Annotated in this window: 49 protein-coding genes, 2 pseudogenes and 1 riboswitch (2 of these 52 cut by a window edge); of the genes and pseudogenes, 38 read left to right on the plus strand and 13 right to left on the minus strand. The window is 71.9% G+C overall.

The window, feature by feature from the left end; translation table 11 throughout:
- From J1792_RS20945 to J1792_RS34320, 6 genes and pseudogenes are all read left to right on the plus strand, one after another.
- Positions 1 to 530, plus strand: the final stretch of a protein-coding gene (locus J1792_RS20945; RefSeq protein WP_207248162.1) for a L,D-transpeptidase. It extends 631 nt beyond the left edge of the window; 530 of the gene's 1,161 nt are visible here — the last part of the coding sequence; its start codon lies off the left edge, out of view; the stop codon is at positions 528 to 530.
- A gap of 223 nt (positions 531 to 753) precedes the next feature.
- Positions 754 to 1,992 (plus strand): L,D-transpeptidase, encoded by a 1,239-nt coding sequence (locus J1792_RS20950; RefSeq protein WP_372446145.1) that lies wholly within the window; start codon positions 754 to 756, stop codon positions 1,990 to 1,992.
- 90 nt (positions 1,993 to 2,082) lie between these two features.
- Positions 2,083 to 2,850: an enoyl-CoA hydratase/isomerase family protein gene (locus J1792_RS20955; RefSeq protein WP_086568202.1), complete on the plus strand. Its 768-nt coding sequence runs from the start codon at positions 2,083 to 2,085 to the stop codon at positions 2,848 to 2,850.
- Positions 2,851 to 3,074: 224 nt separating this feature from the next.
- On the plus strand, positions 3,075 to 3,632 hold the full coding sequence (locus J1792_RS20960; RefSeq protein WP_242705441.1) for an ATP-binding protein: 558 nt from the start codon (positions 3,075 to 3,077) through the stop codon (positions 3,630 to 3,632).
- A gap of 340 nt (positions 3,633 to 3,972) precedes the next feature.
- A pseudogene (locus J1792_RS34315) lies at positions 3,973 to 4,437 on the plus strand (N-acetylmuramoyl-L-alanine amidase); the annotation flags it as partial.
- Between the two features lie 51 nt (positions 4,438 to 4,488).
- Positions 4,489 to 4,719 (plus strand): EF-hand domain-containing protein, encoded by a 231-nt coding sequence (locus J1792_RS34320; protein ID WP_242646439.1) that lies wholly within the window; start codon positions 4,489 to 4,491, stop codon positions 4,717 to 4,719.
- 28 nt (positions 4,720 to 4,747) lie between these two features.
- On the opposite strand, the gene J1792_RS20970 is transcribed toward J1792_RS34320, so the two are convergent.
- The 5 genes from J1792_RS20970 to gcvT all read right to left on the minus strand — a co-directional run bounded on the left by J1792_RS20970 (position 4,748) and on the right by gcvT (position 9,626).
- Positions 4,748 to 5,056, minus strand: a complete 309-nt coding sequence (locus tag J1792_RS20970) for a hypothetical protein (RefSeq protein ID WP_086568207.1) — start codon at positions 5,054 to 5,056, stop codon at positions 4,748 to 4,750.
- 96 nt (positions 5,057 to 5,152) lie between these two features.
- Positions 5,153 to 6,535, minus strand: coding sequence for an L-serine ammonia-lyase (locus J1792_RS20975; RefSeq protein ID WP_086568208.1), 1,383 nt, complete (start codon positions 6,533 to 6,535; stop codon positions 5,153 to 5,155).
- A gap of 226 nt (positions 6,536 to 6,761) precedes the next feature.
- Positions 6,762 to 8,024 carry a serine hydroxymethyltransferase gene (gene glyA / locus J1792_RS20980; protein ID WP_086568210.1) on the minus strand — a complete coding sequence of 421 codons (1,263 nt, stop codon included), beginning with the start codon at positions 8,022 to 8,024 and terminating at the stop codon, positions 6,762 to 6,764.
- Between the two features lie 41 nt (positions 8,025 to 8,065).
- Positions 8,066 to 8,443: a glycine cleavage system protein GcvH gene (gcvH, locus tag J1792_RS20985; RefSeq protein WP_086568211.1), complete on the minus strand. Its 378-nt coding sequence runs from the start codon at positions 8,441 to 8,443 to the stop codon at positions 8,066 to 8,068.
- Between the two features lie 67 nt (positions 8,444 to 8,510).
- On the minus strand, positions 8,511 to 9,626 hold the full coding sequence (gcvT, locus tag J1792_RS20990) for a glycine cleavage system aminomethyltransferase GcvT (RefSeq protein WP_086568213.1): 1,116 nt from the start codon (positions 9,624 to 9,626) through the stop codon (positions 8,511 to 8,513).
- Positions 9,627 to 9,795: 169 nt separating this feature from the next.
- A riboswitch (glycine riboswitch) is annotated at positions 9,796 to 9,900 on the minus strand.
- A gap of 200 nt (positions 9,901 to 10,100) precedes the next feature.
- Between gcvT and J1792_RS20995 the strand changes: the two genes are divergently transcribed.
- The 10 genes from J1792_RS20995 (at position 10,101) to J1792_RS21040 (ending at position 21,670) form a co-directional block, all read left to right on the plus strand.
- The gene (locus J1792_RS20995) at positions 10,101 to 10,754 is read left to right on the plus strand and encodes an AAA family ATPase (RefSeq protein WP_372446146.1); all 654 of its coding nucleotides are present in this window, start codon (positions 10,101 to 10,103) and stop codon (positions 10,752 to 10,754) included.
- Between the two features lie 343 nt (positions 10,755 to 11,097).
- Positions 11,098 to 11,874: an enhanced serine sensitivity protein SseB gene (locus tag J1792_RS21000; protein ID WP_207247981.1), complete on the plus strand. Its 777-nt coding sequence runs from the start codon at positions 11,098 to 11,100 to the stop codon at positions 11,872 to 11,874.
- Positions 11,875 to 11,981: 107 nt separating this feature from the next.
- The gene (locus J1792_RS21005; protein WP_086571222.1) at positions 11,982 to 12,770 is read left to right on the plus strand and encodes an enhanced serine sensitivity protein SseB C-terminal domain-containing protein; all 789 of its coding nucleotides are present in this window, start codon (positions 11,982 to 11,984) and stop codon (positions 12,768 to 12,770) included.
- A gap of 327 nt (positions 12,771 to 13,097) precedes the next feature.
- The gene (locus tag J1792_RS21010) at positions 13,098 to 14,096 is read left to right on the plus strand and encodes an ABC transporter permease (protein ID WP_086571219.1); all 999 of its coding nucleotides are present in this window, start codon (positions 13,098 to 13,100) and stop codon (positions 14,094 to 14,096) included.
- 126 nt (positions 14,097 to 14,222) lie between these two features.
- Complete coding sequence (locus J1792_RS21015) at positions 14,223 to 15,995, plus strand: ABC transporter substrate-binding protein (protein WP_086571217.1); 1,773 nt, start codon at positions 14,223 to 14,225, stop codon at positions 15,993 to 15,995.
- Positions 15,996 to 16,112: 117 nt separating this feature from the next.
- Complete coding sequence (locus J1792_RS21020; protein ID WP_086571215.1) at positions 16,113 to 17,111, plus strand: ABC transporter permease; 999 nt, start codon at positions 16,113 to 16,115, stop codon at positions 17,109 to 17,111.
- Positions 17,108 to 18,187 carry an ABC transporter ATP-binding protein gene (locus tag J1792_RS21025; RefSeq protein ID WP_086571213.1) on the plus strand — a complete coding sequence of 360 codons (1,080 nt, stop codon included), beginning with the start codon at positions 17,108 to 17,110 and terminating at the stop codon, positions 18,185 to 18,187. Before J1792_RS21020 ends, J1792_RS21025 begins: the two co-directional genes overlap by 4 nt.
- A gap of 11 nt (positions 18,188 to 18,198) precedes the next feature.
- Positions 18,199 to 19,269 (plus strand): ABC transporter ATP-binding protein, encoded by a 1,071-nt coding sequence (locus tag J1792_RS21030; RefSeq protein WP_086571211.1) that lies wholly within the window; start codon positions 18,199 to 18,201, stop codon positions 19,267 to 19,269.
- Between the two features lie 105 nt (positions 19,270 to 19,374).
- Positions 19,375 to 20,937: a M1 family metallopeptidase gene (locus tag J1792_RS21035; RefSeq protein ID WP_242646325.1), complete on the plus strand. Its 1,563-nt coding sequence runs from the start codon at positions 19,375 to 19,377 to the stop codon at positions 20,935 to 20,937.
- 64 nt (positions 20,938 to 21,001) lie between these two features.
- Positions 21,002 to 21,670: a trimeric intracellular cation channel family protein gene (locus J1792_RS21040; protein WP_086571207.1), complete on the plus strand. Its 669-nt coding sequence runs from the start codon at positions 21,002 to 21,004 to the stop codon at positions 21,668 to 21,670.
- Between the two features lie 21 nt (positions 21,671 to 21,691).
- On the opposite strand, the gene J1792_RS21045 is transcribed toward J1792_RS21040, so the two are convergent.
- Positions 21,692 to 22,282, minus strand: coding sequence for a TIGR03086 family metal-binding protein (locus J1792_RS21045; RefSeq protein ID WP_242705348.1), 591 nt, complete (start codon positions 22,280 to 22,282; stop codon positions 21,692 to 21,694).
- A gap of 136 nt (positions 22,283 to 22,418) precedes the next feature.
- Here J1792_RS21045 and J1792_RS21050 point away from each other — a divergent pair, with 136 nt between their 5' ends.
- From J1792_RS21050 to mnmA, 3 genes are all read left to right on the plus strand, one after another.
- Positions 22,419 to 23,447, plus strand: a complete 1,029-nt coding sequence (locus J1792_RS21050) for a helix-turn-helix transcriptional regulator (RefSeq protein ID WP_207247982.1) — start codon at positions 22,419 to 22,421, stop codon at positions 23,445 to 23,447.
- Between the two features lie 13 nt (positions 23,448 to 23,460).
- Positions 23,461 to 24,630, plus strand: a complete 1,170-nt coding sequence (locus J1792_RS21055; RefSeq protein WP_086566928.1) for a cysteine desulfurase family protein — start codon at positions 23,461 to 23,463, stop codon at positions 24,628 to 24,630.
- 123 nt (positions 24,631 to 24,753) lie between these two features.
- Positions 24,754 to 25,911 carry a tRNA 2-thiouridine(34) synthase MnmA gene (mnmA, locus tag J1792_RS21060; protein WP_086566929.1) on the plus strand — a complete coding sequence of 386 codons (1,158 nt, stop codon included), beginning with the start codon at positions 24,754 to 24,756 and terminating at the stop codon, positions 25,909 to 25,911.
- Positions 25,912 to 25,934: 23 nt separating this feature from the next.
- Here mnmA and J1792_RS21065 read toward each other — a convergent pair whose 3' ends face one another.
- Positions 25,935 to 26,537 carry a hypothetical protein gene (locus J1792_RS21065; protein WP_086566931.1) on the minus strand — a complete coding sequence of 201 codons (603 nt, stop codon included), beginning with the start codon at positions 26,535 to 26,537 and terminating at the stop codon, positions 25,935 to 25,937.
- A gap of 196 nt (positions 26,538 to 26,733) precedes the next feature.
- On the minus strand, positions 26,734 to 27,177 hold the full coding sequence (locus J1792_RS21070) for a hypothetical protein (protein ID WP_086566933.1): 444 nt from the start codon (positions 27,175 to 27,177) through the stop codon (positions 26,734 to 26,736).
- Positions 27,178 to 27,414: 237 nt separating this feature from the next.
- On the opposite strand from J1792_RS21070, the gene J1792_RS21075 reads away from it, so the two are divergent.
- The 10 genes from J1792_RS21075 to J1792_RS21120 all read left to right on the plus strand — a co-directional run bounded on the left by J1792_RS21075 (position 27,415) and on the right by J1792_RS21120 (position 40,773).
- Positions 27,415 to 28,113: an SDR family oxidoreductase gene (locus tag J1792_RS21075; RefSeq protein ID WP_086566934.1), complete on the plus strand. Its 699-nt coding sequence runs from the start codon at positions 27,415 to 27,417 to the stop codon at positions 28,111 to 28,113.
- Positions 28,114 to 28,166: 53 nt separating this feature from the next.
- Entirely contained in the window at positions 28,167 to 29,168 is a 1,002-nt protein-coding gene (locus tag J1792_RS21080) for a methionine synthase (RefSeq protein WP_242646447.1), read from the plus strand.
- An 8-nt stretch (positions 29,169 to 29,176) separates the two neighbouring features.
- Positions 29,177 to 31,432, plus strand: a complete 2,256-nt coding sequence (ligA, locus tag J1792_RS21085; RefSeq protein ID WP_207247983.1) for an NAD-dependent DNA ligase LigA — start codon at positions 29,177 to 29,179, stop codon at positions 31,430 to 31,432.
- Positions 31,433 to 31,605: 173 nt separating this feature from the next.
- Positions 31,606 to 33,729 carry a putative bifunctional diguanylate cyclase/phosphodiesterase gene (locus tag J1792_RS21090; RefSeq protein ID WP_207247984.1) on the plus strand — a complete coding sequence of 708 codons (2,124 nt, stop codon included), beginning with the start codon at positions 31,606 to 31,608 and terminating at the stop codon, positions 33,727 to 33,729.
- Between the two features lie 196 nt (positions 33,730 to 33,925).
- Positions 33,926 to 34,222 carry an Asp-tRNA(Asn)/Glu-tRNA(Gln) amidotransferase subunit GatC gene (gatC, locus tag J1792_RS21095; RefSeq protein ID WP_086568054.1) on the plus strand — a complete coding sequence of 99 codons (297 nt, stop codon included), beginning with the start codon at positions 33,926 to 33,928 and terminating at the stop codon, positions 34,220 to 34,222.
- 5 nt (positions 34,223 to 34,227) lie between these two features.
- Positions 34,228 to 35,721, plus strand: coding sequence for an Asp-tRNA(Asn)/Glu-tRNA(Gln) amidotransferase subunit GatA (gene gatA / locus J1792_RS21100; RefSeq protein WP_086568052.1), 1,494 nt, complete (start codon positions 34,228 to 34,230; stop codon positions 35,719 to 35,721).
- The gene (locus J1792_RS21105; RefSeq protein WP_086568050.1) at positions 35,718 to 35,972 is read left to right on the plus strand and encodes a hypothetical protein; all 255 of its coding nucleotides are present in this window, start codon (positions 35,718 to 35,720) and stop codon (positions 35,970 to 35,972) included. The genes gatA and J1792_RS21105 overlap by 4 nt, the downstream gene beginning before the upstream one ends.
- A 25-nt stretch (positions 35,973 to 35,997) precedes the next feature.
- The gene (gatB, locus tag J1792_RS21110) at positions 35,998 to 37,506 is read left to right on the plus strand and encodes an Asp-tRNA(Asn)/Glu-tRNA(Gln) amidotransferase subunit GatB (protein ID WP_086568048.1); all 1,509 of its coding nucleotides are present in this window, start codon (positions 35,998 to 36,000) and stop codon (positions 37,504 to 37,506) included.
- A 201-nt stretch (positions 37,507 to 37,707) separates the two neighbouring features.
- The gene (locus tag J1792_RS21115) at positions 37,708 to 38,304 is read left to right on the plus strand and encodes an AMIN-like domain-containing (lipo)protein (protein ID WP_179198824.1); all 597 of its coding nucleotides are present in this window, start codon (positions 37,708 to 37,710) and stop codon (positions 38,302 to 38,304) included.
- Positions 38,305 to 38,499: 195 nt separating this feature from the next.
- Positions 38,500 to 40,773, plus strand: a complete 2,274-nt coding sequence (locus J1792_RS21120; RefSeq protein ID WP_207247985.1) for an MMPL family transporter — start codon at positions 38,500 to 38,502, stop codon at positions 40,771 to 40,773.
- Between the two features lie 74 nt (positions 40,774 to 40,847).
- Here the strand turns inward: J1792_RS21120 and J1792_RS21125 are convergent, their stop codons facing one another.
- The 3 genes from J1792_RS21125 to J1792_RS21135 are packed head-to-tail and all read right to left on the minus strand — an operon-like array spanning position 40,848 to position 43,268.
- Positions 40,848 to 41,012 carry a DUF6191 domain-containing protein gene (locus J1792_RS21125; RefSeq protein ID WP_179198823.1) on the minus strand — a complete coding sequence of 55 codons (165 nt, stop codon included), beginning with the start codon at positions 41,010 to 41,012 and terminating at the stop codon, positions 40,848 to 40,850.
- A 15-nt stretch (positions 41,013 to 41,027) separates the two neighbouring features.
- Positions 41,028 to 42,173 carry a PQQ-dependent sugar dehydrogenase gene (locus J1792_RS21130; protein ID WP_179198822.1) on the minus strand — a complete coding sequence of 382 codons (1,146 nt, stop codon included), beginning with the start codon at positions 42,171 to 42,173 and terminating at the stop codon, positions 41,028 to 41,030.
- Between the two features lie 60 nt (positions 42,174 to 42,233).
- Positions 42,234 to 43,268: an aldo/keto reductase gene (locus J1792_RS21135; protein WP_086568042.1), complete on the minus strand. Its 1,035-nt coding sequence runs from the start codon at positions 43,266 to 43,268 to the stop codon at positions 42,234 to 42,236.
- Between the two features lie 73 nt (positions 43,269 to 43,341).
- Between J1792_RS21135 and J1792_RS21140 the strand changes: the two genes are divergently transcribed.
- From J1792_RS21140 to serA, 6 genes are all read left to right on the plus strand, one after another.
- Positions 43,342 to 44,304, plus strand: coding sequence for a 2-hydroxyacid dehydrogenase (locus J1792_RS21140; protein ID WP_207247986.1), 963 nt, complete (start codon positions 43,342 to 43,344; stop codon positions 44,302 to 44,304).
- Positions 44,305 to 44,590: 286 nt separating this feature from the next.
- Positions 44,591 to 47,506 (plus strand): putative bifunctional diguanylate cyclase/phosphodiesterase, encoded by a 2,916-nt coding sequence (locus J1792_RS21145; protein ID WP_107431009.1) that lies wholly within the window; start codon positions 44,591 to 44,593, stop codon positions 47,504 to 47,506.
- Between the two features lie 203 nt (positions 47,507 to 47,709).
- Positions 47,710 to 49,614: an acetolactate synthase large subunit gene (locus J1792_RS21150; RefSeq protein WP_207247987.1), complete on the plus strand. Its 1,905-nt coding sequence runs from the start codon at positions 47,710 to 47,712 to the stop codon at positions 49,612 to 49,614.
- A gap of 32 nt (positions 49,615 to 49,646) precedes the next feature.
- Entirely contained in the window at positions 49,647 to 50,171 is a 525-nt protein-coding gene (gene ilvN, locus J1792_RS21155) for an acetolactate synthase small subunit (RefSeq protein ID WP_189451234.1), read from the plus strand.
- Between the two features lie 106 nt (positions 50,172 to 50,277).
- Complete coding sequence (gene ilvC / locus J1792_RS21160; protein ID WP_086571419.1) at positions 50,278 to 51,279, plus strand: ketol-acid reductoisomerase; 1,002 nt, start codon at positions 50,278 to 50,280, stop codon at positions 51,277 to 51,279.
- A gap of 346 nt (positions 51,280 to 51,625) precedes the next feature.
- Entirely contained in the window at positions 51,626 to 53,230 is a 1,605-nt protein-coding gene (gene serA / locus J1792_RS21165) for a phosphoglycerate dehydrogenase (protein WP_207247988.1), read from the plus strand.
- A gap of 115 nt (positions 53,231 to 53,345) precedes the next feature.
- Here the strand turns inward: serA and J1792_RS21170 are convergent, their stop codons facing one another.
- The gene (locus J1792_RS21170) at positions 53,346 to 54,143 is read right to left on the minus strand and encodes an SCO4651 family lipoprotein (protein WP_207247989.1); all 798 of its coding nucleotides are present in this window, start codon (positions 54,141 to 54,143) and stop codon (positions 53,346 to 53,348) included.
- Positions 54,144 to 54,384: 241 nt separating this feature from the next.
- Between J1792_RS21170 and J1792_RS34325 the strand changes: the two genes are divergently transcribed.
- The gene (locus tag J1792_RS34325) at positions 54,385 to 55,140 is read left to right on the plus strand and encodes a TetR/AcrR family transcriptional regulator (RefSeq protein WP_307843055.1); all 756 of its coding nucleotides are present in this window, start codon (positions 54,385 to 54,387) and stop codon (positions 55,138 to 55,140) included.
- Between the two features lie 7 nt (positions 55,141 to 55,147).
- Here the strand turns inward: J1792_RS34325 and J1792_RS21180 are convergent, their stop codons facing one another.
- Positions 55,148 to 56,710, minus strand: a complete 1,563-nt coding sequence (locus J1792_RS21180) for an MFS transporter (RefSeq protein ID WP_207247990.1) — start codon at positions 56,708 to 56,710, stop codon at positions 55,148 to 55,150.
- A gap of 96 nt (positions 56,711 to 56,806) precedes the next feature.
- Between J1792_RS21180 and J1792_RS21185 the strand changes: the two genes are divergently transcribed.
- Both J1792_RS21185 and J1792_RS21190 read left to right on the plus strand, forming a co-directional pair.
- Positions 56,807 to 57,406 (plus strand): TetR/AcrR family transcriptional regulator, encoded by a 600-nt coding sequence (locus J1792_RS21185; RefSeq protein WP_086573516.1) that lies wholly within the window; start codon positions 56,807 to 56,809, stop codon positions 57,404 to 57,406.
- Positions 57,407 to 57,506: 100 nt separating this feature from the next.
- A pseudogene (locus J1792_RS21190) lies at positions 57,507 to 57,671 on the plus strand (cytochrome P450) (it continues 1,073 nt past the right edge of the window).

Here is a 57,671-nt window from a genome sequence, read left to right on the forward strand (position 1 = left end):
ACGGCAGCCAGTGGAAGACCGTCGGGTTCCGCGTCGGCCGCAGCCAGGTCAGCACCGTCGACGCCGCCGCCCACACCATGACGGTCGTCCGTGACGGCAGGCCCCCGGAGACCGTGCCGGTCACCGCGGGCGGGCCGGGCAGCGACACGTACAACGGCAGGATGGTGATCACCGAGAAGTCCCCGGTGACCCGGATGAACGGGGAAACGGTGGGCTTCGGGGGCGAGTACGACATCTCGGACGTGCCGCACGCCATGCGGCTCACCGCCTCGGGAACCTTCCTGCACGGCAACTACTGGGCCGACCCCTCCGTCTTCGGCACGCAGAACGTCAGTCACGGCTGCATCGGGCTGCCCGACGCCCAGGGCGGCGACCCGTCGAGCCCCGCCGGCCGGTTCTACGACACCTCGCTGATCGGCGACGTCGTCGAGGTCGTCCGGTCCCCGGAGCGGGTGGTCGCCCCCGACAACGGCCTCGGTGGCTGGAACATGTCGTGGGATCAGTGGCGTGCGGGTTCGGCGCTCGGCTGAGCCCCCGGTTTGACCTGGCTGGAATCTGCCGCTTCACTTCGGTCACCGCCCTCACCACAGGCGCACGGTTCGTATCACCGCCCCCATTTGGGACCGAACGGTGACATTCACCAGATCAGCGTTGTCGGTGGCGTGTGGTTATCTATCGACAACGCGCGGAGTGCCGCGCTCGGGGGCGCCGCGTGGCCGCGGGCCGTGCGAGGGGAGAAGTACCGTTTTGAAGGTGCAGCCGATATCGGGGAGCCGGGGCCGCCGCGTGGGGCTGTCCGCCCTGCTGCTCGGAACGGTGCTGACGCTGGTCAGTGCCTGTGACGGCGGCGGTTCGGGCGACGGCGGCAAGAACGGCGAGAAGGTCGCCAAGGGCCCGTCGGACGCGGTCGTGAACATCGCGCCGACGGATGGCGCCAAGGACGTCGCGACCAGCGGCGCCCTCAAGGTGTCGGCGGACAAGGGCAGTCTGACGTCCGTCAAGGTGGCCGACGCCAAGGGCAACACGATCGACGGCAAGATAACCGGCGGTGGCGCGGCCTGGGAGCCGTCCAGCCACCTCGCGGCCTCCACGAAGTACACCGTGGACGCGATCGCCAAGGACGAGAAGGGGCGTCCGTCCGCGAAGCACGCGGCGTTCACCACCCTCACCCCGCAGAACACGTTCGTCGGCTACTTCACGCCGGAGGACGGCACCACGGTCGGCGTGGGCATGCCCGTCTCGGTCAATTTCAGCCGCGGCATCACCGACCCCAAGGCCGTCGAACGAGCCATCAAGGTGACCGCCGAGCCGTCGGTTCCGGTCAAGGCCCACTGGTTCGGCAACGACCGCATCGACTTCCGCCCCGAGAAGTACTGGGCGGCCGGCACCAAGGTGACGGTCAACCTCAACCTCGACGGCGTCCAGGGCCGCGAGGGCGTGTACGGCTCGCAGACCAAGACCGTGAAGTTCACGGTCGGCCGCAGCCAGGTCAGCACGGTCGACGCCAAGACCCACCAGATGACGGTCGAGCGCGACGGCAAGGTCATCAAGACCATCCCGATATCCTCCGGCGCCCCCGCCAACCCCACGTACAACGGCCAGATGGTCATCAGCGAGAAGCACGAGGTGACGCGCATGAACGGCGCCACCGTCGGCTTCACCAAGGGTGACGGCAAGGGCGAGTACGACATCCCCGACGTGCCGCACGCGATGCGCCTGTCCACCTCCGGCACCTTCCTGCACGGCAACTACTGGTCCGGCTCCTCCACCTTCGGCGCGGAGAACGCCAGCCACGGCTGCGTGGGCCTGGAGGACCAGCGCGGCGGCGGCGACCCGAACATGCCGGCGGCCTGGTTCTTCAACAACTCCATGGTCGGCGACGTCGTCATCGTGAAGAACTCCGATGACAAGACGATCCAGCCGGACAACGGCCTCAACGGCTGGAACCTCTCGTGGGCGGAGTGGGGCAAGAGCAGCCCCCAGGCCGACTGACGGCACCGGCGTTCGGAACCGGGCGGCCCGGTGCACTTGTGACCAAGTGCACCGGGCCGCCGGTCGTTAACCCCCACTAACCTAAGCCTCATGACTGTGCATCTTGAGGTCGCCGAGGGCGTCGGTACCGTCCGGCTGGACCGACCGCCGATGAACGCGCTGGACATCGCCACCCAGGACCGGCTCCGCGAGCTCGCCGACGAGCTGACCCGCCGCGACGACGTCCGCTCCGTGGTCATCTGGGGCGGGGAGAAGGTGTTCGCGGCCGGCGCGGACATCAAGGAGATGCGGGACATGGACCACGCGGCCATGGTCGCGCGGTCGCGCGGGCTGCAGGACTCCTTCACCGCCGTCGCCCGCATCCCCAAGCCCGTGGTCGCGGCCGTCACCGGCTACGCCCTCGGCGGCGGCTGCGAGCTCGCGCTGTGCGCCGACTTCCGCATCGCCGCCGACAACGCCAAGCTCGGCCAGCCCGAGATCCTGCTGGGCCTCATCCCGGGCGCCGGCGGCACCCAGCGGCTGTCCCGGCTCGTGGGCCCGTCCAAGGCCAAGGACCTCATCTTCACCGGCCGTCAGGTCAGGGCCGACGAGGCGCTCGCCCTGGGCCTGGTGGACCGCGTGGTCCCGGCGGCGGACGTGTACGCCGAGGCGCACGCCTGGGCCGCCCGGCTCGCCACCGGACCCGCCATCGCGCTGCGCGCGGCCAAGGAGGCCGTGGACGCGGGCCTGGAGACCGACATCGACACCGGGCTCGCCATCGAGCGCAACTGGTTCGCGGGGCTGTTCGCCACCGAGGACCGGGAGATCGGTATGCGCAGCTTCGTCGAGGACGGTCCCGGAAAGGCCAAGTTCGTCTGAGACGCCGCAGGTTGAGGTGACATGCCCCGGAGCCGTGGATTCCGGGGCATGCCTCGTGTGGGGGAATTCCGGCAGGGGCGACCCGTCCCGGATGCGGCCTTCCTCCGCCCGCCCGGCGATCTTTTCCACCCCCGGGGTCGCCGCAGGTCAGTCAGGTTTTCCCGATTGGCCTGCGGCCTCTGGCATATGTCGGACGGCCGCCACGGAAGCGCGAGCTCCGCTCCATCGGATCCCGGCGTTCCCCTCCCCGTCGCCGTGATGACGGCCATGATGGGGGCATGGCGGGCCTGGAGGGAACGGAGCAGCCGCGGCAGCGGGTCGGAACGGCCCCCGCGCGGTGGTCCCCGGCGGTTGAGGACGAGCTGGCGCTCAAGGCGCTGGAGCTGTTCGGCGACCCTACGCTCGGCGAGGTACGGCTGCCGTCGCGCCCCGAGTCCGCAGTGGCCGCACGGCGGCTGACCCAGTCGGTCGTCATGCGCCACTGGGGCCTGTCGGAACGGCTCACCGAGCACGCGGTCCTGCTCGTCTCCGAGCTCGTGGGCAACGCCGTACGCCACACCGGCGCCCGCCACTTCGGGCTGCGGATGCTGCGCCGGCGCGGGTGGCTGCGCATCGAGGTGCGCGACCCCTCCCGGGGGCTGCCCTGTCTGCTGCCGGTGCGGGAGATGGACGTCAGCGGGCGGGGGCTGTTCCTGGTGGACAAGCTCTCCGACCGCTGGGGGGTGGACCTGCTGGCGCGCGGCAAGACCACCTGGTTCGAGATGCGCGTGGCCGACCGCTGAACCGCCGGCGGCCGAGAAACCCCGGGAGAACCCCCGGAAGAACCCCCGAAGACTCCCCGAAAACGAAGAGACCCCCAATCGCCGTCATGCGGCGGGGCGGGGGTCTCTTCGGCTGGCCGCGGAAAAACGGGGTGTGTTCCGCGGCGAGATGACGACCTGGCCCGGGTCAATGGGGGTCGTTGGCTCGACTATGACATGCGGTGTGTTCAAGAGCCAAAGCGAGAGACCGTTAATCGAAGGTGACCTGCGCCACCGGCCTTGAAATCCATGTATAAACCAGCGGTATCTCTTATCTTTATGTAAACGCTTGGATACGGGAGGCCCCATGGAGCGCGCGTTTCCCCCCGTCCGCTGGATCCCGGCGGACGACGCCAACCACACGGTCTCCGACCGTCCCCGCGCCCACCCGGTCGACTTCGTCGTGGTGCACGTGACGGAGGAGACCTTCGCGGACACCCGAAGGATCTTCCAGGACCCCCGGGCGAAGGTGTCGGCGCACTATCTGGTGGGCTCGGCGGACGGCCGCGTCGCGCAGTTCGTCCGGGAGAAGGACATCGCCTGGCACGCGGGCAACTGGGACTACAACACCCGCAGCATCGGCATCGAGCACGAGGGCTGGCCCGACCGGCCCGAGTACTTCACCGACGCCCTCTACGACGCCTCCGCACGCCTGGCCGCCGCCGTCTGCCACCGCTACGGCATCCCCGTCACCCGGGACCGCGTCATCGGCCACAGCGAGGTGCCCGGGGCCACCCACACCGACCCCGGTCCGCACTGGGACTGGGACCGTTATCTGGACCTGGTGTCCCGGCAGCTAATCTGTGCCGGTCAATCACGCACACAAGGGGAGGCCCACATGGCCGACATCGACATCGAGACGCGCAAGGCCGAGGCGCGCAAGGCTTTCGACCGGTTCGACGTCAACGGCGACGGCTTCATCACGGCCGCCGAGTACAAGAGCGTCATGGCGCAGCTCGGCGACTTCAACGTCACCGAGACCGTGGCGCAGGCCCTGATCAACAAGAAGGACGGCAACGCCGACGGCGTGCTGTCCTTCGACGAGTTCTGGGCCTCCCTGAACCACTGATCCGGGTGTTACGCCCGAGGGCCCCGGGTCAGCGCCAGCCCCGACGCTGCGCGCCGGCCCGGCGCCGGCGGTCGTTGCACAGCAGACACCGCCCCCAGCCGGGCGGCAGCGGGTCCTTGTCGTCCCCGTACAGCGGGTCCACCGGGCCCCTGGGGTGCTCCGCGCAGCCCGTGGCCCCCGCCCCCGCCCGCAGCGAGCCGGCAGCCGTCAGCGCCCGCCGCAGCGCGTCCACGAGCTGGTCGGCCTCATGGGGGGCGGGCGCGGCGTCGAGGGAGAAGGCGATGTCCGAGGCGGTGGTGAGCGCGCTCTGGAGTTCGCGCAGGTTTGCGTAACTCATGCCCGTGAGCCTACGGGGCACCACTGACAACGCCGGGCGACCCCCTCTCGGGCCACCCGGCGTCAGCGCGTCACCGCGCCCGTGAATCCCGGAGCGTCAGCACTCGATGACGTTCACGGCGAGGCCGCCGCGCGCCGTCTCCTTGTACTTGACCTTCATGTCCGCGCCGGTCTCCTTCATGGTCTTGATGACCTTGTCGAGGGAGACGTGGTGCCGGCCGTCGCCGCGCAGGGCCATACGGGCGGCGGTGACGGCCTTGGCGGCGGCCATGCCGTTGCGCTCGATGCAGGGGATCTGCACCAGGCCGCCGACCGGGTCGCAGGTCAGGCCGAGGTTGTGCTCCATGCCGATCTCGGCGGCGTTCTCGACCTGCTCCGGGGTGCCGCCCATGACCTCGGCGAGGCCGCCGGAGGCCATCGAGCAGGCGGAGCCGACCTCGCCCTGGCAGCCGACCTCGGCGCCGGAGATGGAGGCGTTCTCCTTGAAGAGCATGCCGATGGCGCCCGCGGCGAGCAGGAAGCGCACGATGCCGTCCTCGTCCGCGCCCGGGACGAAGTTCATGTAGTAGTGCAGCACGGCCGGGATGATGCCCGCGGCGCCGTTGGTGGGGGCGGTGACGACCCGGCCGCCGGCGGCGTTCTCCTCGTTGACGGCCATGGCGTAGACCGTGATCCACTCCATCGCGCGGGCCTGGGCGTCGCCCTCGGCGCGCAGCTGGCGGGCGGTGCTGGCGGCGCGGCGGCGGACCTTCAGGCCACCGGGCAGGATGCCCTCGCGGGACATGCCGCGGGTCACGCAGCCCTGCATCACGCGCCAGATCTCCAGGAGGCCCTCGCGGATCTCCGTCTCCGTGCGCCAGGCCTTCTCGTTCTCCATCATCATCGCGGAGATCGACAGACCCGACTCGCGGGACATGCGCAGCAGCTCGTCACCGGTGCGGAAGGGGTACTTCAGCACCGTGTCGTCGAGCACGATCCGGTCCGCGCCCACCGCGTCCTCGTCGACGACGAAGCCGCCGCCGACCGAGTAGTAGGTCTTCTCCAGCAGCGGGGCACCGGTCTCGTCGTAGGCGAAGAGCGTCATGCCGTTCGCGTGGTACGGCAGGGACCGGCGGCGGTGCAGGATCAGCTGGGTGGAGTCGTCGAAGTCGATCTCGTGGTCGGAGCCGATCTCGGAACCGAGCAGCCGCAGCCGCTTGGTGGTGCGGATGCGCTCGACCTCGTCGTCGGCGGTCTCCACGTCGACGGTCCGGGGCGAGTGGCCCTCCAGGCCGAGCAGCACGGCCTTGGGCGTGCCGTGGCCGTGGCCGGTGGCACCGAGGGAGCCGAAGAGCTCCGCTCTCACGGAGGTGGTCTGCGCGAGCAGCCCGTCCTTCTTCAGGCGCCCCACGAACATGCGGGCGGCGCGCATCGGGCCGACCGTGTGGGAGCTGGACGGGCCTATGCCGATCGAGAAGAGATCGAATACGGAGATGGCCACGGTGGCAGCTCCTCTGGGTCGGTGGTACGGGTGGTACAGGGGGTGGTGCGGGGCATCGCGCCCACCTTCTCAGTGTGCGCGATGCCGGACGCTCGCCGTGGTGGGTGTTCTCACACGGCGGCGCCGGGGCACGAGGCGACGGGTTGCGGTCGTGACGCGGGGCACCGGACACACCTCGCAGCGTGCCCGGTGCCCCGCACCGACCGGTGAATCCCGCGCGTCGGTCCTACTTCAGCCCGGGGTACAGCGGGTGCTTCGCCGCCAGGGCGGTGACGCGGCCGCGCAGGTCCTCGACGTCGAAGCCCGGCTTGAGGGCCTCGGCGATGATGTCGGCGACCTCACGGAAGTCCTCCGCCTGGAAGCCACGCGTCGCCAGCGCCGGGGTGCCGATCCGCAGGCCCGAGGTGACCATCGGGGGGCGCGGGTCGTTCGGGATGGCGTTGCGGTTGACCGTGATGCCCACCTCGTGGAGGCGGTCCTCGGCCTGCTGGCCGTCCAGCTCGGAGTTGCGCAGGTCCACCAGGACCAGGTGCACGTCCGTGCCGCCGGACAGGACGGAGACGCCCACCTCGGCGACGTCGTCGCGAACCAGGCGCTCGGCCAGGATCTTCGCGCCCTCCAGCGTACGCTGCTGGCGCTCCTTGAACTCCTCGCTCGCCGCGACCTTGAAGGACACCGCCTTCGCCGCGATCACGTGCTCGAGCGGGCCACCCTGCTGACCGGGGAAGACCGCGGAGTTGATCTTCTTGGCCAGCTCGGCCGTGGAGAGGATCACACCGCCGCGGGGGCCGCCCAGGGTCTTGTGGGTGGTGGTGGTGACGACGTGGGCGTGCGGCACCGGGTTGGGGTGCAGACCCGCGGCGACCAGGCCCGCGAAGTGGGCCATGTCGACCATCAGGTACGCACCGACCTCGTCGGCGATCCGGCGGAAGGCCGCGAAGTCCAGCTGGCGCGGGTAGGCGGACCAGCCGGCGACGATCAGCTTCGGGCGGTGCTCCTTGGCGAGGCGCTCGACCTCGTCCATGTCGACCCGGTTGGTCTGCTCGTCGACGTGGTAGGCGACCACGTTGTAGAGCTTGCCGGAGAAGTTGATCTTCATGCCGTGGGTCAGGTGCCCGCCGTGGGCGAGGTTCAGACCCAGAATGGTGTCGCCGGGGCTGAGCAGGGCGAACATGGCCGCGGCGTTGGCCTGCGCGCCGGAGTGCGGCTGCACGTTGGCGTGCTCGGCGCCGAAGAGCGCCTTGATGCGGTCGATCGCGATCTGCTCGACCACGTCGACGTGCTCGCAGCCGCCGTAGTAGCGGCGGCCCGGGTAGCCCTCGGCGTACTTGTTGGTGAGGACCGAGCCCTGGGCCTCCATGACCGCGACCGGAGCGAAGTTCTCCGAGGCGATCATCTCGAGGGTGGACTGCTGGCGGTGGAGTTCGGCGTCGACAGCGGCGGCGACGTCGGGGTCGAGCTCATGGAGGGAGCTGTTCAGAAGCGACATGAGTTCTTCCTGGACTTCCTGGCGGGAGGAGGTGGGCGGGATCAGCCGGCGAAGGCGGTGTACTCGTCGGCGGTCAGCAGGTCCGCCGGCTCGTCCGTGATCTTCACCTTGAACAGCCAGCCGCCCTCGAAGGGGGCGGAGTTCACCAGCGAGGGGTCGTCCACGACGTCCTGGTTGGCCTCGACGACCTCACCCGTCACCGGGGCGTACAGGTCGCTGACCGACTTGGTCGACTCCAGCTCACCACAGGTCTCGCCCGCGGTGACGGTGGCGCCGGTCTCGGGGAGCTGGGCGAAGACGACGTCACCGAGCGAGTTGGCCGCGAACTCGGTGATGCCGACCGTCGCCACACCGTTCTCGTCGGTGGCCGACAGCCACTCGTGCTCCTTGGTGTAGCGCAGCTGCTGGGGGTTGCTCATGGCTAGATTCTCCTGTACGCGCGAGAGTGCTTGTGCAAGGGGTCTTGACAGATGAGATGAGGGGGTTTCAGCGGGTCCGCTTGTAGAAGGGCAGAGCGACGACCTCGTAGGGCTCGTGAGCGCCGCGAATGTCCACGGCCACCCCTTCCGTACCCGGTGCCGCGTGCGCCGCGTCCACGTAGGCGATCGCGATCGGCTTGCCGAGGGTGGGGGAGGGGGCGCCCGAGGTGACCTCGCCGACGACCTCGCCGCCGACGGTGACCGCGAATCCGGCCCGCGGCACCCGGCGGCCCTGGGCGACCAGCCCGACCAGCTTGCGCGGCGGCGCGCTCGCGGCCCGCTCGGCGGCGGCCTCCAGCGCGGCCCGGCCCACGAAGTCGCCCTCCTTGTCGAACTTCACGACCCGGCCCAGCCCCGCGTCGAACGGGGTGGTGGCGGTGGTCAGCTCGTGCCCGTACAGCGGCATGCCCGCCTCCAGGCGCAGCGTGTCACGGCAGGAAAGGCCGCAGGGGACCAGGCCGGCGTCCGCGCCCGCCTCGGTCAGCGCCTGCCACAGCTTCTCGGCGTCGCCGGGGGCGACGAACAGCTCGAAGCCGTCCTCGCCGGTGTAGCCGGTACGGGCGATCAGCGCGGGCACGCCCGCGACGGTGCCCGGCAGGCCGGCGTAGTACTTCAGCCCGTCCAGATCGGCGTCCGTCACGGACTTGAGGATGCCGGGGGAGGCCGGTCCCTGGACGGCGATCAGCGCGTAGGCGTCGCGGTCGTCGCGGACGGCCGTCTCGAAGCCCGCAGCGCGCTCGGTGAGCGCGTCCAGCACCACCTGGGCGTTGGAGGCGTTGGCCACGACCATGTACTCCTGCTCGGCCAGGCGGTAGACGATCAGGTCGTCCAGGATGCCGCCCTCGGCGTCGCAGATCATGGTGTAGCGCGCACGGCCCACGGCCAGCGCCGAGAGGTTGCCGACGAGGGCGTAGTCCAGGGCCTGGCCCGCCTGGGGGCCCGTAAGGGTGATCTCGCCCATGTGGGAGAGGTCGAAGAGCCCGGCGCGGGTACGGACGGCGACGTGCTCGTCGCGCTCGCTGCCGTAGCGCAGGGGCATGTCCCAGCCCGCGAAGTCGGTCATCATCGCGCCGAGGGCGCGGTGCAGCGCGTCGAGGGCGGTATGGCGGGGGGCGTTCGTCATGGTCAGGCTCCCGGGCAGTCAGTCGCGGAGGAATACCTCGAAAGGCGGCCTCCCCATCTGTCATCGGAACCTGAGAGGTTCACCGAGAGCTCCATGAGGGGAGTTCTCGGCTTGCACCTTGGGTGGGGCCGCCACCGCACCGCGGCGGGGGCCCGCTTTTCAGATCTGCCTCACCCGCGCGGTACGGGGCCTGAGAGATTCAAGGGAGGAACTTGCTCCTTCGGCGCCCAGCGCACACGGTGTGTGCCGCCTGGGACTCTCCCGCGCGGATTCGAGCGGCCGGTATGCAGTTGGTTGCGCTGGGTCATGCACGGTCGTGCACGATCCGGGTGGTGCGTGGGGTGCTGCTGGCGCGCACATCATTGCACGTAAGGGCGTATGAAGGACTGCCCCCGGTCCCATGAATTGGATTACCTTTTCTTTACGTTCCATGGGTAGGGGGCAGGGAACGACGGGGGAGGGAAGGCGATCACAGTGCGTACGCGTACGGACGTGCAGGCGGCTGCCGGCAGGAAGGCGCCCACGGCGCCGACGGTGCGCCCGGCGGGGGTGCTCGACCTGCGCGGCCGCACGGCCGCGGAACTGCGCTACCCGCTAGGCGACCTGCTCGTGGTCTCCGGGCTGCCCGGCAGCGGCAAATCCACGCTGATGCGGCGCGTGGTGGCCGCGGCGGACGGCCGGGGAGCACCCGTGCGGCGGGTGGACTCCCAGGACGCGCGCGAGCGCGTGGAACGACGCATGCCGCGCGCCGTGCCGTACGCGGCCTACCGGCCTTTCGCACGCCTCGTCCACTACGCGTCCCTGTGGCGCGCCCTCCGCTCGGAGATGAGCGTCGTCGTCCACGACTGCGGCCAGCGCAGCGTGGTGCGCCGCTGGCTCGCCCGTGAGGCGCGGCGGCGGGGTGGATCGGTGCACGTCCTCCTCCTCGCCGTCGACCCGGCCACTGCCTTGGCCGGGCAGGCGGCGCGGGGGCGGGGCGTCTCGGCCTACGCCTTTGCGCGCCATCGCCGTGCGATGGCCGGCCTGACGGCCGCGGCGACGGCGGGCCGCCGGCCCGCCGGGGCTGAGTCGGTGACGGTAGTTGACCGCCGGTGCGCTGACGCGCTGCGGGCGATCACGTTCGGCTAGGTGCCCGGCACCGGGGTGACCGGTGGTGGGTGCGGCCCGGTGGGCCGGGTTTGTGCCCACCCGTTCCGCCCAGCGGAACGACTGCCCACAAACGGGGCGGGGGGGGCGATTGCCCACCCACCCACGGGGCGATCCGGCGGGAGGGGTCGGGGTGGGAGGGGCCGGGCCCTGGGAGGGACGTAGGGGTTATTTGCGGCCCAAGTGCGGGGCAAGCAACCCCGTAGAGGGCTCCGGGCCGTAAATAATCCAGTCCCGTAAGGGCCCGGCCCCTCCCGCCCCGGCCCCGCCCACCAGCGCACCCCGCACCACCCCAGCCCAGGCGCAGCCGTTAAGGTGCTGGCCCATGAGCAACCCCCAACCGCACGGCGGCGCCGCCGCCTGGCCCGGTAACGAACTCGAAGAGGTGCTGGCCGCCGCGCTGGGCGCGGCCGGGTCCGGGTCCGAGGCCGGCGCGCGCATCGTCGAGGCGCTGGGGCGCAGCAGCGTGTGGATACCCCTGCCGGGCGGCGGCGGGCCGGACAGCGCCGACCTCGACCTGCCCACGCTCGAACTGAACGGTGCCGCCTACGTGCCGGTGTTCAGCTCGCACGCGGAGTTCCTGCGGGTGATGGGCGAGCAGATGTCGTTCGCCGTGGCCCCCGCCGTCGAGTTCGCCCGCGGCCTGCCTCCGCAGGTGGGGATCGTCGTCAATCCGGAGGGCACGGTCGGGGCCCCGCTGCCGCCGCCGGCGGTCGCCGAGCTGTGCCGGGCCGGTCGCATCCTCCTCGAGGGTGAGCCGTCGGGCGGCCGGGTGCGTCTCTTCGAGCCGGACTGGCAGGAGGAGCCGACGGCTTTCCTGGCGGCGGCCGGGCTGGAGTTCGCCGGACAGCGGCAGGTGGTGCGTACGGCCCGCCGCGCGCTGGCGAGCGTGGAGGGCGGGGAGCCCGCGCTGTTCGTGGGCGTGGAGCTGGAGCTGCCCGATCCGGCGGGCCGGACGGCCGCGCTGGAGGCGCTCGGCCGGGCGCTGGGCGAGGCCCCCGTGCCCTGGCCCGTTCAACTGGTGTTCCTGGACGTCGCACGCGACCCCGTGGCCGACTGGATGCGGGACCGGCTGCGTCCGTTCTACGACCGTGACCTGTGAACAGCGCGGACAGCTCTCTTGCCCGCGGCCCCGGCCTCGTAAGCTGGTTGGATGACCGTACGGGGTGACGGGACCCGTAAGGCGGCCGAGAGAGAAGGCGGACCCAGGTGAGCGCGGGCGCGGAGAGCGGCGTGGAGCAGGTGCTGCGCCAGGTGGCGCCCGGCCGGTACGACACCTATGAGGCGTTGTTGCGCGCTCTGGCCGAGGGCCGGGTGTGGATGCTGCTGTGGCACGGGCAGGCCGGCTCGCCCGACGCGCAGTACGGCAACATGCAGGTCGACGGGCTGGGTTACGCGCCCTGTGTGACGTCCGCCCAGGAGCTCGCCGCCAGCGGCTGGAACCGCGCCCACGAGGTCGTCACGGGCCGGGACGTGGCCGCGACCCTCTACCCCGACCGCTGGGGCCTGTGGCTCAACCCGCACGCGCCCGGCGGCGGCGTCGGCATTCCCTGGCCGGACCTGCGCCGGATCACCGCGGGTCTGGACCGGCTGCCGGCCGGCCCCCTGCGGCTGAGCGAACCGGCGGTGGACATTCCGCAGTTCTACGCGCTGCTCGGGCAGAACGCCCACCGCACACCCGCGGTCCGGGCGCTGCGCCGTGCCTGGGTGCAGCCCGCGCTGGGCTCGCCGTATCTGGCGATCGGGCTGGACCTGTACGACACCTCTCCGGCGGCCGTGGAGTCGGTGCGGCTGATGATGCAGCAGTCGATCGGGGTGGTCCCGGAGGGGCTGCCGGTGTCGACGGTGTCGATGGCGGACGAGTACGACCCGGTCGCCATGTGGATGCGGGCCAACGCCCGCCCCTTCTTCGACCGTGACGCCTATGGCGGCGCTGCCGCGCCGACGGGTGGCTACGGCTACCCCCCGCAGCAGGGCTGGCAGGCCGGCGCGTACTGACCGCCGGACCGCGCAGCGCACCGACCGATACCGACCCGCCGGACGGCGCCCACTGTCCGTATAACGGAACCTTCCTACGCACATCACGGTTGCGCATCCATTGCCGACGACGTCTGGCGGGTGATCGGCGCCACATTGAAGACTCCCGCCAACAAGGGCCGACGGCCCCGACAACCCGCGCTGCGGCGCGGGCCGCACGACCTGCTCCGCGTGAACGTCCTCGCACCACCGCACAAATCGCACCACTCGCACCAGTGATGTGAACCTCCGCCTTCGCGGCGGAGGGCGTTGGGCCGGCGGCATCCGGCCGAGAGGGGTCCACCAGACATGACGGCACCACTGCACGATACGGGCGCGGCAGGGGCCGCCGCCGTCGATGTCGCCACCGCCGTGCCCGGCAAGGCCATCGAGGGGCGTTCCCCGTGGCGCATCGCCTGGATGCGCCTCAAACGCGACAGGGTGGCGCTCGCCGGCGGGGTGGTGGTCCTGCTGCTCATCCTGGTGGCGGCCTTCGCTCCGCTCATCGTGGGGCTGCTGGGGCACCCGCCGAACGAATTCCATGAAGAAACGATTGATCCGTTCTTCAGCACCCCCAAGGGGTCCTGGGGAGGCATCAGTTCGGACTTCCTCTTCGGCGTCGAGCCGGGCAACGGCCGCGACGTCTTCAGCCGGGTCGTCTACGGCGCCCGGGTCTCGCTGCTCGTGGCCTTCCTCTCGGCGCTCGTCGCGGTGGCGCTCGGCACGGTGTTCGGGATCGTCGCCGGCTACTTCGGCGGCTGGGTCGACGCCGTCGTCAGCCGGGTGATGGACCTGCTGCTCGCCTTCCCCCAACTGCTGTTCATCATCGCCCTGGTGTCCGTGGTGCCCAACTCGCTGTGGGGGCTGCAGGGGTCGGGCGTGCGGATGGCCGTGCTGATCGCCGTGATCGGCTTCTTCGGCTGGCCGTACGTGGGGCGCATCGTGCGCGGCCAGACCCTCTCGCTGCGGGAGCGGGAGTACGTGGAGGCGGCGCGCAGCCTGGGCGCGGGCCGCGGCTACATCCTCTTCCGCGAGCTGCTGCCCAACCTGGTGGCGCCCATCACCGTCTACACCACCCTGATGATCCCGACCAACGTGCTCACCGAGGCCGCGCTGAGCTTCCTGGGCGCGGGGGTCAAACCGCCGACCGCCTCCTGGGGGCAGATGCTCTCCAAGGCCGTCACGACCTACGAGGCCGACCCGATGTTCATGATCATCCCGGGTGTGGCCATCTTCGTCACCGTGCTGGCGTTCAACCTCTTCGGCGACGGCGTGCGCGACGCGCTGGACCCGAAGGGCTCGCGCTAGCCGCCCGCAGCACCGCCGCACCACCGCCCGCTTCCGGTCGTACACCGCCCCTGTCGTCCCGTCAGGAGGCCGTTCCCGAACACCGCCGGCCCCCGGGCCGGCGACAATCACGGAGGTCGCGACATCTTGGCAACCCAGAGAAACTCCCGGCGCGCACTCGCCGCGGGGGCGGCCCTCGTGGTCGCGGCCCTGGTCGGTACCACCGCCTGCGGCGGCGGTGGCGGCAAGGACGGCAAGCACGGCGGCAAGGCCCCGGGATTCAACGCCGGCATCGACAAGGTGGCGAGCGCCTCCGACAAGAAGGGCGGCGAGCTGCGGTTCATCGGAACCCAGGACGCCGACTCCTGGGACCCGCAGCGCGGCTACTACGGCTTCATGTGGGACTTCGCCCGCTTCTACACCCGCACGCTGGTCACCCCGAAGGCGGCGCCCGGCAAGGAGAGCCGGGCCGTCGTCCCCGACATGGCCACCGACACCGGCAAGGTCTCGGCCGACAAGAAGACCTACACCTTCACCCTGAGGGACGGCCTGACCTGGGAGGACGGCCAGCCGATCACGTCGAGGCACATCAAGTACGGCATCGAGCGCACCTGGGCCCAGGACAAGATCTCCGGCGGCCCGCTGTGGCTCATGCAGGCCCTCGACCCGGACAAGACCTACAAGGGCCCGTACAAGGACGACAGCCCCGACAAGCTCGGGCTGAAGGCGATCGAGACGCCGGACGACAAGACCATCGTCTTCAAGCTGCCCAAGGCCAACGGCGACTTCCCGCAGATGCTGGCGCTGCCCGCCGCCGCCCCCGTGCGCCCGGACAAGGACACCGCGGAGAAGTACGGGCAGAAGCCGTTCTCCAGCGGCCCCTACCGGTGGGTGTCGTACACCCCCAACAAGGGCCTGGAGCTGGTGCGCAACGAGAAGTGGAAGCGGGAGTCGGACCCCGTCCGCAAGGCGCTGCCCGACAAGATCACGGTCAAGCTCTCCACCAACGCCGACGACATGGACAACCGCCTGATCGCCGGCGACTACGACCTCGACATCAACGCCACCGGCATGGGCTCGGCCGGCCGCCAGAAGGCCCTGCAGTCGGCCAAGGCGAACGTCGACAACCCCCAGACCGGCTTCATCCGCTACGCCGTCTTCCCGCAGACCGTGGCGCCGTTCGACAACGAGCACTGCCGCAAGGCCGTGATCTACGCGGCCGACCACACCTCGCTGCAGACCGCCCGCGGCGGCCCCGACGCGGGCGGCGACCTCGCCACCGGCATGATCCCGCCGTCGGTGGAGGGCTACGACCCCGGCTACGACCCGTTCCGGCTCAAGCAGGGCAAGCCCGACCTCGACAAGGCCAAGGAGGAGCTGAAGGCCTGCGGCAAGCCGGAGGGCTTCAAGACCACCATCGCCGTCCGCAACAACAAGCCGCCGGAGATCGCCACCGCCGAGTCGCTGCAGGCGGCGCTGAAGAAGGTCGGCATCCAGACCGACATCGACCAGTACGACGGCGCCCAGACCACCGGCATCATCGGGGCGCCCAAGAACGTCAAGTCCAAGGGCTACGGCATCATCATCATGGGCTGGGGCGCCGACTTCCCCAGCGGCCAGGGCTTCCTGCAGCCCCTGACCGACGGCCGGTTCATCCTCGACAGCGGCAACAACAACTACGGCGAGATCAACGACCCCGCGATCAACAAGCTCTACGACCAGGCCATCGCGGAGACCGACCCGGCCAAGGCCGGGAAGATCTTCCAGGAGGCCAACAAGAAGGTCACCGAGGGCGGCTGGTACCTGCCCTTCGTCTTCGAGAAGAACATCATCTGGCGCAGCTCGCGGCTGACCAACGTCTACACCTCCGACGCCTACAACGGCCGCTACGACTACGCCTCGCTGGGCGTCGCCAAGTGACCGTCCGTCCGCTCAGCCGGCACACCCGCCGCCAGGCCCCGAAGGGCAGGTGAGGGCCGCGCGCGGCGGCCCCGGGGACCGTCACGGTCCCCGGGGCCGGCCGCCGGGCCGACCGCAGTGTTCGCATACATCGTCAGGCGGCTGGTCGCCGTCATCGTGATGCTGCTCGTGGTCACCCTGGTGACCTTCGGCATCTTCTTCGCCATCCCCAAGCTCACCGGTTCCGACCCGGCCCTGCTGTACGTCGGCAAGCAGGCGGACCCCGAGACCATCGAGGGCATCAGGCAGAAACTGGAGCTCGGCGACCCCGTCCTCGTCCAGTTCTGGCACTTCGTCTCCGGCATCGTCGCCGGCCGCGACTACACCGGCGGCGGCACCTCGGTCCACTGCGACGTGCCCTGCTTCGGCTACTCCTTCCGCACCGAGCAGGACATCTGGCCGGTGCTCCAGGACCGGCTGCCGGTGACCCTCTCGCTCGCCGCCGGCGCCTGCGTGCTGTGGCTGCTGGGAGGAGTGATCACGGGCGTCGTCTCCGCGCTCAAGCGGGGCAGCCTGTGGGACCGCGCGGCCATGACCGTCGCCCTCGGCGGCGTCTCGCTGCCGATCTACTTCACCGGCCTGCTCTCGCTCGCGGTCTTCTCCTACGGACTGGGCTGGCTCGACGGCGAGTACGTCGACTTCGCCGAGAGCCCGGGGGAGTGGTTCGGCGGTCTCATCCTGCCCTGGGTCACCCTCGCCTTCCTCTACGCCGCCATGTACGCCCGCCTCACCAGGGCCACCATGCTGGAGATCCTCGGCGAGGACTACATCCGCACCGCCCGCGCCAAGGGGCTGCGGGAGCCGGTCGTCATCGGCAAGCACGCCATGCGCTCCACCATGACGCCCGTGCTGACCATCCTCGGCATGGACCTCGGCGCCCTCGTCGGCGGCGCGATCCTCACCGAGACCACCTTCAACCTGCCCGGCCTCGGCCAGGCGGCGGTGAAGGCGATCGGCGACCGCGACCTGCCGCTGATCCTCGGCGTGACGCTCATCGCCGCCGCCGCGGTCGTCCTGGCCAACCTCGTGGTGGACCTCCTGTACGCCGTGATCGACCCCCGAGTGAGGCTCTCGTGACGACCGCACCCGTACCCGCCCCCGGACACCCGCCGGACGCGTTCCTCGAGGTGCGCGACCTGCGCATCCACTTCCCCACCGACGACGGCCTGGTCAGGAGCGTCGACGGGCTCTCCTTCCGGCTGGAGAAGGGCCGCACCCTCGGCATCGTCGGCGAGTCCGGCTCCGGGAAGTCCGTCACCTCGCTGGGCATCATGGGCCTGCACACCGTCGGCCAGTACGGCCGCCGCCGGGCCCGGATCAGCGGCGAGATCTGGCTGGACGGCAAGGAACTGATGAGCGCCGACCCCGACGAGGTGCGGCGGCTGCGCGGCCGCGAGATGGCGATGATCTTCCAGGACCCGCTGTCCGCCATGCACCCCTACTTCACCGTCGGCGCCCAGATCGTCGAGGCCTACCGCGTCCACCACGACGTCGACAAGAAGACCGCCCGCAAGCGCGCCGTCGAGCTGCTGGACCGCGTCGGCATCCCGCAGCCCGACCAGCGGGCCGACGACTATCCCCACCAGTTCTCCGGCGGCATGCGCCAGCGCGCGATGATCGCCATGGCCCTGGTCAACAACCCCGAGCTGCTCATCGCGGACGAGCCCACCACCGCCCTGGACGTCACCGTCCAGGCACAGATCCTCGACCTCATCCGCGACCTGCAGCAGGAGTTCGGCTCCGCCGTCATCATCATCACCCACGACCTGGGGGTCGTCGCCGAGCTCGCCGACGACATCCTGGTGATGTACGGCGGCCGCTGCGTCGAGCGCGGCCCCGCCGAGCAGGTCTTCCACCGCCCCCAGCACCCCTACACCTGGGGCCTGCTGGGCTCGATGCCGCGCATCGACCGCGAGCAGACCGAGCGGCTGATCCCCGTCAAGGGCTCGCCGCCCAGCCTGATCGACATGCCGCCCGGCTGCGCCTTCAGCCCGCGCTGCCCCTACGCCGACGTCCCCGCCGGCGGGATCACCCGTACCGAGCGGCCGGAGCTCGCCCTGGTGCCGGGCACGGACGGACACCACTCCGCCTGCCACATGACGCACGAGGAACGGGCGCGGATCTGGACCGAAGAGATCGCGCCGAAGCTGTGAAGGGTCATGAGATGACGATTCCCGGGCAGCCGTCCGCGTCGCCGGAGCCGGCCGCGCCGCTGCTGAAGGTCGACGGCCTGGTCAAGCACTTCCCCATCACCAAGGGCCTGCTGCGCCGCCGGACGGGCGCGGTGCAGGCCGTCGACGGCCTGACCTTCGACGTCCGCCCGGGGGAGACCCTGGGCGTCGTCGGCGAGTCCGGCTGCGGCAAGTCGACCATGGGCCGGCTGATCACCCGGCTGCTCGAACCCACCGCCGGGCGCATCGAGTTCGAGGGGCGGGACATCACCCACCTCGGCGTCGCCGCGATGCGCCCGATGCGCCGCGACGTCCAGATGATCTTCCAGGACCCGTACTCCTCGCTGAACCCCCGGCACACCGTCGGCACGATCGTCGGCGCGCCGTTCCGCCTCCAGGGCATCACGCCCGAGGGCGGGGTGAAGAAGGAGGTCCAACGGCTGCTGGGGCTCGTGGGCCTCAACCCCGAGCACTACAACCGCTATCCGCACGAGTTCTCCGGCGGCCAGCGCCAGCGCATCGGCATCGCCCGCGCCCTGGCCCTCAAGCCGAAGCTCGTGGTCGCGGACGAGCCCGTCTCCGCGCTGGACGTCTCCATCCAGGCCCAGGTGGTCAACCTGCTGGACGACCTCCAGGAGGAGCTGGGGCTGACGTACGTCATCATCGCCCACGACCTGTCGGTCATCCGGCACGTCTCGGACCGCATCGCGGTGATGTACCTCGGCAAGATCGTCGAGCTCGCCGACCGCACCCCGCTCTACACCGCGCCCCTGCACCCGTACACCCGGGCCCTGCTGTCCGCCGTGCCGGTGCCGGACCCCGCCCGGCGCACCCGGCGGACAAGGGAGCCCGCCGGCGGCGGAGGGCGGATCCTGCTCAGGGGCGACGTGCCCTCGCCGATCTCGCCGCCGTCCGGATGCCGCTTCCACACCCGCTGCTGGAAGGCGACCGAGATCTGCGCACGCGAGGAGCCGCCGCTGCTGACCCTGCGGCCGGGACACGCGGCGGCCTGCCACCACCCGGAGGACGGCGGCGACTCCGGAGCGCGAGGTGCGGTCACCTGAGAGTCATGTCAGGCTGAGGCCAGGCGTGAGCCCGTGGGGAAGGGGGAGGGTGCGGAGTCGGCGCGGCCGCCGCACGCGGGAATCGCGCGGTCGAAGGGACGGCTCATGGCACTCTCCCCCGCGATACGCCGGCTTCTGCCCAGCCGGGACTCCCTACGCCGGCATCTGCCCGGCCGGGACTCCCTCCGCCGGCATCTGCCCGGCCGGGACTCCCTCCGCCGGTGCCTGTCCGGCAAGGGCTTCATACGCCGGCGGGGGCCGGTCCGGCTCCTCGCCCTCGCCACGGCGGCGGCGACCGCCGGCGCGATAGCCGCCGGCCCCTCCTCCGTCCCCCGGCCCGGCCACCCGCTCGGCCCCGGCTCGGCGGGCATCGGCGACGCCTACTTCCCGGGCCTGGGCAACGGCGGCTTCGACGTCCGCCACTACGACCTCGACGTCCGCTACACCCCGGACAGCGGCCGCCTCGACGGGCGGACGACCCTCACCGCCCGCTCCACCCGGGGCCTGACCTCCTTCCACCTGGACCTGCAGCAGCTCAGGGCCGCCTCGGTCGAGGTGAACGGCCTGCCCGCCGCCTTCACCCAGGAGGGCGCAGAGCTGAAGATCCGCCCCATGCTCCCGATCCCCAAGGGACGCGCCTTCACCACCACCGTCGCCTACGGCGGCGTCCCCCGGCCGCTCACCGGCCCCATCGTCTTCGGCTCCAAGTACGGCTGGATGAGGACCAAGGACGGCGTCTTCGTCGCCTGCGAGCCCAACGCGGCCTCCACCTGGTTCCCCTCCAGCGACCACCCCTCCGACAAGGCGACCTTCGACATCCGGATCAGGGCGCCCAAGGGCCTGACCGCCGTCTCGAACGGCCGGCTCCTGGCCACGCACGACCGCGGCTCCACCACCGTCGCCCACTGGCGGGAGACCCGGCCCATGGCGCCCTACCTCGCCACCGCCACCATCGGGAAGTTCGACGTCAAGAAGGGCACCACGCCCGGCGGCATCCCCATCTACGTCGCCACCGACCCCGCCCTGGCCGGCGGGCAGCTCGACTTCTACGGGCTGACCGCCGAGGCCACGGACTACTGGTCGCGGATCTTCGGCCCCTACCCCTTCGAGGAGACCGGCGCGATCGTCGACGACCTCCCCGAGGCCGGCTTCTCCCTGGAGACCCAGACCAAGCCCGTCTACTCGGCCGTCCGCGACGAGGCCACGATCGTCCACGAGGTCGCCCACCAGTGGTTCGGCAACTCCGTCTCGGTCGAGCGGTGGAAGGACGTATGGCTCAACGAGGGCTTCGCCACCTACGCCGAGTGGCTGTGGGCCGAGCACAAGGGGCGCAAGAGCACCCACCGGTCCTTCCTCGAGGCCTACAACGAACGCAAGCCCGAGGACCCCTTCTGGAAGATCGACATCGCCGATCCGCAGCGGGAGACCATGCTCTCGCGGGCCGTCTACTTCCGGGGCGCGATGACCCTGCAGATGCTCCGCGAGCGCGTGGGCGACAAGGCATTCTTCATGCTGCTGCGCAAGTGGACCAAGCTGCACCGGTACGGCAACGTCCGCACCGCCCAGTTCATCGGCCTCGCCGAGGGCGTCTCCGGCAAGGACCTGGGCCCCCTCTTCGACACCTGGCTCTCCAGCCGGAACCGGCCCACGCTGCCGTCCGGGCGCTAGGGGGTGTCCCCCGGCCCCGGACCGGCTTGTCAGGGACACCGCCCGCGGCGAGTAAGAATGTCTGGTGCTCTCCGATCTGTTCAGCCCCTCCGTCCAGCACTCGCTCGACCTCGCCGGGATCTTCGTCTTCGCCATCTCGGGCGCGCTGCTCGCCGTCCGCAAGAACTTCGACGTCTTCGGCATGGCGGTGCTGGCGGAGGTCACGGCCCTGGGCGGCGGGCTGCTCCGGGACCTGATCATCGGAGCCGTACCGCCCGCCGCCTTCACCGACCTCGGGTACTTCCTCACCCCGCTGGTCGCCACCGTGATCGTCTTCTTCCTCCACCCCGAGGTCGAGCGGATCACCAAGGCCGTGAACGTCTTCGACGCCGCCGGCCTCGGGCTCTTCTGCGTCGCGGGCACCGTCAAGGCCTACACGTACGGGCTCGGCCTCACCTTCGCCGCGACCCTGGGGCTCGCCACCGCCGTCGGCGGCGGCGTCCTGCGCGACATCCTCGCCCACGAGGTGCCCTCGCTGCTGCGCTGGGACCGCGACCTGTACGCCGTGCCGGCCATGGTGGGCGCCACGATGGCCGCACTGCTCCTGCGCTACGACGCGCTCAACGTCTCCACCAGCATGCTCTCGGCCGCGACCGCGTTCGTGCTGCGCCTGCTGGCCATGCGCTACAACTGGCGGGCGCCGCGCGCCTGGCACCGGCGCAGCGCGGCCACCGAGGACCCCGCCGCCGGGTAAGGGCCGGGCGTATCGTTTCCGCTAGCGCACCGGCCGCCCCAGCCAGGCCGCGAGGCGGGTGTACACGTCCGCCCCCTCGGGCGCCGGCCGCACCGGCTCGAACGGCACGCCCTCACCCCGCCGCTCGGCCGGCAGGAAGCGCCGCGCCCAGTCCAGGACGGGCTCCGCGAGCTCCTGGTCCAGCGGCAGCGGGTGCCCGAGCGCCTCGGACAGGTCCCAGGTGTGCGTGACCGTCTCCAGCACCATCCCCGACGCGAGGTAGCCCCGGCCCGGGAGCTTCCCCCACGGCAGGTCCACCACCCGGTCCAGCGCCGCGTCGTCGGCCCAGCCGGCCGCCAGGCGCGCCCGCGCCTCGTCGTACGCGCGCCCCCAGCCGTCGTCCGCGACGTCCGTCGGCGGCCGGCCCCACACCACGTCGCCGGTCTCACCGATCGCCGCCCCGTCGCGCGCACCCAGCACCAGGTGCGCGAGCAGGGCGCGGACGTCGAACTCCGCACACGGCGTGGGGTCGCCGAGCCGGTCCGCCGGCACGGCGTGGACCAGCGCCGACAGCTGGGCGGTGGCACGGTCGAGGAGGGGGCGGGGGTCGAAGGCGGTGTCGGTGGCGTTCACGGGTTGCTCCCTGTCCGAGACGGTCGAATCCGGCCGGGGCGACCCGGCCAGGACAGAGCTTGCGCGCATAAGCTGACACCCGCCGTCATGTTTTCCCGCGATCGTGAACAGTGCGCCGGACGGCATGCTGGGCGGCGTGAAATCCGATCGTCTGCTGTCGATACTCCTGCTGCTCCAGACCCGCACCCGGGTGCCCGCCGCGGAGCTGGCCAAGCGCCTGGAAGTCTCCGTACGCACCATCTACCGCGACGTCGAATCGCTGTCCGCCTCCGGCGTGCCCGTCTACGCCGAGCGCGGCCGGCACGGCGGCATCGCGCTGCTCCCGGGCTTCCGCACCGACGTCACCGGCCTCACCGCCGACGAGGCGCGCGCCCTGTTCGTCCTCGCCGCCCCCGGCACCCACTCCGCCCTCGGCCTGGAGGGCGCCCTCGGCTCCGCGCTGCGCAAGGTCATGGCCGCCCTGCCCGCCCCGCACCGCCCCGCCGCCGAGGCCACCAGTCGCCGCATCCTCGTCGACCCCGTCCGCTGGCTGAGCACCCCGGCCCCTGCCCCGGCCGTCGACGTGGAGGACCTGCACACCGCCGTCCTCACCGACCGCCGGCTGCGCCTGCGCTACCGGCACGGCGGCCAGAGCGACCCGCGCACCTACACCGTCGACCCCTACGGCCTGGTCGCCAAGGCCGGCGTCTGGTACCTCGTGGCGGACCGGCGGGGGCGCCCGCAGCTGTTCCGAGCGGACCGCGTCGCCGCCATGACCCTCACCGACGCGCCCGTCCGCCGACGCGCGGGCGTGGAACTGGCGGACGCCTGGGACGTGCTGCGTCGAGGGGTCGAGCAGCGGCCGGCGGAGCTCGTGGTCACCGCCCACGTCCGGCGCTCCCGCCTCGACATGTTCCTGCGCATGGTGGGCCCCCAGCTCACCGGCCCGCCCTCCGACGGCGACCCGGCCACCGTGGAGCTCGCCCTGCCCGAGGCCCGCTCCGCGCGGGCGCTGCTGGCCTTCGGGCCGGACGTGGAGGTGCTCTCCCCGCAGGCCGTGCGCGAGGACCTGGCCCAGCTGGCCGCGGCGGTCGTGGCCCAGTACGCACCTGTCGCGGGCGCCACCCGGCCCGGCCGCGCGGGGGAGGGGGGAAGGCCCGCTACCGGCCCGGCCCCCAGCTCGTAGAATCGTGCCCACCATGGCCTACCTCGACCACGCCGCCACCACCCCGATGCTTCCGGAGGCGGTCCAGGCGATGACCGCCCAGCTGCCCCTCGCCGGAAACGCCTCCTCGCTGCACGCCGCCGGGCGCCGCGCCCGCCGTACCGTCGAGGAGGCGCGCGAGTCGCTCGCCGCGTCGCTCGGCGCGCGGCCCAGCGAGGTGGTCTTCACCGCGGGCGGCACCGAAGCCGACAACCTGGCCGTCAAGGGCCTGTTCTGGGCGCGCCGCGCCGCCGACCCGGCCCGCACCCGCGTCCTGGCCAGCCCCGTGGAGCACCACGCCGTGCTCGACGCCGTCGACTGGCTCGCCACCCACGAGGGCGCGACCGTCGAATACCTGCCGGTCGACTCCTATGGGCGGGTGCACCCCGACGCGCTGCGCGAGGCGATAGCCCGCGAGCCCGGCGACGTCGCCCTCGCCACGGTCATGTGGGCCAACAACGAGATCGGCACGATCATGCCGGTGCGGGAACTGGCGGCCGTCGCCGCCGAATTCGACGTGCCGCTGCACTCCGACGCGGTCCAGGCCTTCGGCCAGCTGGACGTGGACTTCGCCGCCTCGGGACTGGCCGCCATGACCGTCAGCGGCCACAAGATCGGCGGCCCGTACGGCATCGGCGCGCTGCTGCTGGGCCGCCGGTACGCGCCCGTACCGCTGCTGCACGGCGGCGGCCAGGAGCGGCACGTACGCTCCGGCACGCTGGACGTGCCCGCCGTCGCCGCCTTCGCGGTCGCGGGCACGCTGGCCGCCGAACGCCGCGAGGGCTTCGCGCACGAGATCGGTGCGCTGCGGGACCGGCTGGTCGAGGGCGTACGGGCGGCCGTCCCGGACGCCGTGCTCGGCGGCGACCCGGACCCGGCGGGCCGGCTGCCGGCCAACGCCCACTTCGCCTTCCCCGGCTGCGAGGGCGACTCCCTCCTCCTGCTGCTGGACGCCCAGGGCATCGAATGCTCCACCGGCTCGGCCTGCACGGCCGGAGTGGCCCAGCCGAGCCACGTCGTGCTCGCCACCGGGACGGATCCGGAGCTGGCGCGCGGGACGCTGCGGTTCTCCTTGGGGCACACGTCGACGGCAGCGGACGTCGCCGAGGTGGTCGAGGCCATCGGCCCGGTGGTGGAGCGAGCCCGGACGGCCGGGCTGAGCTAGGCCCTGCGGGCTGGAAAACCAGCCCGTCCGGCGTTTGAGGACCGGGGTCCGGGGCGGAGCCCCGGGAAACGGAGAAAGGGCGGGACCGGGGCCTCTCCCCCCGCCCCGTACTCTGGTAGGGCTATGACTGACTTCCCGGGTGCCCCCGACCTCACAGCCCCCCGCAAGGGGCTCCGCGTACTCGCCGCCATGTCCGGCGGCGTCGACTCCGCCGTCGCCGCGGCCCGCGCGGCCGAGGCGGGCCACGAGGTGACGGGCGTGCATCTGGCGCTGTCCGCGAACCCGCAGTCCTTCCGTACGGGCGCCCGCGGCTGCTGCACGATCGAGGACTCGCGCGACGCCCGCCGCGCCGCCGACGTCATCGGCATCCCCTTCTACTGCTGGGATCTCGCCGAGCGCTTCCGTGAGGACGTGGTCGAGGACTTCGTCGCCGAGTACGAGGCCGGGCGCACCCCGAACCCCTGCCTGCGCTGCAACGAGAAGATCAAGTTCGCGGCGCTGCTGGACAAGGCCCTCGCCCTGGGCTTCGACGCCGTCTGCACCGGCCACTACGCCACGGTCGTGCTCAACGAGGACGGCACCCGCGAGCTGCACCGCGCCAGCGACATGGCCAAGGACCAGTCCTACGTCCTGGGCGTCCTGGACGAGCGGCAGCTGGCCCACGCGATGTTCCCGCTGGGCGACACGATCACCACCAAGGACGAGATCCGCGCCGAGGCGGAGCGCCGGGGCCTGGCGGTCGCGAAGAAGCCCGACAGCCACGACATCTGCTTCATCGCCGACGGCGACACCCAGGGCTTCCTGGCCAAGCGCCTGGGCAAGGCGGAGGGCGACATCGTCGACGAGTCGGGCGCGAAGCTCGGCACGCACGAGGGCGCGTACGGCTTCACCATCGGCCAGCGCAAGGGCCTGCGCATCGGCCACCCGGCCCCGGACGGCAAGCCGCGCTACGTCCTGGACATCTCCCCGGTGAACAACACGGTCACGGTGGGCCCGGTGGAGGCCCTGGACGTGACGGCCCTGACGGCGATCAAGCCCCGCTGGTGCGGCGTGGCCCCGCAGGGGCCCGGCACCTACACCGCCCAGCTGCGCGCGCACGGCGGCGAGACCGAGGTGACGGCGGAGCTGGTGGACGGCGAGCTGCGGGTGGGCTTCGCGGAGCCGGTGCGCGGTGTGGCGCCCGGCCAGGCGATCGTCCTCTACGACGGCACGCGCGTGGTGGGCTCGGCGACGATCGCGTCGACGGTGCGCGCCACGACGGACGCGGCCGGCACCGTCTGACGGCTTCGGGCCGCCTGACTGCTTTAGCCCGCGGTCCGCGTCGCGCTGGAGACCTCGCAGCGGACCGTGCCCGACGTGCCCGCCTTCGGAACGAACGGCTGGGAGACGTCGAGCGTGTCCGTCTTGCCGGGGCCGACGAACGGGATGGACGGGTTGCGGGTGCCCAGGAGCTCGCGGTCCGGGCCGTAGAACTTCACCGTGAGGCGGTAGTCGTACTTCTGCGTGGCGCTGCTGTTGGTGGCCTCGATCTTCGCGGTGATGCCCAGGCGGTCGGTGTACTCGCAGCTGCGGATCTTGATGTCGCTCATGGCGCTGCCGCTGCCGCTGCCGCCACCGATCGTGGACGTACCGCCCGAGGTGGTGGAGTCGCCCGACGTGCCGGAGGTGGTGGTGCCGCCCGAGGTGGTGCCACCGGTCGTCGTGCCGCCGCCGAAGGTGCCGCCGGAGCTGCTGTCGCCGCCGGTGGTGGTGCCGCCCGAGGTGGTGGTGGACGAACCGCCCGAGGAGGAGCTGCTGCTGTGGCTGGAACCGCCGCCGCAGCTGCCGCCGTGGTGCCCACGGGCTCCGGTCAGGGCGACGACGCATATTCCGAAGACCGCGGCCGCGCGGACATGACGAAGCTTCACGCTGAGAACTCCCCCGATGAAGTGGCTTGAAGTTGTTGCTGACTTGACGAGCTCACGTCACGCTAACAACGTTCTTACATGGCGCCAAATCTCAGCCGGGCCCTGCCGTTTCTGTGACAGGGCCGCGACAGAACAGGTCCTGAACCGGTACCGGGGGAGGTCGCGATCAGGCCGGTGGCCCGGCCTGCGACAGGGCTCAGCCGGTGCTGCGCGCCACGTTGGCGACCTCGCACTTGGCGCCGCCGGCGGACGCGCCGCCCTTGGCGGTGTAGGGGGCCGCCACGTCGGCGGTGTCCATGCGACCGGGACGGACCAGGAGGAAGGACGCCTTCTGCTCGGTCAGCGGCTTGCCGTCCGGGGCCGTGAGCTTCACGGTGACGTCGTAGTTGAAGGTCGACGACGCGCTGGCGTTGGTGGCGCTCACCTTGGCCGTGACGCCCTTCTTGTCCGCGTACGCGCACTCGGAGATCTCGACGTCCTTGCGGGCGTCGCGCGCGTCGTCGAGGCCGGCCGAGCTGCCGGCGGCGGATTTCTGCCCCGACTCCGCTGAAGACTCCTGACCGCCCGACCCGCCGCTGCAGCCACTCACTCCGGTGAGGGTGAGGACGGCGATTCCGAACGCGACGGCGGGGCGGATCATACGAAGCTTCACAGTGGCTGCTCTCGGTGGACGACAGAAAACGGCGAGCGGCGTCCGATACCGGCGCCCTCGACGAGTCCGTCACGCTAGGCAACCCGTTCACGGACCGCCATACCGGCGGTAACACTGTGACGCAGTCGCGACCTAACAGATCCCGGAACCTGATCAGAGATGGCCGAAAACAGTCCATAGCGTCCGGCTCCGGCCCATGGGCCCGCGCTAGGGCAAGCTGGGGGCATGGCAACACATCTGATCACCGGTTCCGGCTCGGGCATCGGCGAGGCGGTCGCCCGGCGGCTGCACGAGCGCGGCGACGAACTGTGGCTCGTGGCGCGCGACGCGGGCCGGGCCAAGGAGCTGGCCGCCCGCTTCCCCGGGGCCCGCACCCTCGTGGCCGACCTGGCCAACCCCGACCGCCTCTCCTGGGCGCTCAGCCACCAGGACGTGCCCGACCGTCTCGACTCGCTGCTGCACATCGCCGGCGTCTCCGACCTCGGCCCCATCGGCGAGCTCACCACGAAGACCTGGAACCGCACCCTCGCCGTCAACCTGGTCACCCCGGCGGAGCTCACCCGGCTGATGCTGCCCCAGCTGCGGCTGTCGCGCGGCCACGTGGTCTTCATCAACTCCGGCGCGGGGCTCAACGCGCGCGGCGAGTGGGGCGCGTACGCCGCGAGCAAGCACGGGCTCAAGGCGCTGGCCGACTCCCTGCGCGCCGAGGAGCACACCAACGGCCTGCGCGTCACCAGCGTCTACCCGGGCCGCGTGGCGACCCCCATGCAGGCGGACGTGCAGCGCCAGGAAGGCGACGAGTACACCCCGGACAAGTGGATCGACCCCGCGTCCGTCGCCACGACCGTGCTGCTCGCGCTCGACCTGCCGCGCGACGCGGAGGTCCACGACCTGACCGTGCGCCCGGGGTACTCCGGAGGCTGATCTCCGGGCGCCGGGTTGCGTACCCTTCCTGGGTGAGCGAGAAGAACAAGGCGATGTGGGGTGCCGGCACCGCGACCGGCGTCGGTTCGATGCCGGGGACGGACGCCCGGGAGGCCGCCAAGACCGTCACGGGATCCCTGGAGACGCTGCCGCACCTGCCGGAGCTGCCCGCGCGCGGGCCCGGCGCGGACATGATCGGCCGGACGGCCGGGATGCTGGTGGAGGTCTTCGCCCACGTGGAGCCCAGTGGCTGGCGCATCAGCGACCGGCCCGGGCGCGACACCCGCCGCGCCCGCTCCTGGCTGGGCGAGGACCTGGACGCGCTCGAGGAGTTCACCCAGGGCTACGAGGGCCCGCTCAAGGTCTCGGCCGTCGGCCCGTGGACCCTGGCGACCGCGCTGGAGCTGCGCGGCGGCGAGGCGGCGCTGAGCGACGACGGGGCGTGCCGGGACCTCACCGCCTCCCTCGCCGAGGGGCTCCGGGCCCACCTCGCGGAGCTGCGCCGCCGGATCCCGGGGGCGCACCTGGTGCTGCAGCTGGACGAGCCCTCGCTGCCCGCCGTGCTGCGCGGGCAGGTGCGTTCCGCCAGCGGGTACCGCACGTACCGCGCGGTGGACCGGGCCGTGGTCGAGGGCGCTCTCAGGGAGCTGGCCGCGGTGGCGGAGCGGGAGGCGGGCGGACGCCTCGTCGTGCATTCGTGCGCTCCCGGCGTGCCGTTCGCGCTGCTGCGGCGCGCGGGCGTCACCGGCGTCTCGTTCGATTTCTCGCTGCTCACCGAGCGTGAGAACGACGCGATCGGTGAGACGGTCGAGGCCGGCACCACGCTGTTCGCGGGCGTGGTGCCCGGCGTGGACGGCCCATTGTCAGACCCTGCCGGTAGCGTCATGGGTGTCAGGACGCTGTGGCGCAGGCTGGGGCTGTCGCCGGGGACTCTCGCGGAGTCCGTGGTGGTCACCCCGTCGTGCGGGCTCGCGGGTGCTTCGCCCGCATATGCCCGTGCGGCCCTCGCCCACTGCGTCCGGGCGGCGAAATCACTTGCGGACAACCCTGAGTGACGGCGCTCATGGAGCAACGGGAGGACGAGACGGTGGCTGTCGAACAGCAAGGCGAAGAGCTCGAAGCGCTCGCGGCGCAGGCCGCGGTGCCCGCGAAGGCGCGGGAGAAGCACGCACTGCTGGCCGAGCAGGTCGAGGAGCACCGCTTCCGCTACTACGTGAAGGACGCCCCCGTCGTCAGCGACGCCGAGTTCGACACGCTCCTGCGCGAACTGGAGGCGCTGGAGGAGGAGTATCCGCCGCTGCGCACCCCCGACTCGCCCACCCAGAAGGTGGCGGGGGCGTATCAGACGGAGTTCACCTCCGTCGAGCACCGCGAGCGCATGCTCTCCCTCGACAACGCCTTCGACGACGAGGAGCTGGCCGCCTGGGCCGACCGCATCGCCAAGGACATCGGCTCCGGCGCCGGCTACCACTTCCTGTGCGAGCTGAAGGTCGACGGCCTCGCCGTCAACCTCACCTACGAGAACGGCCGGCTCACCCGCGCCGCCACCCGCGGCGACGGCCGCACCGGCGAGGACATCACGCCGAACATCCGCACCATCGACGAGATCCCCGAGCGGCTCAAGGGCGACCGCGTCCCCGCCCTCGTCGAGGTGCGCGGCGAGGTCTACTTCCCGATGGAGAAGTTCGAGGAGCTCAACGCCCGCCTGGTGGAGGCGGGCAAGGCCCCCTTCGCCAACCCGCGCAACGCGGCGGCGGGCTCCCTGCGGCAGAAGGACCCGCGCGTCACCGCCACCCGCCCCCTGCACATGGTGGTGCACGGCGTCGGCGCCCGCGAGGGCTTCGACATCGAGCGCCAGTCCCAGGCCTACGAGCTGCTGCGCGAGTGGGGCCTGCCGACCGCCGCGCACGCCCAGGTGGTCGACTCCCTCGACGACGTCCGTACGTTCATCGCGCACTACGGGCAGCCGAAGGTCCGGCACTCCATGGAGCACGAGATCGACGGCGTCGTCGTCAAGCTCGACGAGATCCCCCTGCAGGGGCGGCTCGGCTCCACCGCGCGGGCCCCGCGCTGGGCCATCGCCTGGAAGTACCCGCCCGAGGAGGTCAACACCAAGCTCCTCGACATCCGCGTCGGCGTCGGCCGTACCGGGCGGGTGACCCCGCAGGCGGTCTTCGAGCCCGTCACGGTCGCCGGTTCCGAGGTCGAGTTCGCCACCCTGCACAACCAGGACGTCGTCAAGGCCAAGGGCGTCCTCATCGGCGACACCGTCGTCATCCGCAAGGCGGGCGACGTGATCCCCGAGGTCCTCGGGCCCGTCGTCGACCTCCGCGACGGCACCGAGCGGGAGTTCGTGATGCCCGCCGAGTGCCCGGAGTGCGGGACGGGACTGCGCCCGATGAAGGAGGGGGACATCGACCTGCGGTGCCCCAACGCCCGCTCGTGCCCGGCCCAGATCCGTGAGCGGCTCTACTACCTGGTCGGCCGCGACTGCCTCGACATCGAGAACTTCGGCTACGTGGCGGCCACCGCCCTCACCCAGCCGCTGGAGCCCGCCAGCCCGCCCATGGTGAACGAGGGCGACCTCTTCGGCCTGACCATCGACGAGCTGCTGCCCATCAAGTCGTACGTCCGCGACCCCGACAGCGGCCTGCCCAAGCGCGACCCCAAGACGGGCGAGGCGAAGATCGTCACCTTCTTCGCCAACCAGAAGGGCGAGCCGAAGAAGAACGCCCTCGCCATGCTGGAGAACATCCAGGCCGCCAAGGAGCGCCCGCTCGCCCGCATCATCAACGGGCTGTCCATCCGCCATGTGGGCCCCGTCGCCGCGGCCGCGCTGGCCCGTGAGTTCCGCTCGATCGACCGCATCGCCGAGGCGAGCGAGGAGGAGCTCGCCGCCGTGGACGGCGTCCAGGCCACCATCGCCACCGCGGTCCGGGAGTGGTTCGCCGAGGACTGGCACCGCGAGATCATCGAGAAGTGGAAAGCCGCCGGCGTCCGGATGGAGGAGGAGGCGGGCGAGGACGAGGGGCCGCGTCCGCTGGCCGGACTCACCGTCGTCGTCACCGGAACGCTCACGGGCTACACCCGCGACGCCGCCAAGGAGGCGCTGCAGGGTCAGGGAGCGAAGGTGACCGGTTCGGTCTCGAAGAAGACCGACTTCGTGGTGGTCGGCGACAATCCCGGTTCGAAGTTCGACAAGGCGATGCAGCTGAAGGTCCCCGTCCTGGAAGAGGACGGCTTCGCCGTCCTGCTGAGCGACGGCCCCGAGGCGGCGCGCGCGGCCGCCGTGCCCCAGGAGGTCACCCCCGCGGAGTAATGCCCGCATAGTCAGTGGGCATTACCCCTACAGCGCATACCAGATGGCTGCAGAAGGCCGGAACGCATTCGGGCAACCGCTGCCGATCGCTGCCCGCCGTAGCCTTCTGCGGCCTACTGTTGGGATGTGCGCCTGCCGTGGCGCGGGCACCGCCGGCTGTGAGAGGGACGGGCATGAAACCCACCGACAGCGCCGAACCGGAATCCCGGCTGCGCCGGCTCTCCTCGCCCGCGCTGCCGACGGCCTGTCTGGCGCTGGCCGCGCTGGCGCTCGGCGGTGGCGCCTTCCACGCCCTCACCTCGGGCCGGGCGCTCTTCCCCGGCGGGGCCGTCGGCTGGTCGCTGGCGACGCTCACCGCGCTCATCGTCGTCCATCTCGTCGCCCTGGGCCGCGACCGCTGGTGGGGCGGCACCGGATCCGGTGCCGCCCTCACCCTGGCCGTCCTGCTGCTCTACGGCTGGCTCCCGGCCGTCCTGATCAGCATCGCCGTCGTCACCCTGGTGGCGGCCGCCCGGCGGCACCGCTGGCGGCAGGCCTTACTCCACGGCGCGGTCGACATCCTCGGCATCGCCGCCGCCGGGGTCTCGCTCGTCGCCTGGGGCGTCAGCGCCTCCGTCGAGGACCCCTGGCTCCCCGACACCTGGCGGCTCGCCGCCGCCCCCAGGATCGCCCTCGCGGCCTTCCTCTACCTCGTCGTCACCCGCGCCCTGCTCTGGTACTCGATGGCGCCGCGCTCCTCGCTCGCCAGCATCGCCCGCACCGCCCTCGTACGGCAGGCCCTCGTGGGCATCGCCCTGCTCGGCATCGCCCCGCTGATCGCCGTCGTCGCCGACCACTCGCCCCTGCTGCTGCCGCTCTTCGCGGTGCCCCTGATCGCGCTGGACTCCACCCTGTGGATCGCCCGCGCCCGGGCCGAGGAGCAGCTGCGCGACCCCCTCACCGGCCTGCACAACCGCGAATGGCTGCTGCAGCGCACCTGGAACGCCCTGGACGAAGCCGAACAGGCGGGCGAGCGCGCCGCGCTGGTCCTGATCGACCTCGACCGCTTCCGGTCCGTCAACGACACCCTCGGCCATCTCGCCGGCGACCGGCTCCTGCTGCAGATAGCGGAACGCCTCCTCCTGGCCCTCCCGCGCGACGCGGAGGCCGCCCGCCTCGGCGGCGACGAGTTCGCGGTGCTGCTGCCCACCACCGGCTCCCTCACCAGCGCCCAGCGCGTGGCCCGCGACCTCGTCGCCGACCTCGGCTCCCCGCTGGACCTCGACGGGCTCACCCTCGTCCTCGAGGCCAGCGCCGGCGTCGCCGTCTACCCCGACCACGCCCTCGACGCCGAGGGGCTGCTGCGCCGCGCCGACGTGGCGATGTACCAGGCCAAGCGCGACCGCAGCGGCGTCGAGGTCTACGAGGCCCGCCGCGACGGCAACACCCCCGACCGGCTCGGCCTGTTGGGCGACCTGCGCCGCGCGCTGGACGCCGGCGAGGTCGAGCTGCACTACCAGCCCAAGGTCGGCTTCGACGGCCATGTGGAGGGGCTGGAGGCCCTGGTGCGCTGGGTGCACCCCGAGCGCGGCCGCGTCTCCCCGGACGAGTTCATCGCGATCGCGGAGTCGTCCGGGCTGATGCCGAGGCTGACCGAGTACGTCCTGGAGACCGCGCTGTGCCAGGTCGCCAAGTGGCGTGCGATGGGCCTGGAGGTGCCGGTGGCCGTCAACGTCTCGCCGCGCGACGTTCACACTCCCGGGTTCGCGGGTTCGGTGGCCGCCCGCCTCGCCCGGCACGGCGTCCCGCCGGGGGCCCTGCAGCTGGAGATAACCGAACACGTCCTGCTCGAGGACCCGCAGCGGGCCGCCGACACCCTCGCCGGGCTCACCGGCCACGGCGTGAAGATGTCCCTCGACGACTTCGGCACGGGCTATTCGTCCCTGGTCCACCTGCGCCGGCTGCCGGTGAGCGAGCTCAAGATCGACCGCTCGTTCGTCGCCCGCCTGGCGATCGACAACGAGGACGCGGAGATCGTCCGCTGCACCCTCGACCTCGCCCACTCGCTGGGGCTCCTCGTCGTCGCGGAGGGCGTGGAGGACGACGAGACCTGGGAGCGGCTGCGCGATCTGGGCTGCGACGCGGTCCAGGGCTGGCTGGTGGCCGCCGCGATGCCGCCGGACGAGACGACGGCCTGGCTGCGGCTGCGCAGCACCTCCGGCTGGCGCCGGGAGGACGAGCCGCTGCCCGCCACCGCCGCCGAGCCGCTGGCCGCCACTGCCACCGCCGACGAGGACGCGGACCAGCCCGTCACCTAGGCCGTCGGGAGTCACGCAGGCAGCACGTAGGCAGGTGTGAGCCGTCCCCCGGCCGGGGCCGGAGGAGGGATTTGCGACCCTCCGGGAGGACCGGCCGGACCGGCGCGGGGAAACCGTTTCGCAGGCACGCTCCCCGGCGCCATAGGATTGGGGCGAAAGCCGTACACCCAATCCACCCACCCTTGAGGATCGCTGCATGCCTGGCATCACGCGCGAGGAGGTCGCTCACCTCGCCCGGCTGTCACGTCTGGAGCTGAAGGCCGAAGAGCTCGACCACTTCGCCGAACAGCTCGACGTGATCATCGGCGCGGTCGCCCGCGTTTCCGATGTGGCCGACGAGGACGTACCGCCGACCTCCCACCCGCTGCCTCTGACCAACGTCATGCGGGCGGACGAGGTCCGCCCGTCGCTGACCCCCCAGGAGGCGCTCTCCGGCGCCCCCGCACAGGAGCAGCAGCGTTTCAAGGTGCCGCAGATCCTGGGGGAGGACTGACCCGCATGAGCGACATCATCAAGCTCACCGCCGCCGAGATCGCCGCCAAGGTGGCCTCCGGCGAGCTCACCGCAGTCCAGGTCGCCGAGGCCCACCTGGCCCGTATCGACGCCGTCGACGAGAAGGTCCACGCCTTCCTGCACGTCGACCGCGAGGGCGCGCTGGCCCAGGCCCGCGAGGTCGACGCCAAGCGCGAGCGCGGCGAGAAGCTCGGCCCGCTGGCCGGCGTCCCGCTGGCGCTGAAGGACATCTTCACCACCAAGGGCGTCCCGACCACCGTCGGCTCCAAGATCCTCGAAGGCTGGATCCCGCCGTACGACGCGACGCTCACCAAGCGTCTGAAGGACGCCGACGTCGTCATCCTCGGCAAGACCAACATGGACGAGTTCGCCATGGGGTCCTCTACCGAGAACAGCGCCTACGGCCCCACCGGCAACCCCTGGGACCTCACCAAGATCCCCGGCGGCTCCGGCGGCGGCTCCTCGGCCGCGCTCGCGGCCTACGAGGCCCCCCTGGCCATCGGCACGGACACCGGCGGCTCCATCCGCCAGCCCGCCGCCGTCACCGGCACGGTCGGCGTCAAGCCCACCTACGGCGCGGTCTCCCGCTACGGCATGGTGGCCTTCTCCTCCTCCCTCGACCAGGGCGGCCCCTGCGCCCGTACGGTCCTGGACGCGGCCCTGCTGCACGAGGTCATCGCCGGCCACGACCCGCTGGACTCGACCTCCATCGACGCCCCGGTCCCGCCGGTCGTCGAGGCCGCCCGCAACGGCTCCGTCGCCGGCATGCGCGTCGGCGTCGTCAAGCAGTTCCGCGGCGAGGGCTACCAGGCCGGCGTCATCCAGCGCTTCGACGAGTCCGTGGAGCTCCTCAAGGAGCTGGGCGCGGAGATCGTCGAGCTGGACTGCCCGTCCTTCGACCTGGCGCTGGCGGCGTACTACCTCATCGCGCCGTCCGAGTGCTCCTCGAACCTGGCCCGCTTCGACGCCATGCGCTACGGCCTGCGCGTCGGCGACGACGGCACCCGCTCGGCCGAGGACGTCACCGCCCTGACCCGCGAGGCCGGCTTCGGCCCCGAGGTCAAGCGCCGCGTCATGCTCGGTACGTACGCCCTGAGCTCCGGCTACTACGACGCGTACTACGGCTCGGCGCAGAAGGTCCGCACGCTCATCTCGCGCGACTTCGACAAGTCGTTCGAGCAGGTCGACGTGATCGTCTCCCCGACGACGCCGACCACCGCCTTCGCGATCGGCGAGCGCGCCGACGACCCGATGGCGATGTACCTCGCGGACCTGTGCACCATCCCGACCAACCTGGCCGGCAACTCCGCCATGTCGCTGCCCTGCGGCCTCGCGCCCGAGGACAACCTGCCGGTCGGCCTGCAGATCATCGCTCCCGCCATGAAGGACGACCGGCTCTACAAGGTCGGTGCCGCGGTCGAGGCCGCGTTCACCGAGCGCTGGGGCCACCCCCTGCTTGAGGAGGCACCGTCGCTGTGAGCACCGACAAGAAGAGCGCGCTGACCAAGGCCAAGGGCTTCAAGAAGTCCAAGGCCGGCACGTACCTGTCCATCGGCACCACGCTGTTCGGTGCGGTGAGCGTGATCAAGCAGGCGAAGAAGGCCCGTGGCGAGCAGGACACCCTCCAGCTCGTCGATGCGGTCGTCTCCGCCGCGGCCATCGCCACCGGCGTGGCCCTGCTCGTCCGCGAGCTGCGCCGCATGAACAGCGACGACGTCCTCGCGGGCTGAGCCGGGACTGAGAGGTTAGTTTTCCGTGACCGTCACTGAACTGGTGTCGTACGAGGAGGCGCTTGCCACCTACGAGCCCGTCATGGGGCTCGAGGTGCACGTCGAGCTCGGCACCAAGACCAAGATGTTCTGCGGGTGCTCCACGGAGCTGGGCGCCGAGCCCAACTCGCAGACCTGCCCCACCTGCCTCGGCATGCCCGGCTCCCTCCCGGTCGTCAACGCCATCGGCGTCGAGTCGGCCGTGAAGATCGGTCTCGCGCTGAACTGCGAGATCGCCGAGTGGTGCCGCTTCGCCCGGAAGAACTACTTCTATCCGGACATGCCGAAGAACTTCCAGACCTCCCAGTACGACGAGCCCATCGCCTTCAACGGCTACCTGGACGTCCAGCTGGAGGACGGCGAGATCTTCCGCGTGGAGATCGAGCGCGCCCACATGGAGGAGGACACCGGCAAGTCCACGCACGTGGGCGGCGCCACCGGCCGTATCCACGGCGCGTCCCACTCCCTGCTGGACTACAACCGCGCCGGCATCCCCCTCATCGAGATCGTCACCAAGCCGATCACCGGTGCGGGCGAGCGCGCCCCCGAGGTCGCCAAGGCGTACGTCGCCGAGCTGCGCGAGCTCATCAAGGCGCTCGGCGTCTCCGAGGCCCGCATGGAGATGGGCCAGATGCGCTGCGACGTCAACCTCTCGCTGATGCCGAAGGGCGCCGAGAAGTTCGGCACCCGCAGCGAGACCAAGAACGTCAACTCGCTGCGCTCCGTCGAGCGGGCCGCCCGCTTCGAGATCCAGCGGCACGCCGCGGTGCTCAACGCCGGCGGCACGATCCTCCAGGAGACCCGGCACTTCCACGAGGAGGACGGCTCCACGACCTCCGGCCGGATCAAGGAAGAGGCCGAGGACTACCGCTACTTCCCCGAGCCGGACCTGGTGCCGGTGGCCCCCTCCCGCGAGTGGGTCGAGGAGCTGCGGGCGGGCCTGCCCGAGCTGCCGCGCGTGCGCCGCAACCGGCTGCGCGAGGAGTGGGGCGTCTCCGAGCACGACATGCAGTCGATCCTCAACGCGGGCGCGGTCGACCTGATCGTCGCCACGATCGAGGCCGGTGCCGACGCCGCGTCCGCCCGTAAGTGGTGGATGGGCGAGCTGTCCCGCCGCGCCAACGAGGCCGGCGTCGACCTCGCCGCGATGGAGATCACCCCCGAGCAGGTCGCCCGGGTGTGCGCGCTGGTCGCCGAGGGTTCCCTCAACGACAAGCTGGCCCGCCAGGTCATCGAGGGCGTGCTCGCGGGCGAGGGCGCCCCGGACGAGGTCGTCGAGAAGCGCGGCCTGAAGGTCGTCTCCGACGAGGGCGCGCTGGGCACGGCCGTGGACGAGGCCATCGCGGCCAACGCCGGCATCGCCGACAAGATCCGCTCCGGCAAGGTCGCGGCGGCGGGTGCGCTCGTCGGCGCGGTCATGAAGGCCACGCGCGGCCAGGCGGACGCGGCGCGCGTGCGCGAGCTCATCCTCGAGCGGCTCGGCGTCGAGGGCTGACCCCTCCCACGCCGTAGGCACGCAGCGAAGGCCGTCCCCCTTGTGGGGGGCGGCCTTCGCCGTACGTTGACGGCGGGCGGGCCCCTGTGCACCGGGACGGCCGAGATTTGCCGGTACGTACCCCATGCGGGAAAACGGTCCGGCATGATCGCGGCAGTGGGACCTGTCAGGGTGCCCGCACACGACGTGTTGGGGGTAGCAATGCGACGGTTGAGCACAGGACTGGCCGCGCTCCTGCTCGCGGGGGCGGGCCTGGTGGCGACGGTGCCCGCGGCGCAGGCCGCACCGGCCGGGCCCGGCGCGCCGGCCGCTTCCGCGGCGGCCTGCGGCACCGGCTGGGGGAGCGTGCCGAGGGTCTCCACCGACAGCCGGTACGCGCCGCTCAGGGACATCAGGACCGGTAGCCACGACTGCTACGACCGCATGGTTTTCGACACTCTCGGGCCGGACACCGGGGCCCCGATCGGCTACCACGTGCGGTACGTCGACCGGCTGCGGCAGGACGGCTCCGGGGACGTCATCCCGGTGCGCGGCGGGGCGATCCTCGAGGTCCGGGTCGCGGCGCCCAGCTACGACCCGCGCACCGGTCAGGCCACCTACGACGGCAAGGTGCGCAAGCCCCTGCCGGAGGTGAGCCTGAACGGATACCGGACGTTCCGCGACACCCGCTTCGGGGGCAGTTTCGAGGGCGACACCCAGGTGGGCCTCGGCGTACGCGCCCGGCTGCCGTTCCGGGTGTTCCAGACCGGCAACCACATCGTGGTGGACGTGGCGCACGGCTGGAACGGCTTCGGCTGACGGGAGGGGCGCCGGATACGAAGAGCGCCGAAAGCCCCCTTTGTGGCTTAACCCACAAAGGGGACAAATGATCTTTTCCGGCTGTCACAGTGGGGCGCCAGGGAACCCCTGTGGGGTGACCTTCGCCCAGTTGCTCAGCGGTCGGAACCACGGGTCATGTCCCGGAGATCGACGCGAAACCCGGGAAGCGGCCAGATGACCTCACTCGCCCGGTGGTGCCTGCGCCGCCGATTCGCCGTCATCGTGCTGTGGCTCGTCGCCCTCGCGGGCACGACGGCCGCCGCCACACTGACGGGGGCGGCCTACTCCAACGACTACGGCGTCCCCGGCACCGAGGCCGCCCGCGCGACCTCCCTGATGGAGAAGGCGTTCCCCGGCGAGGGCGGCGACGACAAGATCGTCTGGCACACCGACCAGGGCACCGTCCGCGCCGCCGACGTCGAGGCGCGCATGACCGCCACCCTGCGCAAGGTCGAGACGCTGCCCGGCGTGAGCTCGGTCAGCGGCCCCTACGGCGCCGCCGGCGCCGCGCAGATCAGCCCCGACGGGCACACCGCCTACGCCTCGGTCGCCTTCGCGACCCAGGGCGGCGACCCCGACAAGGCCCAGGTCGCCCAGGTCGTCGAGACCGCCGGCAAGGCCGCCCGCGCCGACCTCCAGGTCGCCCTCGGCGGCAGCGGCGTCGCCACCACCGAAGGCAAGAGCGGCCACCTCAGCGAGATCATCGGCATCGCCGTGGCGGCGGTCGTGCTCTTCGTGGTCTTCGGCTCGCTCGCCGCCTGCCTGCTGCCCATAGCGACCGCCCTCGTCGGTGTGGGCACCGCCGCCATGACGACGGTCCTGCTCGGCCACCTGATGAAGGTCGCCGACTTCGCCCCCATGCTGGGCACGCTCATCGGGCTCGGCGTCGGTATCGACTACGCGCTGTTCATCGTCACCCGCCACCGCAAGGGCCTGCGCCAGGGCCTGCCGGTCGCCCTCGCCGCCGAACGGGCGGTGGCCACCACCGGACGCGCCGTGGTCTTCGCGGGCGGCACGGTGTGCGTGGCCCTGCTCGGCATGCTCATCCTGCGGCTGAACTTCCTCACCGGCGTCGCGGTCGCCGCCTCGCTGACCGTCGTCCTGACCGTCGCCGCCTCCATCACCCTGCTGCCCGCCCTGCTCGGCCTCATCGGCTCCCGGGCGCTCAGCCGCCGCGAACGCCGCAGCCTGGCCCTGTCGGGGCCGAGCCCGGACGCCCCCACGGGCCTGGCCGCCCGCTGGTCGGCCTTCGTCGAGCGCCACCCCAGGCTGCTGGGCACCGTGGCCGCGGCCGTCATGCTGACCCTGGCCCTGCCCACCCTCTCCCTCCACCTGGGCACCTCCGACCAGGGCAACAACCCGGCGAGCTCGACCACCCGCCAGGCGTACGACATGCTCGGCCGTGGCTTCGGCCCCGGCGTCAACGGCCCGCTGACCCTCGTGGCGCCGCTCGACAGCGCCTCCGACCGGCTGGCCTTCAACCGGCTCCCCGACGCCCTGCGCCACACCCCCGGCGTCGCCGCCGCGAGCCCCTCCACGCTCAACGGCAGCGGCGACACGGGCGTCATCACCGTCGTCCCCACCACCTCGCCGCAGTCCCGCGAGACCAGCGACCTCGTCGACCGCCTGCGCGACAACGTGCTGCCCCGGGCCACCGCCGGCAGCGGCCTGGACGTCCACGTGGGCGGCATGACCGCGAGCTACGACGACTTCGCGGGCGTCATCCTCGGCAAGCTCCCGCTCTTCGTCGGCACCGTCGTGGGCCTCGGCTGTCTGCTGCTCCTGCTGGCCTTCCGCAGCATCGGCATACCGCTGAAGGCGGCGGCGATGAACATGGCCGCGGTCGCCTCCTCCTTCGGCATCGTCGTCGCGATCTTCCAGTGGGGCTGGGGGAGCGAGGCGCTGGGCCTGGGCGGGGCCGGTCCCATCGAGCCCTTCCTGCCGGTCGTGATGGTCTCGGTCCTCTTCGGGCTGTCCATGGACTACCAGGTCTTCCTGGTCAGCCGGATGTACGAGGAGTGGCTGGCGACCCGCGACAACTGCCGCGCGGTGCGGGTGGGCCTCGCGGAGACCAGCCGCGTGATCAACTCCGCGGCCGTCATCATGATCTCGGTGTTCCTGGCCTTCGTGCTCAGCGGCGACCGCGTGATCGCCATGTTCGGCATCGGCCTGGCCGCCGCCGTGGCGCTGGACGCCTTCGTACTGCGCACGCTGCTGGTCCCCGCCCTCATGCACATGCTGGGCGGCGCCAACTGGTGGCTTCCGGCCTGGATGGACCGGGTGCTGCCGCGCATCAGCATCGAGCCGGCCGAGGAGCCGGCGGCGACGCCCGCGCCCCTGCTCGAGCCGGTGGCCATACCGCTGCGGTCCCTGCCGGGGGAGCACCCGGACGTTCGTACGGGCGGGATCCCCGCGGAGGAGGTCCGCGCCGACTCACTGGCGCGGTGACGCGGCGGGCCGGGAGCTTGCGGCCTCAGCCCTGGCCTCCCGGCCGCAGCCCCTGACGCCCCGGCCTCCCGGCCTCAGCCCTGCCGGGGCCGGATGACCACGTGCCCCGAGTCCAGGTCGATCGGGCCCTTGGCCGGATCCCCGTCGCCGACGTCCTCGCGGGTGAACTCGAGACGGTTGCGCTCTTCCTCGGTGCGTTCCCGCCCCGGCGCGAACACCTCGTCTATCACGTTGAACATCAGGACTCCCGTCCGTCATGTCACCTTCAGGCGGAGCAGCCGGTCGTCCTGTGGCCCGGGCCTTCCCCGTCCGTCCGTGTTGCTCGTCGTCAGCCACAGTCCGCCGTCGTCCGTAGGGACAACCGTGCGAAGCCGCCCGTAGTTCCCCACGAGGAACGCCCGGGGCGCCGCCACGGGCCGCGATCCCCGCAGCGGGACGCGCCACAGGCGCTCCCCACGCAGGCCGGCCATCCACAGGGAGCCGGCCGCGTAGGCGAGGCCGCTGGGGGAGGCGTCGGAGGGGCGCCACTGCTCGACGGGGTCGACGAAGCCCGGCCTGCCCGCCTTGCCCTCGGCCCGGGGCCAGCCGTAGTTGCGGCCCGGCTCGACGAGGTTGAGCTCGTCCCACGTGTCCTGGCCGAACTCCGACGCCCACAGGCGCTTGTCCGCGTCCCACGCCAGGCCCTGCACGTTGCGGTGGCCGTAGCTGTAGACGACCGAGTCGGCCCGCGGATTGCCGTGGGCCGGTTCGCCGTCGGGGGTCATGCGCAGGATCTTGCCGCCGAGGGAGGCGGGGTCCTGGGCGAGCTCGCGCCGCCCGCCCTCGCCGGTGCCGGCGTAGAGCATTCCGTCGGGGCCGAAGGCGATGCGGCCGCCGTTGTGGACGGTGCCCTTGGGGATGTCGCGCAGGACGGTGTCCGGCGGGGTCAGCTGCTCGCCCGCCGGGCGCTTGTCGTTGACCAGCATGCGGGCGATGCGATTGTCGGACTCGGTGGTGAAGTACGCGTACAGCGTGCGGTCTTCGGCGAAGCGGGGGGAGACCGCCAGGCCCAGCAGCCCGCCCTCGCCCGCCGCCGCGACCCCCGGCACCGAGCCCACCTCGGTCCGCCGCCCGTCCCCGGCCGCGATCCGGACGATCCTGCCGGTGTCGCGCGAGCCCACCAGCAGGTCGCCGCCGGGCAGGGTGGTCACGCCCCACGGGGAGGGCAGCCCGGTGGCGAGCGTACGGACGACCTCGGCCGAGCCCTTCGCGGGCGCCCCGGCGGACGCGGGCGCCGTCCCCGACGGCGACGTCCGGCTCTCCGGTCCGCCGCCGGGCCTCCCGCCGCCGTCCGAACAGCCCGTGGCGGCGATCAGCAGCGCGGCGGCCACGGCGGTCGGGCGGCGTCGTGAAGGGCGCACGGTGAGGGTCCTCTCGCCTCGGCGGCGTGCATCACGCGTCCTTCATACACCCCGGCCCGCTCAGTCCCAGGACCCCATCGCCCTCGGCAGGGCGGCTATCTCGGCGAAGTCCTCGCGCGTCAGCCGCAGTCCGGCGGCCTCGGCGTTCTGCACCGCCCACCGCGCCTTCTTCGTGCCCGGCACCGGCACCACATGCCGGCCCTGGGCCAGCACCCAGGCCAGGGCGACCTGGGCCGCGGTGGCGTCGTGGCGGTGTGCCACCCGGCGCAGCCCGGCGACTATCGGCTGGTTGGCGGCCATCATCTCCGCCGTGAAGCGCGGGTGCCGCGCGCGGACGTCCTCCGGCTCGAAGCCCTGGCCGGGGGTGAGGGTGCCACTGAGGAAACCATTCCCCAGGGGCATCGCGGCCAGCAGTCCCACCCCGCGCGACGCGCACCACGGCACCAGCCGGTCCAGCGGCTCCCGCGACCAGACCGACAACTCCGCCTGCACACAGCTGACCGGGAAGACCTGCTGCACCCGCTCGAGCTGGCGGATCGTCGCGTCGTACATCCCCGCACCGGAACGCGGCCCGGAGCGCGGCCCGGAACGCGCCCCGGCGCCGGGCCTGCGCTGGGCCCGCGCGCCGATCGCGCACCACCCCAGCGCCCGCACCTTCCCGGCGGAGACCAGCTCCGCCATCGCCCCCCAGGTCTCCTCGACCGGCACCTCCGGATCCGGCCGGTGCAGCTGGTAGAGATCGATCACATCGGTCTGCAGCCGGCGCAGCGAGGCGTCGCACGCCCGCTTGACGTAGCCGGGCCGGCCGTTGGCGACGATGTGCGACTCGCCCACCAGCAGCCCGCACTTGGTCGAGACGAAGGCCTCCGACCGCCTCTCGCGCAGCACCCGCCCCAAGAGCAACTCATTGGTGAACGGCCCGTACATGTCGGCGGTGTCCAGCAGGGTGGCCCCCGCGTCGAGGGCCGCGTGGATCGTGCGCAGCGCGGTCTCGCCGTTCTGCTGGGAGGCGGTGTACGCCCAGTGCATGGGCATGCACCCGAGGCCGATCGCCCCCACTTCGAGCGCCGTCGCACCGATTGTCCTGCGGTCCACCGGCCGTACCCCTCCCGTTCCTCGCCCCCAAAGTAACCTCTGCCTCCGGGGCCCCTTCGCATAGCCTCCAGACATGAGCGCAGATCACAGCGGTTCCGCCGCCCTCCCCCTGGCCTGGCTGCCGATCGAGCCCGAGGAGATCGAGGGCCTGCCCGAGGGGCTCCGGTACGCCCACTGGAACGGCGGGCCCGACTACCCCACCGATCCGGCCGAGTGCTCGTTCTACTGCGTGCCGTACCTCAAGGGCACCGCCGTCTCCGCGCGCCCGCTGCCGGAGATGTCCCGGCTGCGGGTGGTGCAGACGCTCACCGCGGGCGTCGACGACATCCTGCCCGCCGTCCCGCTGCTGCCGTCCGGCACGCTGCTGTGCAACGCCCGCGGGCTGCACGACGCCAGCACCGCCGAGCTGGCCCTGGCGCTCACCCTCGCCGCCCTGCGCGACATCCCCGGCTTCGTCCGCGCGCAGGACGCGGGGGAGTGGCGGCAGGAGTTCCGCCCGGCGCTCGCCGACAAGTCGGTGCTCATCGTCGGCTACGGCTCGATCGGCGCGGCCATCGAGGACCGGCTCGTTCCCTTTGAGTGCGCGCGGGTGGTGCGCGTCGCGCGCTCCCCGCGCACGACAGCACGCGGCCCGGTGCAGCCGGTCGCCGCCCTGCCTCAACTCCTGCCCGACGCCGACGTGGTGATCCTCGCCACCCCGCTCACGGACGAGACCCGGCACCTGGCCGACGCCGCGTTCCTCGGCCGGATGAAGGACGGCGCGCTCCTGGTCAACATCGCGCGCGGCGCCGTCGTGGACACCGAGGCCCTGCTGACCGAGCTGGAGCGGGGCCGGCTGCGCGCCGCCCTGGACGTCACCGACCCCGAGCCCCTTCCCGCCGGTCACCCGCTGTGGAAGGCGCCCGGAGCCCTGATCACCCCCCATGTGGGTGGACCTTCCTCGGCCTACCTGCCCCGGGCCAAGGCCCTCCTGCGCGATCAGCTGGCCAGATTCGTACTGGACGAGCCTCTGCGAAATGTCGTAGCCACCGCGTAGCCGTTCCGGGCCGCGAACGCCCCGCTACCACGTAGAGACATCATTCGGCTGCGCTCCGTATCCGTAATCCGGTACCTAGTTACGCTATGTATATGAGCTATGTCCCTGAGTGACGAGTCTGGTGTATCGTCCCGACGGGGGCTGCGCCGCGCACCGTACGGACGCAGCGATGTACCGGCACTCGAGGGGGGCGACGGGCGATGCACGGCCAATGGACGATCTACCCGACGCGGCTCAGGCGCGGACCACGGCCGCACGGCACGGCGACCCCGGTCCTGTGGCTCCCATGGCCCGGCCTGCCCCGGACGGCGGCGCGGTGAGCGCCCCCGGAGCGGCGCTGGCCCGCCGGCCCGCCCCCGCCGGAGGGCCGGGCGTGCTCTCCCAGCTTTTCCTCGCCGTGATCTGCGGCGGCTACGCCACGGGCGCCGCCTTGGGCTGGGGCTCGGCCGAGCTCGCCACCACCATGGGCGACTTCGGCCTGAGCGGCGCCGCCGGCCTCGCCGCCGTCTCCTGCTTCTGGTACGGGCGCACCCGCAGCACCCGCTTCCGGCCCGCCTGGCTGCTGTTCGCCGCCTCCTCCGCGATGGCCGGCTTCGGCAACGCCGTCTGGGGCTGGTACGAGGTCGTGCTGAACCGGCCCGTGCCGAGCCCCTCCCCGGCCGACTTCTGCTTCCTGCTCTTCGCGCCGCCCGCCATCATCGGCCTGCTGGTCCTGGCCCGCCGCCCGGTCACCCGGGCCGGCTGGGTCTGCCTGGGGCTCGACTCCTGGCTCATCGGCGGCTCGCTGCTGACGCTCTCCTGGAGCCTGGCCCTCGCCCACACCGCGCACTTCGCGGGCGAGACCGTCGCCCACGCCGCGCTCTCCCTCGCCTACCCGCTGCTGGACATCGTGCTGGTGTCCATGGTGCTGGCGCTGCACTTCAGGCGCTCCTCGGCCAACCGCTCCGCCATCAACACCGCCATCGCCGCCCTGGCCCTGACCGTCCTGTGCGACGCGCTGTTCACCTCGCCGCTGCTGCGCGACCACTACCGCTCCGGCCAGATCCTCGACGCCGGCTGGTTCGCGGGCTACCTGCTCATGGCGTACGCGCCCTGGGTGGCCCGCGAGGAGGGCGAGGAGACCCCCGGCAGGCGCCCGCGGCCCCTGCCCGCCTCCAGCCGGCCCATCGCCGGCTCGCTCGCCGCCCTCACCCCCTACCTCGCCGCCGCCGTCTGCACCCTGGGCATCCTCTACAACGTCCTCGACGGCCACCGCGTCGACCGCGTCGTGCTCTTCACCGGCTGCACGGTCGTCCTGGCGCTCGTGGTCCGCCAGGGCATCATGCTGCTCGACAACATCTCCCTCACCCAGGAACTGGCCCAGAAGGAGAACCACTTCCGCTCCCTGGTGCAGGGCTCCAGCGACGTCATCATGATCGCCGCGCCCACCGGGATACTGCGCTACGTCAGCCCCGCCGCCGCCGGGGTCTACGGCCGTGACGCCGAGGAGCTCGTCGGCTCCGAGCTCGCCTCGCTGATCCACCCCGAGGACCTGGGCCGCGTCGTGCACGAGGTGCGCCGCTTCCTCGCGGCCCCGCCCGCCGAGGAGCCCACCACCCGCATCGAGTGCCGCTTCCGCTCCGGCGGCGGCGACTGGCTCAACGTGGAGTCCACCGTCAACCGCCACCACGGCGGGCTGATCTTCAACAGTCGCGACGTCACCGAACGGGTCCGCCTCCAGGCGCAGTTGCAGCACACCGCCGAGCACGACACGCTCACCGACCTGCCCAACCGCGCCCTGTTCACCCGGCGCGTCGAGCAGGCCCTCGCCGGCCGCAGAGTCACCGACGCCGGCACCGCCGTGCTCTTCATCGACCTCGACGGCTTCAAGGCCGTCAACGACACCGTCGGCCACCAGGCCGGCGACGAACTCCTGGTGCAGGCCGCCCGCCGGCTCCAGGACTCGGTACGGGCCGGGGACTCCACCGCCCGCTTCGGGGGCGACGAGTTCGCCGCGCTCATCATCGGCGACGGCACCCGCGACGCCGCCGCCCGCGAGTACCGCATCCTGGAGATCGCCGACCGGCTCCGGCTCACCCTCTCCCAGCCCTACCTCGTCGAGGGCGGCACGGAGGTCCGCGTCGCCGCCAGCATCGGCGTCGCCTTCGCCGAGCCCGGCATCACCCCCGGCACCCTCATGCGCAACGCCGACCTCGCGATGTACCGCGCCAAGCAGGCCGGAAAGGGCCGCGTGGAGCTCTACGCACCCCAGATGCAGGCCGACGTCGTACGCCGCGCGGAGCTGGCCACCCGGCTGCGCACCGCCCTGCACGACGGCGAGTTCGCGCTGCTGCACCAGCCGGTCGTCGAGCTGGCCACCGGCGTCATCACCGCCGTCTCCGCGCAGGCCCGGTGGCGCTCGGCCCAGGGCATCCTCTTCACCCCGGACGAGTTCCTGCGGGTGGCCGAGATGGACCGCGGCGACGAGAGCGCCCGCACTGCCGAGCTCGGCCGCTGGACGCTGGAGAAGGCCGCCGAGCAGGCCGGCCGGCGCCGCCGCGCGGGTCACGCCGTGCCCGTGTACGTACGGCTGCCCGCCGCCCGGCTGCTCGACAAGTCGCTGCCGCCCAAGGACATCGAGGCGATCGTCCTGCGCCACGCCCTGCCCGCCGGATCGCTCGTCCTGGAGCTGTCCGGCAGCGACCCGCGCGTCCCGCTGGACGAGCTGGAGCGGCGCCTGGCCTCGCTGCGGCGCTTCGGGGTGCGCATCGCGCTCGACGGCTTCGGCAGCGGCTACGCCGCCATGAGCGCCCTGCGCCGGCTGCCCATCGACGTCCTCAAGCTCGACCGCGGCCTGGTCGACGGCGTCGTCGAGTCCCCCCGCCTGCACAAGATCACGGCGGGGCTGCTGCGGATCGCCGGAGATCTCGGCATGCAGTCCGTGGCCGACGGCGTGGACGTCCCCGAGCAGGCCCTCGCCCTGCGGGCCATGGGCTGCACCCATGGACAGGGCGCGGCCTTCGCCGGAGCCCTCGACGAGCACCGGCTGCGGCACGCCCTCGAATGCGGTCCGTACGCACTTCCGGGTGATCCCCCGAACGGCGGAAACGAGGTGCTCGTCGGGGGTGCGCTGCCCGTACGATCCGGGGCCGTGGGCGGTGCCGGAGCGCTCGCCCATGCTCCATTGCGCTCAAATAATGAGACGCCCGTCCCACCCACTTGACACTTCAGGTGTGCCGGAGGGAGGGTCGGTCCCATGCGCACCCGAATTCTCGTACTTGGAAAGCGCGTCGGCTGAAGCAGGCCGCTCACGAAGCCCCTGCTGACCACACCGACGCGCTCCCCTCGCTTGCCTTACGGCACGAGGGGTTTTTTGTTTGCCGAACCTTCTGCCGAACCGTCGAATCCGAAGCCTTCGAGAAGAGAATGTCGATGACAGAGCAGGCCACCGGGGCCCATCATCCGCAGCCGCGGCCCCGCAGCGGCGCGGCGCACCAGCAGCCCGCGACCGTCGAGCACGTCACGGGTGCGCAGTCCCTCATCCGCTCGCTCGAGGAGGTGGGTGCCGACATCGTCTTCGGCATCCCCGGCGGCGCGATCCTCCCCGCCTACGACCCGATGATGGACTCCTCGAAGGTCCGCCACGTCCTCGTCCGCCACGAGCAGGGCGCCGGCCACGCGGCCACCGGCTACGCCCAGGCGACCGGCCGGGTCGGCGTCTGCATGGCCACCTCCGGGCCGGGCGCCACCAACCTGGTCACCCCCATCGCCGACGCCCACATGGACTCCGTCCCGCTGGTCGCCATCACCGGGCAGGTCTCCTCCAAGTCGATCGGCACGGACGCCTTCCAGGAGGCGGACATCTGCGGCATCACCATGCCGATCACCAAGCACAACTGGCTGGTCACCGACCCCGCCGAGATCCCGCGGACGATCGCCGAGGCCTTCCACGTCGCCTCCACCGGCCGTCCCGGCCCGGTGCTCGTCGACATCGCCAAGGACGCCCTGCAGGCCCGGACCACGTTCGTCTGGCCGCCGCACACCGACCTGCCCGGCTACCGGCCGGTCACCAAGCCGCACGCCAAGCAGATCCGCGAGGCCGCCAAGCTGATCGCCCAGGCCGAGCGCCCGGTGCTCTATGTCGGAGGCGGCGTGATGAAGGCCAGGGCCACCGCCGAGCTGAAGGTCTTCGCCGAGCTGACCGGCGCCCCCGTCACCACCACCCTGATGGCGCTGGGCTCGCTGCCCGACAGCCACCCCCAGCACCTGGGCATGCCCGGCATGCACGGCTCGGTCGCCGCCGTCACCGCGCTGCAGAAGGCCGACCTGATCGTCGCCCTCGGCGCGCGCTTCGACGACCGCGTCACCGGCAGGCTGGACTCCTTCGCCCCGTACGCCAAGATCGTCCACGCCGACATCGACCCGGCGGAGATCGGCAAGAACCGTGTCGCCGACGTGCCGATCGTGGGCGACGCCCGCGAGGTCATCGCCGACCTGATCGTCGCCGTCCAGGCGGAACAGGCCGAGGGCCGGGCGGGCGAGGCCGCCCGCACCCGCTACGCGACCTGGTGGACCGACCTCGACCGCTGGCGCACCACCTACCCCCTGGGCTACGACCAGCCCGAGGACGGCAGCCTCTCCCCGCAGCAGGTCATCCAGCGCATCGGCGAGCTCGCCCCCGCGAACACCATCTACACCGCGGGCGTCGGGCAGCACCAGATGTGGGCCGCCCACTTCATCGACTACGAGCAGCCGCGCACCTGGCTCAACTCCGGCGGCGCCGGGACGATGGGCTACGCCGTGCCCGCCGCGATGGGTGCCAAGGCCGGCATGCCGGACCGTACGGTCTGGGCCATCGACGGCGACGGCTGCTTCCAGATGACCAATCAGGAACTGGTCACCTGCGCGCTGAACAACATCCCCGTCAAGGTCGCCATCATCAACAACGGCGCCCTGGGCATGGTCCGCCAGTGGCAGACCCTCTTCTACAACCAGCGCTACTCCAACACCGTGCTGCACACCGGTGACGGCGTCTCCAACGGCGGCACCGCCACCGGCCCCGGCCAGGAGCCCGCCGGAGGCACCCGGGTGCCCGACTTCGTCAAGCTCGCCGAGGCCATGGGCTGCGTGGGGCTGCGCTGCGAGGACCCCGCCGAGCTCGACGCCGTGATCGAGCGGGCCAACGCCATCAACGACCGCCCGGTCGTGGTCGACTTCATCGTCCACCAGGACGCCATGGTCTGGCCGATGGTCGCCGCCGGCACCTCCAACGACGAGATCCTGGCGGCGCGCGGCGTCCGGCCGGACTTCGACGGCATCGACGACGACTGACCCGCCGCGACGAGAAAGCCGAGAGACCGATCATGACCAAGCACACGCTCTCCGTCCTGGTGGAGAACACCCCCGGCATCCTCGCCAGAGTCGCCGCACTGTTCTCCCGCCGAGGATTCAACATCGACTCGCTGGCCGTCGGGGTGACCGAGCACCCCGACATCTCCCGGATCACGATCGTCGTCAACGTCGAGTCGCTGCCCCTGGAACAGGTCACCAAGCAGCTCAACAAGCTCGTCAACGTGCTGAAGATCGTCGAGCTGGAGGACAGCGCGGCCATCCAGCGCGAGCTCGTCCTGGTGAAGGTCCGCGCCGACAACGAGACCCGCTCCCAGATCGTCGAGATCGTCCAGCTCTTCCGCGCCAAGACCGTCGACGTCTCCCCGGAGGCCGTCACCATCGAGGCGACCGGCGGCAGCGACAAGCTGGGCGCGATGCTCAAGATGCTGGAGCCGTTCGGCATCAAGGAGCTGGTCCAGTCCGGCACGATCGCCATAGGACGAGGCGCCCGCTCGATCACCGACCGCAGCCTGCGCGCCCTGGACCGCTCGGCCTGACCGGGCCGCCGCCCCTCGCACCCCGATCCCCCGACCCCTTCCCCCGCCCGCCCGTCATACGGTGGGGCGTACCACCGGACACACCGGAAACAAGGAGAAATTCCACGTGGCTGCCGAGCTCTTCTACGACAACGACGCCGACCTGTCCATCATCCAGGGCCGCAAGGTCGCGGTCCTCGGTTACGGCAGCCAGGGCCACGCCCACGCGCTGTCGCTGCGCGACTCGGGCGTCGACGTCCGCGTGGGCCTGCACGAGGGCTCCAAGTCGAAGCAGAAGGCCGAGGAGCAGGGCCTGCGCGTGGTCACCCCCGCCGAGGCCGCGGCCGAGGCCGACGTCATCATGATCCTGGTTCCGGACCCCATCCAGGCCAAGGTCTACGAGGAGTCCGTCAAGGACAACCTCAAGGACGGCGACGCGCTGTTCTTCGGTCACGGCTTCAACATCCGCTTCGGCTTCATCAAGCCCCCGGCCGGCGTGGACGTCTGCATGGTCGCCCCCAAGGGCCCGGGCCACCTGGTGCGCCGTCAGTACGAGGAGGGCCGCGGCGTTCCGTGCATCGTGGCCGTCGAGCAGGACGCCTCCGGCTCCGCGTTCGCGCTGGCGCTCTCGTACGCCAAGGCGATCGGCGGCACCCGCGCCGGCGTCATCAAGACCACCTTCACCGAGGAGACCGAGACCGACCTCTTCGGCGAGCAGGCCGTGCTGTGCGGCGGCGCCTCCGCGCTGGTCAAGGCGGGCTTCGAGACCCTGGTCGAGGCCGGCTACCAGCCGGAGATCGCGTACTTCGAGTGCCTCCACGAGCTGAAGCTGATCGTGGACCTCATGTACGAGGGCGGCCTGGAGAAGATGCGCTGGTCGGTCTCCGAGACCGCCGAGTGGGGCGACTACGTCACCGGCCCGCGGATCGTCACGGACGCCACCAAGGCCGAGATGAAGAAGGTCCTGGGCGAGATCCAGGACGGCACCTTCGCCAACAACTGGATGAAGGAGTACCAGGCCGGCCTGCCGCAGTACAACGAGTACAAGAAGGCCGACGAGGACCACCTCCTGGAGACCACCGGCAAGAAGCTGCGCAAGCTGATGAGCTGGGTCGACGACAAGGAGTAGTCCGCCCGCGGCATGCGGCCGGACGAACGACGGCACCGGGCCGGGGCGAAGGCCCCGGCCCGGCGCCGTTCCGTCGCGTCCGCCGCCATGTCCACCGCCGTGCCCGCCGCCGTGTCCGCCCTTATGTCCGACGTGTCCGGCCACCGCCGGGTGACGTTTGGGCATCGGCACAGGCCGGGGCCGTGTCCACCGATACACTGCGGAGCACAACGCGTCAGGCTCACAGCGTCGTGCGTCTTCCACGCGGCTGCCCCCTTCACCGCCTTCGGCCGTCGGGACGGCCGTCCTCCCCGTGGCCTCACCGGCACGGGCGGGGCCCCACTGGACTAGTGAGGACTGAGACCCTGTGAGCATTGCTTCGTCGCGCAAGCCCGTCGTACTCATCGCCGAAGAGCTCTCGCCCGCCACCGTCGACGCGCTGGGCCCGGACTTCGAGATCCGGCACTGCAACGGCGCCGACCGTGCGGCGCTGCTGCCCGCCGTCGTCGACGCCGACGCGATCCTGGTCCGTTCGGCCACCCGGATCGACGCCGAGGCCATCGCGGCCGCCAAGCGGCTGCGGGTCGTCGCCCGCGCGGGCGTCGGCCTGGACAACGTCGACGTCTCCGCCGCCACCAAGGCCGGCGTGATGGTCGTCAACGCCCCGACCTCCAACATCATCACCGCCGCCGAGCTCGCCTGCGGCCTGCTCATCGCCACCGCCCGCAACATCCCGCAGGCCAACTCCGCCCTGAAGAACGGTGAGTGGAAGCGGTCGAAGTACACGGGTGTCGAGCTGTCCGAGAAGACCCTCGGCGTGGTGGGCCTCGGCCGGATCGGCGTGCTGGTCGCCCAGCGCATGGCGGCGTTCGGCATGAAGATCGTCGCCTACGACCCGTACGTCCAGCCCGCGCGCGCCGCGCAGATGGGCGTCAAGCTGCTCGCCCTCGACGAACTGCTCGAGGCCGCGGACTTCATCACCGTCCACCTGCCCAAGACCCCCGAGACGCTCGGCCTCATCGGCGACGAGGCGCTGCACAAGGTCAAGCCCTCGGTCCGCATCGTCAACGCCGCCCGCGGCGGCATCGTCGACGAGGCGGCCCTGGCCGACGCGCTCAAGGAGGGCCGCGTCGCGGGCGCCGGCCTGGACGTCTACGCCTCCGAGCCGTGCACCGACTCCCCGCTCTTCGAGTTCGACAACGTGGTCGCCACCCCGCACCTGGGCGCCTCCACGGGCGAGGCCCAGGAGAAGGCGGGCATCGCGGTCGCCAAGTCCGTACGGCTGGCCCTCGCGGGCGAGCTGGTCCCGGACGCGGTCAACGTCCAGGGCGGCGTGATCGCCGAGGACGTCAAGCCCGCGCTGCCGCTGGCGGAGAAGCTCGGCCGCATCTTCACCGCGCTCGCGGGCGAGGTCGCGGTCCGGCTCGACGTCGAGGTCTACGGCGAGCTCACCCAGCACGACGTGAAGGTGCTCGAACTCTCCGCGCTCAAGGGCGTGTTCGAGGACGTCGTCGACGAGACGGTGTCCTACGTGAACGCCCCGCTGTTCGCCCAGGAGCGCGGCGTCGAGGTCCGCCTCACCACCGGCTCGGAGTCCCCCGACCACCGCAACGTGGTCACCGTGCGCGGCACCCTCTCCGGCGGCGCCGAGGTCTCCGTCTCCGGCACGCTGGCCGGCCCCAAGCACCTGCAGAAGATCGTCGCCGTCGGCGACCACGACGTCGACCTGGCGCTCGCCGACCACATGGCCTTCTTCCGCTACGCCGACCGCCCCGGCGTCGTCGGCACCCTGGGCCGCCTCCTCGGCGAGGCGGGCATCAACATCGCGGGCATGCAGGTCTCCCGCACGCTGGAGGGCGGCGAGGCCCTGGTGGCCCTCACCGTCGACGAGTCGGTCCCGGCACCGGTGCTCACCGAGATCGCCGAGGAGATCGGCGCGGCCTCGGCCCGCGCGGTGAACCTCACGGACTGACCCCGCCACGACGCCACCGGGCCCGGCCGCAATCCCAAGGGGACGCGGCCGGGCCCGGCGGCGTTCATGCGGCGTACGGCCCTCAGTCGTCGTCGGCCCCGTGCCGGTCGGCGGGCTAGCGCGACGACGGGACGAAGGGGACGACGTCATCGCCCCGGGGGATCGTGATCTTCGGGTCGGCGCCGTAGCCCGAGTACTCCTCGACCGTGCGGATCTCGCCCTCGGAGGTCCGCGCGACCTCCTGGGCCTTGACGACGAGGTCGTCCTCGCCGATCCACAGGTCGATCTCGGCCTTCACCTGGTGGTTCATCTTGCGGTCGCTCGCGAAGTGGTCGCGCACGGCCTCGCTCATGACGTCGCCCTTGTACTCCTCCATCTCCAGGGGGACGACCGTGCCCTTGAAGTGGGTGGTGGGGCGCCCGTTCACGGTCTCCTCGCCGGCCTTTTCGAGGTTCTTGGCCGTCGCGAGGGATCCGATCATGTTCGGCAGATGCCCCTCGGACCGCTTCTTGATCTCCGGGTCGACGGGGCGCCGGGCGCCGGCCGGCGGGTCGTTGTCCATCTTCACCCACTTGTCGCCCGGGGCATCAGCCTTCTCCATGACGTAGAAGGCGTCCGAGGTGCGTAAGGTCCGGCTCGCGCTGGCGGGCCCGGATCTGTTCCAGTGCTTCACCTCGTCGAGCTCGGGCTTCCGCTGGAAGGCGAGCTCCTCGCGGGAGCTCGGCTCCTGTCCAAAGCCCTCCGTCCAGCGCTTCGTCCGGTACGAGTTCTGCTGCGTGGTCTTGAGCGCCGTGGCCTTCAGCGCGGCATGCGGGGTGTGCTCGCCGCCCTCGTCCGTGCCGCCGCAGGCCGTAAGGCTCAGTACGAGTGCGGCCCCTGTGGCCGCGGTGACGCAACTGCGGATCGCCTTCATGGCGTCTTCCGCCCTTCGCGGTAGGTGATGGATCGTCACTGAACGTACCCGACCGATCATCCTGTTCTGTGGGCGGGGCCACGCGTCCCGCCCGGCCGTACTCTTCCGTCATGGGCGCATGGGGACAGCCGACGGATCCGCCCTACCGCCGGATCGCGGCCGAGCTCCGTGAGCGCATCGCGTCCGGGGAGGTGCGGGGGGGAGAAGGTGCCGTCCACGCGGGGATCGCGCGGGAGTGGGGGTGGCGACGGCCACCGCCGCCAAGGTGCTGGAGGTTCTGCGGCAGGAGGGGCTGGTGCGGGCGGTGCCCGGGGTGGGTACGGTCGTCCGCGCGCCCGGAGCGGGCCCCGAACCGGAGCCGGACTTACGCACGGCGCGACGGCGCGTCCGGCGGCGCGCGGAGGAGCCCGCGCTTTCGCGGGAGGGCGTGGTGCGTACGGCCGTCGCCATCGCCGACGCGTACGGTTCGGGCGCGCTGTCCATGCGCGCCCTCGCGGCCGAACTCGGCGTCTCCACGGTGGTGCTGTACCGGCACGTACCCGGCAAGGACGAGCTGGTCGCGCTGATGGCCGAGGCCGTCTTCGGCGACGTCGAGCTCCCGGCGCGCGCTCCAGCTCACTGGCGCGGGCGGCTGGAGGCGGCCGCGCGGATGAGGTGGGGGCTCTACCGCCGTCACCCGTGGCTCGCCACGGCGGCCTCGCCGGCCCGGGCCGGCGCCCACGCGCGGTGGGCGATGGAGCCGCTGCGCGAACTGGGCCTCGACGCGGCGGTGTTGGCGCACGTCGCGGTCATGTGGTCGTCCTTCGTGCGCGGTCTCGCCGTGAATTCGGCCGTGAACCTGGAGGACGAGGGCGCCGGCCCCGGTGACGACCCGAGCCCGGAGGCGGTGTTCGCGTTCGGGCTGGCCCGGCTGCTCGACGGCCTGGAGCCGGTCGTGGCGCGGGCGGGAGCACGGCCGCGCCCCCGCCCGGACGGGCGGGGGCGCGCCTGGCGGTGACGCGGGGTCAGTTCCGGGCAGCGACCGCCGTGGCGGCCGGCTCGGCGGCGGCGGTGTCCGGGGTGCGGGCGCGCCGGCCGGAGGCCAGGGCCAGGGCGGCGGCCAGGACCAGCAGGGCCGCGCCGCCGACGGAGGCGACGACCATGCCGTGGGTGAAGGCCTCGCGGGCCGCGGCCAGGACGTTCGCGCCCGCCGCCTCCGGCAGCCGGGCGGCGACCCCCGCGGCGCCGCCCAGCGTCTCGCGCACCGCGCTCACGGCGTCGTGGGGGAGGTCCGCCGGCAGCGCGTCGGTCACGTCGCGCCGGTAGACGGCGGTGCCGAGGGAGCCGAAGACGGCCATCCCGAGGGCGTTGCCGAACTCCTGGCCGGTCTCCATCAGGGCGGCGGCCGAACCGGCCTTCTCCGGCGGGGCGGTGGCCAGCGCCATGTCCGCGGCCGGGGCCATGACGGCGACGATGCCGCAGGCGATGAGGGCGGCGCCGGTCAGGGCCGTGGCCAGGGAGTCGGTGTCCGACAGGGCCAGCACGCCGTACCCGGCGGCGCCGGCGAGGAAGCCGCAGGCGATGACGCGGGCCTTGTCGGCCTTCCGGGCGACGGTGGTGGCGAACGGGGCGACGACGCTCACCGCGAGCGAGGGGACGAGCCCCCACAGGGCGGCCTCCAGCGGGCCCATGCCGAGGACGCTCTGCAGGTACTGGGTGGTGAAGTAGGCGGATCCCATCATGCCGACGGAGGCGAGGGTGTTGAAGGCGACGCCCAGTCCGTAGGCGCGGTGCCGGAACAGCTCGCGGCTGATCATCGCGTGCCGGACGGTCCGCTGCCGGCGGACGAAGGCGTAGCCGGCCAGCAGGCCCGCCGCGACGCACGCGCCCATCGGCACGCTGAAGCCATCGGCCGCGATCTGCTTCAGGCCGTAGATCACCGGGAGCACGGCCCCCATGGACAGCGGCACGCTCAGCAGGTCGAAGCGGCCCGGCCGCGGGTCCTTGGACTCCGGTACGAGCACGGGGGCGAGGACGAGCAGGAGCAGCATCGCGGGCACGTTGATCAGGAACACCGAGCCCCACCAGAAGTGCTCGAGCAGGACGCCGCCGACCACCGACCCGAGCGCGATGCCGCCCGCCATGGCGCCGGACCAGATGCCGATCGCCGTGCTGCGCTGCTTGTCGTCGCGGAACAGGGTGCGCACCAGCGCCATCGTGGAGGGCATCAGGGTCGCGCCCCCGATGCCGAGGACCGCGCGGGCGGCGATGAGCATGCCGGCGCTGTCGGCGTAGGCGGCCGCCACCGAGGCGGTGCCGAAGGCCGCGGCGCCGAGGAGCAGCAGCTTGCGGCGGCCGATGCGGTCGCCGAGCGAGCCCATCGTGATCAGCAGTCCGGCCAGGGCGAAGGCGTAGACGTCGAAGATCCACAGCTGCTCGGTGGCGGTGACGTCGAGCGATTCGCTGATGACGGGGACCGCGTAGAAGAGCACGGACACGTCCATCGAGACCAGGAGGAGGGGCAGCAGGAGGACGACGAAGGCCGTCCACTCCCTGCGCCCGGCGAGAGGTGCGCCGGAGTTCGTCATGGCCACGACTATACGCACGTCTTAAACGCTTGTCTATGACGTTTGTATAAGACGCCTGTCATGGACGGTTGTACGGCGCAGGGTTAGGGTGCCCGCATGGGACACCGCGAAGATCTGCTCGAGGGCGCCAAGCGCTGCCTGCTGGAGAAGGGCTGGGTCGGCACGACCGCGCGCGACATCGTCGCCGCCTCCGGCGCCAACCTCGCCTCGATCGGCTACCACTACGGCTCCAAGGACGCTCTGATGCTGGAGGCGTTCATGAGGATGACCGAGGAGTGGGGCGACGAGATGGGCCGCAGCCTGGCCGCCGGTGCCGCGGGCGCCGACCCCGGGGAGCGGGTGGCCTCCGTCGTCGACGCCGTGATCGAGGGCTTCTCCGCCAACCGCCCGTTCTGGCAGGCCCAGCTGGAGGTGATGGGGCAGCTCGACAAGCACCCCGAGCTCAAGAAGAGGTTCGCCGAGGTCATGCCCGCCGGCCGGGAGGGGCTCGTCGCCCTCTTCGAGGGCGTGGTCGACACCGAGGTGACCGAGGAGGCCGCGCGGACCGCCGGTTCCCTCTACCACTCGCTCTTCATCGGCCTGTGGGTGCAGTGGCTCGTCGACCCGTCGTTCGTGCCGAGCGGCGGGGAGGTCGTCGAGGGCATGCGCCGGGTGCTCGCGGGTACGGTGCTGACGGGGCACCGCCAGGGCGGCTAATACGGTTGCGCGGCGGTGAGTTGAGGGGGCGTACTGGACGTAAGCGGGATGAATTCGCTGTACTGGTTGCCCAAGGACACCAGTCCGTCCGGAGGTTCACATGGCCGTGACCGACACCCCCTCCACCACCCCTGCCGCCCCCGTCTTTCCGCAGGACCGCACCCCCCTACGACCCGCCCGCCCAGTACCCCGAGCTGGCCGCCCGCGGCCCGGTGGGACGGATGACCCTACGACGGCCGCGAGGTCTGGGCGGTCACCGGACATG

This window comes from Streptomyces triculaminicus (assembly GCF_017349075.1).
GTDB lineage: Bacteria > Actinomycetota > Actinomycetes > Streptomycetales > Streptomycetaceae > Streptomyces > Streptomyces triculaminicus.

Bases quoted from the DNA above. Each gene is read 5' to 3' on its own strand.
- ligA (WP_207247983.1), top strand. From the start codon at position 29,177: ATGGAGCAACGGGAGGACGAGACGGTGGCTGTCGAACAGCAAGGCGAA.
- J1792_RS21035 (WP_242646325.1), top strand. From the start codon at position 19,375: ATGGCACTCTCCCCCGCGATACGCCGGCTTCTGCCCAGCCGGGACTCC.
- J1792_RS21180 (WP_207247990.1), bottom strand. From the start codon at position 56,710: ATGACGAACTCCGGCGCACCTCTCGCCGGGCGCAGGGAGTGGACGGCC.
- J1792_RS21145 (WP_107431009.1), top strand. From the start codon at position 44,591: ATGGCCCGGCCTGCCCCGGACGGCGGCGCGGTGAGCGCCCCCGGAGCG.
- J1792_RS21000 (WP_207247981.1), top strand. From the start codon at position 11,098: ATGAGCAACCCCCAACCGCACGGCGGCGCCGCCGCCTGGCCCGGTAAC.
- gcvH (WP_086568211.1), bottom strand. From the start codon at position 8,443: ATGAGCAACCCCCAGCAGCTGCGCTACACCAAGGAGCACGAGTGGCTG.
- J1792_RS21120 (WP_207247985.1), top strand. From the start codon at position 38,500: ATGACCTCACTCGCCCGGTGGTGCCTGCGCCGCCGATTCGCCGTCATC.
- J1792_RS21055 (WP_086566928.1), top strand. From the start codon at position 23,461: ATGGCCTACCTCGACCACGCCGCCACCACCCCGATGCTTCCGGAGGCG.
- J1792_RS21185 (WP_086573516.1), top strand. From the start codon at position 56,807: ATGGGACACCGCGAAGATCTGCTCGAGGGCGCCAAGCGCTGCCTGCTG.
- ilvN (WP_189451234.1), top strand. From the start codon at position 49,647: ATGACCAAGCACACGCTCTCCGTCCTGGTGGAGAACACCCCCGGCATC.
- J1792_RS20970 (WP_086568207.1), bottom strand. From the start codon at position 5,056: ATGAGTTACGCAAACCTGCGCGAACTCCAGAGCGCGCTCACCACCGCC.
- J1792_RS21030 (WP_086571211.1), top strand. From the start codon at position 18,199: ATGACGATTCCCGGGCAGCCGTCCGCGTCGCCGGAGCCGGCCGCGCCG.
- J1792_RS21140 (WP_207247986.1), top strand. From the start codon at position 43,342: ATGAGCGCAGATCACAGCGGTTCCGCCGCCCTCCCCCTGGCCTGGCTG.
- J1792_RS21010 (WP_086571219.1), top strand. From the start codon at position 13,098: ATGACGGCACCACTGCACGATACGGGCGCGGCAGGGGCCGCCGCCGTC.
- mnmA (WP_086566929.1), top strand. From the start codon at position 24,754: ATGACTGACTTCCCGGGTGCCCCCGACCTCACAGCCCCCCGCAAGGGG.
- J1792_RS21125 (WP_179198823.1), bottom strand. From the start codon at position 41,012: ATGTTCAACGTGATAGACGAGGTGTTCGCGCCGGGGCGGGAACGCACC.
- J1792_RS21075 (WP_086566934.1), top strand. From the start codon at position 27,415: ATGGCAACACATCTGATCACCGGTTCCGGCTCGGGCATCGGCGAGGCG.
- J1792_RS21170 (WP_207247989.1), bottom strand. From the start codon at position 54,143: ATGAAGGCGATCCGCAGTTGCGTCACCGCGGCCACAGGGGCCGCACTC.
- J1792_RS21090 (WP_207247984.1), top strand. From the start codon at position 31,606: ATGAAACCCACCGACAGCGCCGAACCGGAATCCCGGCTGCGCCGGCTC.
- J1792_RS34320 (WP_242646439.1), top strand. From the start codon at position 4,489: ATGGCCGACATCGACATCGAGACGCGCAAGGCCGAGGCGCGCAAGGCT.
- J1792_RS21070 (WP_086566933.1), bottom strand. From the start codon at position 27,177: ATGATCCGCCCCGCCGTCGCGTTCGGAATCGCCGTCCTCACCCTCACC.
- glyA (WP_086568210.1), bottom strand. From the start codon at position 8,024: ATGTCGCTTCTGAACAGCTCCCTCCATGAGCTCGACCCCGACGTCGCC.
- gatA (WP_086568052.1), top strand. From the start codon at position 34,228: ATGAGCGACATCATCAAGCTCACCGCCGCCGAGATCGCCGCCAAGGTG.
- J1792_RS20955 (WP_086568202.1), top strand. From the start codon at position 2,083: ATGACTGTGCATCTTGAGGTCGCCGAGGGCGTCGGTACCGTCCGGCTG.
- J1792_RS21150 (WP_207247987.1), top strand. From the start codon at position 47,710: ATGTCGATGACAGAGCAGGCCACCGGGGCCCATCATCCGCAGCCGCGG.
- J1792_RS21080 (WP_242646447.1), top strand. From the start codon at position 28,167: ATGTGGGGTGCCGGCACCGCGACCGGCGTCGGTTCGATGCCGGGGACG.
- gcvT (WP_086568213.1), bottom strand. From the start codon at position 9,626: ATGACGAACGCCCCCCGCCATACCGCCCTCGACGCGCTGCACCGCGCC.
- J1792_RS21115 (WP_179198824.1), top strand. From the start codon at position 37,708: ATGCGACGGTTGAGCACAGGACTGGCCGCGCTCCTGCTCGCGGGGGCG.
- gatC (WP_086568054.1), top strand. From the start codon at position 33,926: ATGCCTGGCATCACGCGCGAGGAGGTCGCTCACCTCGCCCGGCTGTCA.